Source organism: Arthrobacter paludis, assembly GCF_056782315.1.
The window spans coordinates 236,768-293,111 of the sequence record NZ_JBXAEW010000003.1 but is presented as its reverse complement, the minus strand read 5'-3'; the positions used below and the strand labels follow the sequence as shown (position 1 = coordinate 293,111).

Here is a 56,344-nt window from a genome sequence, read left to right as displayed (position 1 = left end):
GCCGCAGCCTGCGCGACGCCGGGCTCATCCCCGTCATGCGCCGCCGTGAGCTGCAGAACCTGCGCAACGCGGCCGCGGGGGAGACGCTCGCGGTCGAGATCCTCGACGAGGACGTCGACCTCGCACAGATCGACCTGGGCATGGTGCTCGGCGGCGACGGCACCGTGCTGCGCGCCGCCGAGCTGGTGCGCAACTCCACCGTCCCGCTGCTGGGCGTCAACCTCGGGCACGTGGGGTTCCTCGCGGAAAGCGAGCGGGCCGACCTGAGCCGAACCGTCGAGTGGGTGGTCAACCGCGAGTACACGGTCGAGGAGCGGATGACCATCGACGTGCAGGCATGGGTCGGCAACCGCCGCATCGCCCACACCTGGGCACTCAACGAGGCAGCCGTCGAGAAGGCCAACCGCGAACGCATGATCGAGGTCGTCATGGAGGTCGACGGGCGGCCGCTGAGCACGTTCGGTTGCGACGGCATGGTCCTGGCCACACCCACCGGCTCGACCGCCTACGCGTTCTCCGCCGGCGGGCCCGTCGTCTGGCCCGAGGTCGAGGCGCTCATCATGGCGCCCATCAGCGCCCACGCCCTGTTCGCCAAGCCCCTCGTCGTGGGCCCCGACTCCCGGCTGGCCGTGGAGGTGCTGACGCGCACCGACGCGCCCGCGGTCCTCTGGTGCGACGGCCGCCGCACCATCGACCTGCCGCCGGGGGCCCGCATCGAGGTCGTTCGATCGCCGAAGCCGGTGCGGCTGGCCCGCGTCAACCGCACCCCGTTCAGTGAGCGGCTCGTGCGTAAGTTCCAGCTGCCGACCGGGGGCTGGCGCGGGCCCGTCCCCGAGCGCGAGCGCGCCGCCACGACGACGACGGCGCTGCCGATCGTCGCGCCACCGCTGCAGACCGTCGAGCCGCGGCACCTCGGGCCGCGCCCCGAGGAGGGAGGCCACCCGTGATCGAGGAGATCCGCATCACCGCCCTCGGCGTCATCGAGCAGGCGACCCTGCCGCTGGGGCCCGGGTTCACCGCCGTGACGGGCGAGACCGGCGCGGGCAAGACCATGGTCGTCACGGCCCTGGGCCTGCTGCTCGGACGCCGGGCCGACGCCGGTGCCGTCCGCCACGGCGCCAAGCAGGCCGTCGCGGAGGCGACCCTGCGGCTTCCCGCCGGACACGCCGCCCTGGTCCGCGCCGAGGAGGCGGGGGCGCTGGTGGAGGAGTACGACGGCGAGGCCGACCTGATGCTCGCCCGCTTCCTCGGGGCCGAGGGCCGCAGCCGGGCCGCCGTCGGCGGGCGCTCCACGCCGGTGGGCGTGCTCGCCGAGCTGGGGGAGGCCCTCGTCGCCGTGCACGGCCAGACCGACCAGCTCCGGCTCAAGGGGGCCGCCGCCCAGCGCGAGTCCCTCGACAAGTTCGGGGGCGCGGGCCTGCAGGACACCCTCGGCTCCTACCGGGAGGCGTACGCCCGCTGGCGCGAGGTCGCGGCCGAGCTCGACGCCCTGGCGTCCCAGGCCCGGGAGCGGCTGCGCGAGGCGGAGTCGCTCCAGGCCGCCCTCGAGGAGATCGACGCCGCCGACCCCCAGCCGGGGGAGGACGACGCGCTGAAGGCCGAGGCGCAGAAGCTCGCGAACGTCGAGGCCCTGCGCACCGCGGCCCTGACGGCGCGCGCCGCCCTCGCCGGGGACGAGTACTCCGACGGCCCCGACGCGGTGGGCCTCGTTGACGCGGCCCAGCGCGCGCTCGAGCAGGTCTCCGGCGACGACCCCGAGCTCGGGACGCTGGCCGGCCGGCTCGCGGAGGTCGGGATCCTCGCCTCCGAGGCGTCGACGGACCTGGCCAGCTACGCCTCCTCGCTGGACTCCGAGGGCCCTGAGCGGCTCGCGGAGGTCGAGGCACGGCGCGCGGAGCTCGCCGGGCTGGTGCGCAAGTACGCGCCCTCGGTCGACGGCGTCCTGGAGTGGGCGGGGCAGGCGCGGGAGCGGCTCACGGAGCTGCAGGACGACACCGGACGCATCGACGCGCTGACCGCCGAGCGGGACGCGCTCGACGCCACCGTGGGCTCGCTCGCCGCCGACCTGACGGAACACCGCCGTGCGGCCGGGCGGATGCTCGGGGAGCGCGTCACGGCCGAGCTGGCGGCGCTGGCGATGCCCGACGCGCGCTTCGTCGTCGAGGTCGAGGACGCCGCGGACCGCGGCCCCCACGGCGCCGACCAGGTCGCCATGCTGCTGCAGCCGCACGCCGGAAGCGCGCCCCGGCCCCTGGGCAAGGGGGCCTCGGGGGGCGAGCTCTCCCGGGTCATGCTGGCCATCGAGGTGGTCCTGGCGGAGGTCGACCCGGTGCCCACGTTCGTGTTTGACGAGGTCGACGCGGGGGTCGGCGGCAAGGCGGCGGTCGAGATCGGCCGGCGCCTGGCGATGCTGGCCCGCCACGTCCAGGTCCTCGTCGTGACGCACCTGCCCCAGGTCGCCGCGTTCGCGGACCGGCACGTGCGCGTGATCAAGACCTCGGACGCCGCCGCCGACGACGGGGCCGGTTTCACTGCCAGCGACGTCCTGCCGCTCGAGGGCACCGACCGGGTCCGGGAACTCGCGCGGATGCTGGCCGGGCAGGAGCACTCCGACACGGCGCAGGCCCACGCCGAGGAACTCCTCGCGGATGCGCGCGCGGCAGTCGAGGCGTTTGCGCCCGCGGGACAGTAGAGTGGCCGCAGTCCCCGCCGGCCAATTGATGATAGGCTCGAACCCCGTGGTGCAGCGTACTTTCTCCCGTAGTTCCCGGTCCCCCCAACCCACGAAGCACATCTTCGTGACGGGCGGCGTCGCCTCCTCGCTCGGCAAGGGGCTCACCGCCTCGAGCCTGGGCCACTTGTTGCGGGCGCGCGGCCTTTCGGTCACGATGCAGAAGCTCGACCCCTACCTGAACGTCGATCCCGGAACGATGAACCCGTTCCAGCACGGCGAGGTGTTCGTCACCAACGACGGCGCCGAGACCGACCTCGACATCGGCCACTACGAGCGGTTCCTCGACGAGGACCTCGACGGCTCGGCCAACGTGACCACCGGCCAGGTGTACTCCACGGTCATCGAGAAGGAGCGCCGCGGCGACTACCTCGGCGACACCGTCCAGGTCATCCCGCACATCACCGACGAGATCAAGCGGCGCATGCGCCTGCCGTCCGAGGCGAAGAAGGCCCCGGACGTGATCATCACGGAGATTGGCGGCACGGTCGGCGACATCGAGTCCCAGCCGTTCCTGGAGTCGGCCCGCCAGATCCGCCAGGACGTCGGGCGCAACAACGTGTTCTTCGTGCACGTCTCCCTGGTCCCGTACATCGGCCCGAGCCAGGAGCTCAAGACCAAGCCGACCCAGCACTCCGTGGCGGCCCTTCGCTCCATCGGCATCCAGCCCGACGCGCTGGTGATCCGCTCCGACCGGGAGATCCCCGAGGAGATGCGCGTCAAGCTCGGCCGCACCTGCGACGTCGATCCCGAGGCGGTCATCAACTGCGCGGACGCCCCGAGCATCTACGACATCCCGGTGATCATCCACCGCCAGGGCCTCGACGCGTACATCGTCCAGGCCCTCGGAATGAAGTTCAAGGACGTCGACTGGACGCAGTGGGAGCGGCTGCTCGAGGCCGTCCACCAGCCCAAGCACCACGTCGAGGTCGCGCTGGTCGGCAAGTACATCGACCTTCCGGACGCCTACCTGTCCGTCACCGAGGCCCTGCGCGCCGGCGGGTTCGCGAACGCGGCGAAGGTCGCGATCCGCTGGGTCCCCTCCGACGAGTGCTCCACGCCGGAGGGCGCGGCCAAGTCCCTGGCCGGAGTCGACGCGATCTGCGTCCCGGGCGGCTTCGGGATCCGCGGCCTCGAGGGCAAGCTGGGCGCCCTGCGCCACGCCCGCGAGCACGGGCTGCCGGCGCTCGGGCTCTGCCTGGGCCTGCAGTCGATGGTCATCGAGTACGCGCGCAACGTCGCCGGGCTCGAGGACGCGTCGTCGACGGAGTTCGACCCGGACTCCAAGCACCCGGTCATCGCCACCATGGAGGAGCAGCTCGCGATCGTCGCCGGCGAGGGCGACCTCGGCGGCACCATGCGCCTGGGCCTCTACGACGCGAAGCTCAAGTCCGGCTCCGTCATCGCCGAGACCTACGGCAAGACCAAGGTCTCCGAGCGGCACCGCCACCGCTACGAGGTGAACAACGCTTACCGCGAGCAGCTGGAGCGCCACGGGCTCGTCTTCTCCGGCACGTCGCCGGACGGCAAGCTCGTCGAGTTCGTGGAGCTGCCGCGTACGGTGCACCCGTACTACGTCTCCACCCAGGCGCACCCGGAGCTCAGCTCCCGCCCGACCCGCCCGCACCCGCTGTTCGCGGGCCTGGTCAACGCCGCCCTCGACCACCAGAAGGCCGGGAAGTAGGCATGGCGGCACCCGGTGGCGGTCCGGCCGACTCGGCCGGCCGCCACCGCCTGCTCACCAGCGACACCGTCTACGAGGGCCGGATCTGGAACGTCGTCCGGGACCGGTTCGAGTTCGGTCCCGACGCGCAGGTGCTGGAGCGGGACTACATCGACCACCCGGGCGCGGTCGCGGTCGTGGTCGAGGACGACGGCGGGCGGATCCTGCTGCTGCGCCAGTACCGGCGCCCCGTCGACATGGACCTGTGGGAGATCCCGGCGGGCCTGCTGGACGTCGACGGCGAGGACCCCCTCGACGCGGCCGTCCGCGAGCTCGCCGAGGAGGCCGACCTGCGTGCCCGGGAATGGTCGGTGCTCGCGGACATGTTCAACTCGCCGGGCTCCTCGAGCGAGGCGATCCGGATCTACCACGCCACCGGCCTGTCCGAAGTGCCCGAGGCCGAGCGCCACGAGCGCACGGACGAGGAGGCCGGGATGGACTTCGCCTGGGTTCCGCTGGGGGAGGCCGTCGCAGCCGTCCTCGACGGCCGCCTGCACAACCCCTCCGCCGTCGCCGGGCTGCTTGCGCTGCACGCCGCCCGGACCACGGGCGCCGCCGGGCGGCCGGCCCGCGACGCATGGGACAGCCACCCCCGCCTGGGTTCCGCGGCCCGGGGCACCGCGGGGGCATAGCGCCGCCCATGGACACCGCCAGCACGCCGGGACCGGCCGGGACGCCGGCCGAAGCCGGTCCGCGGGACCGGGGCAGCCTGCCGGACGCGGACGGCGCCCCGTCCCCGGCGACCCCGCTCCGGCGGCAGGTCGAGGCCTACCTGCAGCACCTCTCCGTCGAGCGGGGCATGGCCCGGAACACGGTCGCCGCCTACCGCAGGGACCTCACGCGCTACGCCAACTACCTGGGCGCCGCCGGGATCGAGTCGGCGCAGGCCGTGGCGCCGCGCGACGCGACGGGCTTCGCCCAGGCCATCCGCGAGGGCAGCGACGGCGGCGCCGCGCTGAGCGCCCGATCGGCCGCACGCTGCGTCGTCGCCGTGCGCGGGCTCCACCGGTTCTGGGCCCTCGAGGGGACCACCGCCGACAACGCGGCCGCCGACCTCAAGCCCCCGGCCGCCGTCCAGCGCCTGCCCAAGGCGATCCCGGTCTCCGAGGTCACCGCCCTCATCGAGTCGGTCCCCCTCGAGGCCCCGTCCGGGCTGCGGGACCGGGCGCTGCTCGAGTTCCTCTATTCGACCGGTGCGCGGATCAGCGAGGCGGTCGGCCTCGACGTCGACGACCTGCGGCTCGACGACGGCGACGGCCCCGCCGTCGTCCGCCTCTTCGGCAAGGGCTCCCGGGAGCGGGTGGTGCCGCTGGGCTCCTACGCGGTGCGCGCGCTGCGCGCCTACCTGGTCCGGTCGCGGCCCGCGCTCGCGGCGAAGGGGGCCGGGACGCCGGCGCTGTTCCTGAACCTGCGCGGCGGCCGGCTGAGCCGGCAGTCCGCGTGGTCGGTCCTCAAGGCCGCCGCCGAGCGCGCCGGGAGCACCCGCGACGTTTCCCCGCACACGCTGCGGCACTCCTTCGCCACGCACCTGCTCGAGGGCGGGGCGGACGTGCGCGTCGTCCAGGAGCTGCTCGGGCACGCGTCCGTCACCACCACCCAGATCTACACGCTGGTCACCGCGGACACGCTCCGGGAGGTCTACGCGGCGGCCCACCCCCGCGCGCGGTAGTCTTCCGGCATGCCAGTCCCCGTGGTCCTCTGCCTGCCCGTCCGCGGCACCGGCGCCGACGCGCGCGTGCTATTGGGCGTCAAGAAGCGCGGCTTCGGCCGCGGGCGCGTCGTCGCCCCGGGCGGGAAGATCGAGCCCGGCGAGACGCCCGCGGCCGCGGCCGCCCGGGAGCTGGAGGAGGAGACCGGGCTGTCCGCGGACCCCGCCGACCTGCGCGAGGCCGGCCTGGTGGAGTTCCGGTTCCCGGCGGACCCGGCCGCCGACATGGACTGCCGGGTGTTCCTCGCCGCGGCGGCCCGGGGCGAGCCGCGCGAGACGGACGAGCTGGCCCCCGAATGGCACCCCGTGTCGGGCCTGCCCGCGGAGCGGATGTGGGAGGATTCCGGCCGCTGGCTGCCGGAGCTGCTCGCGGGCCGGCGCCTGCGCGTGCGCGTCGAATTGGCCGCGGACAACGTCTCCGTCGGCCGCTACGAGGCCGTGGCCTGGGACGGGGCCGCCGGCCGCTGATCCGGCGGGCCCCTCCCGTGCCCCTAGAGGTGGCGCTCGTCCGGCCCGTTGTAGGCGGAGAGCGGGCGGATCAGCGAGTTGTCGGCCCGCTGCTCCATGATGTGCGCCGTCCACCCGGTGATGCGGGCGGCGATGAACAGCGGCGTGAACATGTCCGTGTCGAAGCCCATCAGGTGGTAGGTGGGGCCGGCCGGGTAGTCCAGGTTCGGCTGGATGCCCTTGGCCTCGTCCATGGCCCGCTGCAGCCCGTCGTACAGCCCGAGCAGCTCGCCGCGGCCGTAGTGCTCCACCATCCGGTCCAGGGCGGCCTTCATGGTCGGGACGCGGGAGTCGCCGTGCTTGTAGACGCGGTGCCCGAAGCCCATCACCTTCTTCTTCGCGGCCAGGGCGTCCTCCATCCACGCCTTGGCGCGGACGGCGGCCTCCTCGCGGGTCTCCTCCGGGCGGATCCCGATCTCCTCGAACGTGTGCATGACGGCCTCGTTCGCGCCGCCGTGCAGCGGGCCCTTCAGGGCGCCGATCGCGGCGACGACGGCGGAGTGCAGGTCCGCCAGCGTGGACGTCACCACGCGGGCCGTGAACGTCGAGGCGTTGAACGAGTGCTCCGCGTAGAGGACCATCGAGACCCGGAAGGCGTCGACGACCGGCTCCGGGGCCTCCTCGCCGAACGCCATCCACAGGAAGTTCTGGCAGTAGTCCAGGTCCTCCCGCGGGGCGACGGCGTCCAGTCCGCGGCGGCGGCGCTGGTCGTAGGCGACGACGGCGGGGAACATCGCGAACAGCTCCTGCGCCTTGCGCAGCTCCGCCTCGGGGGAGGAGTCGCCGGCCTGGGGGTGGTTCGCGCCCAGCACGGAGACGGCCGTGCGGCCGACGTCCATCGGGTGGCAGTCCTTCGGCAGCAGGTCGATGGCCGCCTTGACGTTGTCCGCCAGCGCCCGGTGGGAGCGCTCCAGGGCCACGAACTCGTCGCGCTGCGCGGCGGTGGGCAGCTCGCCCAGCCACAGCAGCAGCGCCACCTCCTCGAAGGACTTCTCCGCCGCCAGCTCCTGCACCGGGTAGCCGCGGTAGAGCAGCGAGTTGGTCTCCGGGTTCACCTTCGAGACGGCCGTGTAGTCGGCGACGACGCCGGCCAGGCCCTTCTTGATCTCGGTGGTCTGTGTGGTCATGGTCCTATCCTTCTGCGGTGGTCCGGACGGGGCCTCCCGCCCGGAGGGGCGGTCAGCGGTCCGCGTTGTTGGACGCGATGTCCAGGCCGGGGACCTGGAAGTTGAAGATGCCGGTGTCGAAGCGGTTGTAGGCCTCGTAGTCAACTAGCTCATAGAGGCGGGCCCTCGTCAACATGGAATCCACGGCCCCCTCCTGGGTGCCGTCGGCCGCGATGGCGTCGAGCGCCCGCTCGGCCGCCCCCAGGGCGCTGCGCAGCAGCGTCACGGGGTAGATGACGATCGCGACACCGACGTCGGCGAGCTGCTGGCGCGTGAAGAGGTCGGACTTGCCGAACTCGGTCATGTTCGCCAGCACCGGGACGTCGACGGCCCGGCAGACCGCCTCGAACTCCGACAGGTCGCGCATGGCCTCGGGGAAGATCGCGTCGGCCCCCGCGTCGACCAGGGCCCTGGCGCGCGAGACGGCGGCGTCGAGCCCGTCCACGGCGCGCACGTCGGTGCGCGCCATGATGAGGAAGTTCGGGTCCCTGCGTGCGTCCGCCGCGGCGGCGATGCGCTTGGCCATCGTGTCCAGGTCGACGACGTTCTTGCCGTCCAGGTGGCCGCAGCGCTTGGGGTTGAACTGGTCCTCGATGTGGCAGCCGGCCAGCCCCGCGTTCTCGAGCTCCTGGACCGTGCGTGCCACGTTCATCGGCTCCCCGAAGCCCGTGTCGGCGTCGACGATGGCGGGCAGGTCCGTCATCCGGGCGATCTGCCCGGCCCGGGTGGCGACCTCGGTGAGCGTGGTCAGGCCGATGTCCGGCAGGCCCAGGTCGTTGGCGAGCACGGCGCCGGAGATGTAGACGCCGTCGAAGCCCTTCTCGCCGATGAGGCGCGCGGAGACCGGGTTGAACGCGCCGGGGAACTGGCGGGCGGCGCCCGGGACCAGCGACTCGCGCAGGGCCCGGCGCTTGGCCTCGGGCGTGGTGGTCGAGTACAGCATGGCTAGAACAGCCCCTTCGGTGCGGAGACGAGGTCGACGACGCCGGCGGCCGCCGCGATGTTCAGCTGGTCCAGCTCTCCGGCGGCCAGCTCCGGGAGCCGCTCGGCGGCCGCGAGGAACCGGTCGATCTCGGCGTCGTCGACCAGCCCCTCGGCGAGGGAGCGGAACTTGCCCACGTACTGGTCGCGGGCGAACGGCCGCGCCCCGAGCGGGTGGGCGTCCGCGACGGCGATCTCGTCCGAGATGGTCATGCCGTTGTTCAGCGTGATCTCCACGGACCCGCCGAACGCCTTCTCGGCGATGTCGAGCGAGTGGTAGCGGCGGGTCCACTCGGGGTCCTCCTCGGTGGTCACCTTGTGCCACAGCTCGACCGTGTCCGGTCGGGCGGCGCGGCGCGGCGCGTAGGAGTCCACGTGGTGCCACGCCCCGTCCTGCAGGGCAACCGTGAAGATGTAGGGGATCGAGTGGTCGAGCGTCTCGCGCGAGGCGGTCGGGTCGTACTTCTGCGGGTCGTTCGCGCCGGAACCGATCACGTAGTGGGTGTGGTGGCTGGTGCGGATGACGATCGACTTCACGTTCGCGGGGTCCGTGGCGTCCGGGTGCTCGCGGTGCAGCTTCCGGGCCAGGTCGATCCAGGCCTGCGCCTGGTATTCCGCGGAGTGCTCCTTCGTGTACGTGTCGAGGATGGCGCGCTTGGACTCGCCCGGGCCCGGCAGGGGCACCTCGTAGCGGGCGTCCGGCCCGTCGAGCAGCCAGGCGATCACGCCGTCCTCGCCCTCGTAGATCGGCACCGGCGAGGTCTGCCCGCGCATCGCGCGGTCGACCGCCTCCACGGCCATCTTGCCCGCGAACGCCGGGGCGTGGGCCTTCCAGGTGGAGATCTCGCCCTTGCGCGACTGCCGGGTCGCCGTCGTGGTGTGCAGGGCCTGGCCGACCGCCTGGAAGATGGTCTCGACGTCGAGGCCGAGCAGCGTGCCCAGGCCCGCGGCCGCCGAGGGGCCGAGGTGGGCAACGTGGTCGATCTTGTGCTTGTGCAGGCAGATCGCCTTGACGAGGTCCACCTGGATCTCATAGCCGGTGGCGATGCCGCGCAGCAGGTCGGCGCCGCTGCGCCCGGCGTGCTGCGCGGCGGCGAGGATCGGCGGGATGTTGTCGCCGGGGTGGGAGTACTCGGCGGCCAGGAACGTGTCGTGGTAGTCGAGCTCGCGCACGGCCACGCCGTTGGCCCAGGCGGCCCACTCGGGGGACACGCGCTCGCCGATCCCGAACACGGAGGCGCCGGCGCCGCCGGACGAGGGCGCGTGGGTCAGGGCCTGCGCCCGGGCCGCGACGATCGGGCCGCGGTTGAGGGAGGCGACCGCGACCGACGCGTTGTCGATGACCCGGTTGATGACCATCTCGGCGACGTCGGCGTCGACGGCCACCGGGTCGGCCGCGACGGCGGCGATCTTGTGGGCGAGCTGGTCCTCGCGGGCCAGGTTCTCTTCGCTGCGGTGGACTCGGACGGGGTGCGTGATCATGCGGTGCCCTCTTTCTCGGGTGCGTGGGTCTTGATGTTGTCCAGGCTGTGGGCCAGGTGGACGAGCGTGGCGGCGGCGGCCCGCTCGGGGTCCCCGGCGGCGATCGCGGCGGCGATGGCCGCGTGTTCGCCGGCGGACTCGCGCAACCGCGCCGGGTCGTCCTGCGAGAGCCGGCGGACGCGGTGCAGGTGCAGGCGCAGCTGGCGCAGCGCCTGGCCGATGTAGGGGTTGTCGACGGCGGCGTCGATCGCCGCGTCCAGCTCGCCCGCGAGGACGTAGTAGTCCTCCCGGCCGGCGGGTCCGTCGCCCAGCGTGCGGGCCGCGTCGCGGAACCGGGCGGCCAGGTCCGTGAACCCGTCCTCGGGGCTCCCGGCCCCGCGCCGGGCGGCGGCGGCCAGCCGGGCGGACTCGACCTCCAGGGCGCGCCGCAGCGCGAAAAGGTCGTCCACGTGGTCGGGGGAGACCTCCGAGACCACCGTGCCGCGCCCTCCCTGCTGGGCGGCCAGCCCGTCGGCGACCAGCCGAGCGATCGCCTCCCGCACGGGGGTGCGGGAGAGGCCCAGCCGCTCGGCCTGTTCGACCTCGGCCAGCACCGTCCCGGGCAGCAGGCGCCACTCGACGATGTCCTGCCGTAGCGCCCGGTAGGCCTTGTCACTGGCTCGCATGGTCCCAGTGTATACATGCAAGCCGGAATGTCACCCCCATCGGAGGAAATTCTCCGGCTCTTCACCAATCGCCGACGATCTGTGTATACAAATCCCTTGAATTGCTGTGACGCGCGGCATATGCTCGGTCCGGCGGCGCCGGCGTCCGCGCCGGCCCCGGGACCGCAGGCGAACCGAAGGAGCCCCCCATGACGACGTACCGCGAATGCCGCGACCGCAGCGAGGCCGACCCCGAGGGGTTCTGGCTCGACGCGGCGCGGCGGCTGGAGTGGGACGTTCCGCCCACGCGCGCCCTGGACGGCTCCGCGGCGCCGCTGTACCGGTGGTTCCCGGACGGGAAGCTGAACATGTCGCGCAACGCGCTGGACCGCCACGTGGACGCCGGGCACGGCGACCGCCCGGCCCTCGTCCACGACTCCGCCATGACGGGCACCGTGCGCACCTTCACGTACCGCGAGCTGCGCGACGAGGTCGCCCGTTTCGCGGGGGCCCTGGCGTCCCGCGGAATCGGGGCGGGGGACCGCGTCGTCGTCTACCTGCCGATGGTCCCGCAGGCGGTCGTCGCGATGCTCGCCTGTGCCCGCATCGGCGCCGTCCACTCGGTCGTCTTCGGCGGGTTCGCGCCCCGCGAGCTCGCCGCGCGCATCGACGACGCCCGGCCCACGGCGATCCTTACGGCCAGCGGCGGGATCGAGCCGGCGCGCCGGATCGAGTACCTGCCCAACGTCGCCGAGGCCCTGGATGTGGCCGGGCACCGGGTCGAGACCGTGGTCGTGGCACACCGCGAGGGCTTCGGCCACTCCATCGCCGACTACGCCGACCGCGCCGAGGACTGGCTGGACTGGGACGAGTCCGCCCGCGGCGCGGAGCCCGCCGAGCCGCTTCCCGTGCCCTCGACCCACCCGCTCTACGTCCTCTACACCTCCGGCACGACGGGCGCCCCCAAGGGCGTCGTGCGGGACACGGGCGGGTATGCGACCGCCCTGGAGTTCTCGATGCGTACGGTCTACGGCGTCGGGCCGGGCGAGACCATGGTGACCGCCTCCGACGTCGGTTGGGTCGTCGGCCACTCCTACATCGTCTACGGCCCGCTCGTCGCCGGGGCCACCACGGTGCTCTACGAGGGCAAGCCGGTCGGCACGCCCGACGCGGGCGCGCTGTGGCGGCTCGTCTCGGACCACCGGGCCAAGGCCCTGTTCACGGCCCCGACCGCCCTGCGCGCCGTGCGGAAGGCCGACCCCGACGCGGAGCTGCTGGCCGGACACGACACCTCCAGCCTGCGCACCCTGTTCGTCGCCGGGGAGCGGCTGGACCCGGACACCTACGCCTGGGCCTCCGGGGCGCTCGGCGTCCCCGTCGTGGACAACTGGTGGCAGACGGAGACCGGGTGGCCGATCGCCGCGAACCCCGTGGGCCTGGAGCCCCTTCCGCTGAAGCCGGGGTCCCCGAGCGTGCCCGTGCCCGGGTACCGGTTGCGGATCCTGGACGGGCTCGGCGAGCCGGTCCCCGCCGGCACGGAGGGCAACATCGCCATCGAGCTGCCGCTTCCGCCCGGCACGCTGGCGACCCTGTGGGGCAACGACGCCCGGTTCGTGGAGTCCTACCTGAGCCAGTTCCCGGGCCACTACGCCACCGGGGACTCCGGGTACCTGGACGCCGACGGGTACCTCTTCGTGATGGGCCGCACCGACGACGTCATCAACGTGTCGGGGCACCGGTTGTCCACCGGCGCCATGGAACAGGTGCTCGGGTCGCACCCGGACGTGGCGGAGTGCGCCGTCATCGGCGTCGCCGATCCGCTCAAGGGGCAGCGGCCCCGGGGGTTCGTGGTGCTCAAGTCCGGCGCGGCGACGGGGGAGGAGGCGCTCGCCGGGGAGCTCGTGGCGCTGGTCCGCCGGGAGATCGGCCCGGTCGCCGACTTCCGCGAGGTGCACGTCGTGCCGGGGCTGCCGAAGACCCGCTCGGGGAAGATCCTGCGCAAGACCATGCGGCTGATCGCCGACGGCAAGCCCTACACCGTGCCCTCCACCATCGAGGACCCGGGCGTCGTGGACGAATTGCTGCCGCTGCTGCGCCCCGCCGCCGGGCGCTAGCCGGCCCGGGCCCGCCGCCGCCGGGCGCCGCCCGGGACGGGGCCCCGCCGCCGGGCGCCGCCCGGGACGGGGTCCGGCCGGTGCGGCCTACCGCCGGGGCGAGTACTCGAACTCGGGGCGTCCGCGCCCTCCGTGCCGCGGGGCCTTGGCCGCGGCCCCGGCCTCCGCCAGGTGCTCCAGATAGCGGCGGGCCGTCACGCGGGAGAGGCCCAGCCGGTCGGAGACCTCCGTCGCCGAGAGCGGCGCCCCCGCCTCCTCGAGGGCGCGGCGCACGGCGGCGAGGGTCTCGCCGATCAGCCCCTTGGGCAGCGGCGCGGGGGCTGCCGAGCGCAGCGCCGCGAAGGCCCCGTCGATCGCGTCCTGCGTCGCCGCGCCGTCCGGGGCCAGGCTGAGCCGGAACACCCGGTAGCTCTCCAGCTTGTCCCGGAACACCGCGAACCCGAACGGCTTGATGAGGTACTGGACGATCCCCGCCGCGATCGAGGAGCGCACGACGTTCAGGTCCCGCACCGCGGTGACCGCGATGATGTCCACGGTGCTGCCCCGCCCCCGGGCGCGGCGGGCGACGTCGAGCCCGTGCAGGTCCGGCAGGTTCATGTCCAGCAGGACGACGTCGACCGGCTCCCCGGCGGCGGCGGCCTCCGCCAGCGCGCGCAGGACGCCGTGGCCGGTGAGCTCGACCCCGGCCACGGCGAACCCGGGCACGCGGCGCACGAAGTCGGCGTGCGCGGCGGCCGTGAGCGGCTCGTCGTCGGCCACCAGGACGCGCAGGACGCGCTGGGGCTCAGCCGCCATGGGGCCTCCCCGCGCCCAGGGGCAGCGTGACCGTGAAGATGGCCCCGCCGTCGTTGTCCACGGTGAGTGTGCCGCCCAGCCGGTCCACGGCCTGGCGCACGAGCGCGAGCCCCAGCCCGCGCCCGCCGGGCCCGGTGGCCGGCTTGCTGGTGGCGCCCAGGCGCAGTAGGCCCTCCAGGTGCTCGGGGTCGACGCCGGGGCCCGAGTCGGCGACCGTGAGCACGAGCTCGTCCGCGGCCGCGGACAGGTCGACCCAGACGCGCCGCTGGGCGGAACCGGCCGCGGCGTCCAGGGCGTTGTCGATGAGGTTGCCCGTGATGGTCACGAGGTCGCGGGCGTCCAGGAGCCCGGCCGGCAGGGCGCCGTCGGCGTTGAGGCTGAGCGCCACACCGCGCTCGTGGGCCTGCGCGGCCTTGCCCACGAGCAGGGCGGCGAGGAACGGCTCGTCGATGGAGCGGACGACGTCGTCCGTGAGGCGCTGCGAATCCTGGCGGTCGCGGACGGCGAACTCCAGCGCCTCGCCGGTGCGGCCCAGCTCGATGAGCGTGGCCACGGTGTGGAGCCGGTTGGCGTGTTCGTGCGTCTGGGCGCGCAGGGCGTCGGAGAGCGTGCGGAGGGACTCGAGCTCGCCGGCGAGCGCCTGCAGCTCGGTGTGGTCGCGCAGGGTGACCACGGTGCCGAGCCCGCCCCCGGGATAGCGGTCGGGGCGGCGGCGGAACGGCAGCCGCGTGGCCGGGCCGAACGCGGGGGCGGCCGCCGGCTGCTGGCCCACCACGAGGACGCGGCGCTCCGTCAGGTGGATCTCGTCGACGGTGCGCCGGGCGCTGGCGAACAGGTCCCGCAGCGACTCGGGCACGGGCAGCTCGGCGACCGGCACGGGCCGCAGGGCCCCCTCGGGCGGCAGGTCCAGCAGGGCGGCGGCCTGGTCGTTGTAGAGCACGAGCCGGCCGCGCCGGTCCACGAGCGCCAGCCCCTCGTGGAGGGAGTGCAGGGCCGAGTCGTAGTAGGCGAACAGGCGGCGCAGCTCCTCGGGCCCGTAGCCGAGCGTCGCGCGGCGCAGGTAGCGGGACTGGACCCAGGCCGCCGCGCCGCCGAGGAGCACGACGGCGGCGGCCGCGACGAGGATCGGCGGCAGCAGGTCCGCCACGCGCGGCGCGAGCGTGTCCAGGGTGACCCCGACGGCGACGAGCGCGGTGATGCGGCCCGCGCCGTCGCGCACGGGCACGATGGTGCGCACCGAGGGGCCGAGCGTGCCCGTGTAGGTCTCCGTGTGGGCGCGGCCGGCGAGCGCCTCGGCGCGGCTGCCGATGTACGTGCCGCCGATGCGCGCCGGGTTGGGGTGGGTGTAGCGGGTCCCGTCCGGGGCCATGATGGTCACGAAGTCGACGGCGGCGGTCGCCAGGATCTCGCGCGCGAACGGCTGCAGCCGGGAGGACGGGTCCGGGGCGTCGACGGCGGCGGCGACGAACGGGTCGTGGGCGAGCGTCTCGGCGACGCTGGCGACGCGCTGGGCGGCGAACCCGCGCACCTGGGCCTCGGCGAACCGGTAGGTGGCGGTCCCGACCAGCAGGGCGACGGCGGCGAGCACCGCGAGCTGCCCTGCGAAGAGGCGGGCCGCCAGCGACGCCCGTCCGCGGCCGGCCTCCGGCGCGGCTGTTGCCTGCATGCGTCCCCTCGTCCGTCTCGGTGTGCGTGACCATTATGAACGCAAGCGTGGCCCGCGACACGGCCGACCCCACGATGGATAGCGATCCACCTCACATCCGTCGAAGGAGAACCCCCATGGCCACGATGCAACAGCAGGCGGGCGGCCCGGCCCCCGCGGGCCCCGGCGCCCGGCGCAAGGACCGCACCCACTGGCTCTACATCCTGGTGATCGGTGCCGTCGTGCTCGGCGCCGCCGTCGGCCTGCTCTTCCCGGAGCTCGGCAAGTCGCTCAAGCCGCTCGGCACCGCCTTCGTGGCCCTGATCAAGATGATCATCGCCCCGGTCATCTTCTGCACCATCGTCCTGGGCGTCGGCTCCGTCGCCAAGGCGGCCACGGTCGGCAGGGTCGGCGGCCTCGCCATGGGCTACTTCATCACCATGTCCACGTTCGCCCTGGCCATCGGGCTCGTCGTCGGCAACCTCATCCACCCGGGCAGCGGCCTGGAGCTGAAGCCCTACGAGGACTCCAAGGCGGCGGACAACCCGACGGTCGCGTTCCTGCTGGAGATGATCCCGGGCGACATCCCGGTCCTGCCGACCCTCGTCTTGGCGCTGCTCGTGGGCTTCGCCCTCCAGTCGATGGGCAAGGCCGGGGAGCCGGTGCTCACCGCCATCAAGAACGTCCAGGCGGTCGTGTTCCGCCTGATGATGATGATCATGTGGGTCGCCCCGATCGGCGCGTTCGGCGCCATCGCCGCCGTCGTCGGCGCCACCGGGTGGGCCGCCATCGGCTCGATGGCCATCCTCATGGGCTCCTTCTACCTCACCTGCGCGCTGTTCATCGTCGTCGTCCTCGGCACGCTGCTCAAGGCGGTCACCGGGCTGAACATCTTCGCGATGCTGCGCTACCTGGCCCGCGAGTACCTGCTGATCTTCTCCACCTCCTCCTCCGAGTCCGCGCTGCCGCGACTGATCGCGAAGATGGAGCACGCCGGCGTCTCCAAGCCGGTCGTCGGCATCACCGTCCCCACCGGCTACTCGTTCAACCTGGACGGCACCGCGATCTACCTGACCATGGCCGCGCTGTTCGTCTCGACGGCCATGGGCATGCCGATGAGCCTGGGCGAGCAGGTCTCGCTGCTGGTGTTCATGATCGTCGCGTCCAAGGGCGCCGCCGGGGTGACCGGCGCCGGCCTGGCCACGCTCGCTGCCGGCCTGCAGTCCCACCGCCCGGAACTCCTGGACGGCATGGGCGTGATCGTCGGCATCGACAAGTTCATGTCCGAGTGCCGCGCCCTGACCAACTTCACCGGCAACGCCGTCGCGACGCTGCTGATCGGCAAGTGGACCCGCGAGCTCGACCTCGAGCAGGCGCGCGAGGTCCTGGCCGGGCGCCGGCCGTTCGACGAGCTCTCGCTCGAGCCGGACGCCCACTAGCCCGGCAGACCGGTCCCCGCGGGGCGGGGCGGCGCACGCGCCGCCCCGCCCCGCGGCGCGTCCGGGCGCGCCGCCGGGACGCGCCATTCGGTCTAGAGTGGTCCGGTGCCCACCGGGCGGGTCGGTCCGCCCGGCCCCCGGAAGCGGCCGAACCCTCCAGTTCAGCCTCAACCTCAAGGCTCGCCGGGGTCGCGTGCGCGTCCCACCGGGCGTCCCGCGCGGGCGATAGCCTTGGACCCGACAGCACAACCCGACGACGACAAACGAACGGAAGCGTGGTTCATACCGTGGGCGAGGAACAGGGCACGAGGACGCGAACGGCAGGACTGCTCAAGGAGCCGCCCGCCGTCGGTCCCACCGGTCGTCCCCTGACCCGGTTCCCGGAGCCGACGCCCCTCGACGGGCACGGTCCGGCCCGGATCATCGCGATGGTCAACCAGAAGGGCGGCGTCGGCAAGACGACGTCCACCATCAACCTGGCGGCGGCGCTCGCCGAATACGGGCGCCGGGTCCTGCTGGTCGACTTCGACCCGCAGGGCGCGCTCTCGGCAGGGTTCGGCACGAACCCGCACGAGCTCGACCTCACGGTCTACAACGTGCTGATGGACCGCAAGGTCGACATCCGCGAGGCGATCCTGACGACCGAGGTCGACGGCGTGGACCTGCTGCCGGCCAACATCGACCTCTCCGCCGCCGAGGTCCAGCTCGTGAACGAGGTCGCCCGCGAGCAGGTCCTGTCCCACTCGCTGCGCAAGGTCGCCGAGGACTACGACGTCGTCCTCATCGACTGCCAGCCCTCGCTGGGCCTGCTGACCGTCAACGCGCTGACGGCGGCCCACGGCGTCATCATCCCGCTCACGGCCGAGTTCTTCGCGCTGCGCGCCGTCGCGCTGCTCATCGAGACCATCGAGAAGGTCCAGGACCGGCTCAACCCGAACCTGGTGATCGACGGCGTCCTCGCCACCATGTACGACGCCCGGACCCTGCACAGCCGGGAGGTCCTCGGCCGGCTGCTCGAGGCGTTCGGCGACCGCGTCTTCGAGACGGTCATCAAGCGCACCATCAAGTTCGCCGACGCGAACGTCGCCGCCGAGCCGATCACCTCCTACGCCTCGAACCACGCCGGCGCCGAGTCCTACCGGACGCTGGCCAAGGAGCTGATCAGCCGCGGGGGCGCCCCCTGATGACGGCCGCGCCCGCGGGGCCGACGACGGAGGCCGAGGGCCCCGCGGAGGACGAGCGGGCCCCGGCCGGGTTCTCGGTCGAGCTGGAGAACTTCAGCGGCCCGTTCGAGGTCCTGCTCTCGCTCATCACGCGCCGGCGCCTCGACATCACCGAGGTCTCGCTCGCGGCCGTGACCGACGAGTTCATCGGCTACCTGCGGGAGCTGCGCGCGCGGATCGGGGACCGGGCGCTGGACGAGACCACGCAGTTCCTGGTGGTCGCGGCGACGCTGCTGGACCTGAAGGCGGCCCGGCTGCTGCCCGCCGGGGACGTGGAGTCCGACGAGGACATCGCCCTGCTCGAGTCCCGGGACCTGCTCTTCGCCCGGCTCCTGCAGTACCGGGCGTTCAAGGCCGCGGCCGCGGACATCGCCGGCCGGCTCGAGCGCGAATCGACCCGGTATCCCCGCCAGGTGGGCCTCGAGCCGCATTTCGCCGCACTGCTCCCCGAGCTCGTGTGGGGGACGGCGCCGGAGGACTTCGCCCGGATCGCGGAGCGGGCCCTGGCCCCGAAGGACCCGGCGCCGACCGAAGTCGGCACGGGGCACCTGCACGCGCCCCCGGTGAGCGTGCGCGAGCAGGCCGGGCTTCTCGCCGAGCGCCTGCGCGGGGGAGGGGACCACAGTTTCCGCTCCCTGGTCGCGGACGCGGACTCGACGCTGGTCGTCGTCGCCCGCTTCCTGGCCCTGCTGGAGATGTACCGCGACCGCGTCGTCGGCCTGGACCAGGCCGCGCCGCTGGGCGAGCTGCTCGTCCACTGGAGCGCGGCGGGCCGCGACTGGTCCGCCGGCGCCGCCGTCGCCGAATACGACGAGGCGCCCGGCGCGGGGGACGCGCCGTGACCGGGCCGGAGGAGATGGAGGCAGCGATGGACGACGCCACGGACCGGGGCCCCGCGGAGCCGGAGGGCGCGCGGGCCGCGGGCCGCGACCCCGTCGGCGCGGACCCGGGCGCTGCGGACCCGGGCGCTGCGGACCCGGCGGAGCTGCCGGGCGGGCTCCGGTCCGCGCTCGAGGCGGTCCTCATGGTCGTCGACGAGCCGGTGCCCGCCGAGCGGCTGGCCGCCGCGGTCGGTGCGCCCGTGGCCGAGGTCGTGGAGCTGCTCGCCGGCCTGCGCGCCGAGTACGACGGCGCGGCCCGGGGCTTCGAGCTCCGCGAGGCCGCCGGCGGGTGGCGCGTCTACACGCGGCGCGACTTCGCGCCGTGGGTTTCCCGCTTCGTTCTCGACGGCCAGACGGCGCGCCTGACGCAGGCCGCGCTCGAGACGTTGGCGATCGTGGCGTACCGCCAGCCGGTGTCCCGAGCCCGCATCGCAGCCATCCGCGGGGTCAACGCGGACTCCGTCGTGCGGACCCTGCTGGCCCGCGGGCTGGTGGCCGAGGCGGGCACCGACCCGGAGACGGGAGCCACACTGTATTCGACCACCCCGTTTTTTCTGGAAAGATTGGGTCTTGGCAGCGTTTCCGAACTGCCGCGTCTATCCCCCCGCCTGCCCGGAGTGGAGCAGCTCGGGGACTTCGACACCGACGACTTCTAGCCCGCACCCCCGGGCACCCGGAGGACACACATGACACAGGCACCCCGTTCCGGCGGCAATCCGCGCAAGCGCGGAGGCCAGCCCGGCCCCGGCCAGGGCGGCCGCCCCGGCGGCGACCGGTCGGGCGCGCCGCGCGGCCAGGGCGCGTCCGGCGCCAAGGGCGGCCAGGGACCCGGCCCGGGCGGCCGCGGCGGCGGCAAGGCGGGCGCCAAGGGCGGCCAGGGCGCCGGGCCGGGCGGCCGGGCCGGCGGCAAGGCGGGCGCCAAGCAGGCCCCGGGCCGCCAGCGCGGGCCCAAGCCCTTCGGCTCCGAGCGGTTCGGGCGCAACCTGGGCCCGGTGGGGGAGCGCCCCGCGGCGGGCCGCCGGTCCGAGACCTCCCAGCGGAAGGCGGATCCGGCCGACGGCGTGCGCCTGCAGAAGGTGCTGGCCAACGCGGGCGTCGCCTCCCGCCGCGTCGCGGAGGACCTCATCACGGCCGGGCGCGTGGAGGTCGACGGCGAGATCGTCACGGAGCTCGGCGTCCGCGTGGACCCGGCGACCGCGGCCATCCACGTGGACGGCATGCGCATCCAGCTCAACGAGCAGCTGGCCTACTTCGTGTTCAACAAGCCCCGCGGCGTCGTGTCCACCATGGACGACCCCGAGGGCCGGCGCTGCATCTCCGACTACCTCAAGAAGCGGCCCGAGCGCCTGTTCCACGTCGGGCGCCTCGACACCAACACCGAGGGGCTGCTGCTGCTGACGAACGACGGCGAGCTCGCCAACCGGCTCAGCCACCCGTCCTACGAGATCCCCAAGACCTATCTGGTGCAAGTGCCCGGCCCCATGGCCCAGGGCGTCGGCGCCCGGCTGCGCGAGGGCATCGAGCTCGAGGACGGCTGGGCCAACGTCGACTCCTTCCGGCTCGTGGACTCCGCGCCCGGCACCGTCCTGGTGGAGGTCGTGCTGCACTCCGGCCGCAACCGGATCGTGCGCCGCCTGTTCTCCGCCGTCGGCCACCCCGTCAAGCGGCTCGTGCGCACGCAGATCGGCCCCATCCGCCTCGGCGACCAGAAGCAGGGCACCATCCGCCCGCTGGGCCCGCAGGAGGTCGGCCACCTGCTCGCCGCGGTGGGGATGTAGCCCGTGGCCGCCCTGCACGTGAACGGCCCCGTCCTCATCGTGGGCACCGGGCTGCTCGGCGCCAGCGTCGGGCTGGGCCTGAGCCGCCACGGCACCCGGGTCCTGCTCAGCGACGTCTCCCCGACGGCCGCCGCCGTCGCCCGCGACATCGGGGCCGGCACGCTCCACGACCCCGCGACCGACCCCGAGCCCGAACTCGTCGTCGTCGCCGCCCCGCCGGACGTGACCGCCGGCGCCGTGGCCCGCGCCCTGCTGGACCACCCGGGCGCGACCGTCGTCGACATCGCCAGCGTCAAGTCCTCCATCCTCGCCGCGCTGCGCGCGGACGCGCGCCTCGGCGAGGCCGAGCTGTCCCGCTACGTGGGCACCCACCCGATGGCCGGGCGGGAGAAGCACGGCCCCGCCGCCGCCCGGGGCGCGCTGTTCACGGCCATGCCGTGGGTGGTCTGCGCCCACCCGGGCACGTCGCCGGACGCCGAGCGCGCGGCCGTCGACCTCGCGATCGACCTCGGGGCCACGGTCGTGCGGATGGGGGCCGAGGAGCACGACGCCGCCGTCGCCCTCGTCTCCCACTTCCCGCAGGTCGCCTCCTCCCTCCTGGCCTCGCGCCTGCTCACGGCCCCGGACCAGACGCTGGCCCTGGCCGGCAACGGGCTGCGGGACACGACGCGCATCGCCGCGTCCGACCCGCGGCTGTGGATCCAGATCCTGCAACACAACGCGCCCCGGCTCGTGGAGATCCTGCACGGGCTGCGCGAGGACCTGAACCGGTTGATCGCCACGCTCGAGGACCCCACCGGTCCCGGCGCGCTGCTGGACCTGGCCGAGCTGATGGGGGAGGGCAACGCGGGGCAGGCGCGCATCCCCGGCAAGCACGGCGCCCCGCCGCAGGCGTTCGCCGTCGCCACGGTCGTCGTCGACGACCGGCCGGGCCAGATCGCCCAGCTGCTCGCCGACGTCGGCGAGGCCGGGATCAACGTCGAGGACCTGCGCATGGAACACTCGTCCGGGCACCGCGTGGGCATGGTGGAGCTGTCCGTCCTGCCCGGGCGCCTCGATGAACTGGCCGCGGCGCTGACCGCGAAGGATTGGAAGGTGGTCCAGTAGTGGACAAGCTCGTCGTCGCCATCGACGGCCCCTCGGGCAGCGGCAAGTCGTCCGTGTCCAAGGAGGCAGCCCGCCGGCTGCGCGCCGCGTACCTCGACACCGGCGCCATGTACCGGGCCGTGACCTGGCACTGCCTCGACGCGGGCACCGACCTGGCCGATCCGGACGCCGTCGCCGACGCCGTGCGCGCGGCCGTCCTGGACGTCGGCACCGACCCGGACCACGAGCGCGTCCTGGTCCACGGCACCGACGTCACCGAGGCCATCCGCGAGCCGCGCGTCTCCGAGGCGGTCTCCGCCGTCGCCACCAACCTCGACGCCCGCGCCGAGCTGGTCCGCCGCCAGCGGGAGATCATCGCCGGCGCCGGGCGGATCGTGGCCGAGGGCCGCGACATCACCACGGTCGTCGCCCCGGACGCCGACGCCCGGATCCTCCTGACGGCCAGCGAGGAGGCGCGCCTGCGCCGCCGCGGCCTGCAGCTGGGCGGCACGCAGGACGCGGCGGCCCTGAAGCGCCAGGTCACCGGGCGGGACGCCAAGGACTCGGCCGTCGTCAACTTCACCACCGCAGCGGACGGGGTCGCCACCGTCGACTCCTCCGACCTGGACTTCGAGGCCACCGTCGCGGCCGTGCTGGGCGTCGTCGACGCGCAGCGCGCCCGCGCCCGGTGAGCACCCGCAGCCCGCAACCGAAGGGAAACCGAGCATGAGCGAGAGCACCGCGCGCCCCGGCGCCGAGGACGAGTACGAGCCCCAGGGCGAGGACCGCGTCGGGGAGCGCCTCGCGGCGATCTCCGAGGAGGACGCGCAGGCGCGCGCCGAGAGCCTGCGGGCCGGGCTCGAGGAGTACGAGCTCGACGACGAGGACGCGGCGCTGCTGGCCGGGATGGAGGACGACGGCGGCGGCGCCTGGGAGGCGCCCGCCCCGCCCGTGGTCGCCATCATCGGCCGGCCCAACGTCGGCAAGTCCACCCTCGTGAACCGGATCATCGGCCGCCGCGAGGCCGTCGTCGAGGACGTCCCCGGCGTGACCCGGGACCGGGTCAGCTACGACGCCGAGTGGAACGGGCGCCCGTTCCGCCTCGTCGACACGGGCGGTTGGGAGCACGACGCGAAGGGCATCCACGCCCGGGTCGCCGAGCAGGCCGAGATCGCGGCCGACTCCGCAGACGCCGTCGTCTTCGTCGTGGACTCCGCCGTCGGCGCCACGGCCACCGACGAGGGCGTCGTGCGCATGCTGCGGCGCAAGAAGAAGCCCGTCTTCCTCGTCGCCAACAAGGTCGACGACTTCGTCCAGGAGGCGGACGCCGCGAGCCTGTGGGCGCTCGGCTTCGGCCAGCCCTACCCGGTGTCGGCCCTGCACGGGCGCGGCGTCGGCGACCTGCTGGACGACCTGCTGGCCAAACTGCCCGAGCGCTCCGCGCACGGCGCGGAGCTGCCCACCGGCGGCCCGCGGCGCGTCGCGCTCCTCGGCCGGCCCAACGTCGGGAAGTCCTCGCTGCTGAACAAGCTCGCGGGCTCCGACCGCGTCGTCGTCGACGACCTCGCCGGGACCACGCGCGACCCCGTGGACGAGCTCATCGAGCTGGGCGGGCGCACGTGGCGCTTCGTGGACACCGCCGGCATCCGGCGCCGCCAGCACATGGCGAAGGGGTCGGACTACTACGCGTCCCTGCGCACGCAGGCCGCGCTGGAGAAGGCGGAGGTCGCCGTCGTCCTGCTGGCCGTGGACGAGGTCCTCTCCGAGCAGGACGTGAGGATCCTCACCCTGGCCGTCGAGTCCGGGCGCGCCCTGGTCCTGGCCTTCAACAAGTGGGACCTGCTCGACGACGAGCGCCGGTACTACCTGGAGCGCGAGATCGACCAGGACCTGGCCCACGTGGCCTGGGCCCCGCGCGTGAACCTCTCGGCCCGCACCGGATGGCACAAGGACCGGCTCGTCCCGGCGCTGGACACGGCACTGGAGTCGTGGGACCGGCGCATCCCCACGGGCAAGCTCAACGCCTTCCTGGGCGAGCTCGTGGCGGCCCACCCGCACCCGGTGCGCGGCGGCAAGCAGCCCCGCATCCTCTTCGGCACCCAGGCGTCCTCGCGGCCGCCGCGGTTCGTCCTTTTCACGACGGGCTTCCTCGACGCCGGCTACCGCCGGTTCATCGTGCGCCGCCTCCGGGAGACGTTCGGGTTCGAGGGGACGCCGATCGAGGTGTCCATGCGCGTGCGCGAAAAGCGCAAGCGTCAAAAGTAGTCCCGAAGATGTTGTAGAGTACTCAAGGAGCTTTTCGCAGACGGAACCCGAGGGAAACCGAAGGGAGAACGGCTGCGGAAGTCCACCGGGCTATGGCGCAGTTTGGTAGCGCGCCTGACTGGGGGTCAGGAGGTCGTGGGTTCAAATCCCGCTAGCCCGACCGACCGGGGCCGGGAACCGCACAGGTTCCCGGCCCCGAAGTGTTTAAGCCCACTCCGGCCGCCGCGGTCGCGTTCCGTCCGCCCCTTAATCCACGCCGTGACTTGTGCCTATACTTTTCACCGCGGCGCCCCTGTGGCGCCCGACACCGGAAGCCAGGCGCGAGGGGGCCAGGATGGGCAACGTTCCCGAGGAACTGCGGTACACCGCGGAACACGAGTGGGTCGCCGAGACCGGCGAGGACGGCATCGTCCGCGTCGGGATCACCGACTTCGCCCAGGACGCCCTCGGGGACGTCGTGTTCGTCCAGCTGCCCCAGCCCGAGACGCGCGTGTCCGCCCAGGACGTGGTCGGGGAGGTCGAGTCGACCAAGAGCGTCAGCGACATCTTCGCGCCCGTGGCCGGCACCGTGGTCGCCGCGAACGACTCCCTCGAATCCGACCCCGCGATCGTCAACTCCGACCCCTACGGCGACGGATGGCTGTTCGAGGTCAGGCTCGAGGACGCAGGGGAGCTGGAGAGCCTCCTCGGGGCCGGCGAGTACGAGCAGCAGGTAGGTTAGGCTGAACGGGGACACGCCCGGGACCGCGGACACGCGGAGGCCCGGGAACCACGGCGGGCACAGGCCCTCGAGACCACACCAGGGAGGACACCACATGGCTGGGGAGAACGGCGCGGGCGGAACGGCGCCCGACCGCCGCGAGACGGCAGCGGAGACGACGAGCATCAGTCTGCCTCCGCTCGCGGACGACGGCGTCGGCAAGGCGTCCCTGTCTTCGGAGGAGCGCGGCGCCGTCGAGGCGCTGCCCGAGGGCTCCGCGCTGCTGATCGCCCACTCCGGCCCCAACCGCGGCGCCCGCTTCCTCCTCGACCAGGAGCGCACCACCGCCGGGCGCCACCCGGAGGCGGACATCTTCCTGGACGACGTCACCGTCTCCCGCAAGCACGCCGAGTTCCGGCGCTCCGGCACCGGGTTCCTCGTCGTGGACTCCGGCAGCCTCAACGGGACATACGTGAACCACGACCGGGTGGACTCGGTGCAGCTGCGCACCGGCTCCGAGGTGCAGATCGGCAAGTTCCGGCTGACCTTCTACGCCGGAACCCGCCCGACCACCGGCCAGCGCCAGGGCTGAGCGGCCCAGTGGCACCCTCCGCATCCGCCCGGCGCGCAGGCCCCGGCGGCGAGCAGGCACGCCCCGCGGTCCTGAACATCGGCGAGGTCCTCTCCGAGCTCGCCGAAGATTTCCCGCAGACCACGGCCTCGAAGATCCGGTTCCTCGAGGAGAAGGGCCTGATCACCCCGCAGCGCACCGCCGCCGGGTACCGCAAGTACACGCCCGCGGACATCGACCGGCTGCGCTTCATCCTGGCGCTCCAGCGGGACCAGTACCTGCCCCTGAAGGTCATCAAGGACTACCTGGACGCGATCGACCGCGGCGAGCGCCCGGACCAGCTGCCCGGCGGCGTGGCGCTGGCGCCCCGGACCGTGACGGACCAACTGGCGAGCGAACTGGCCGGCCACACCCGCCCGCTCACCCGGGCGGAGCTGCAGGGCGCGACCGGGGCCTCCGACGCCCTGCTGGACGACCTGCTCGACTACGGGCTCATCGCGGCCGAGGACCAGCGCTTCGACGAGAACTGCGTCAAGGTCGTCCGCGCGGCCGCGACGCTGGCCGGCCACGGGATCGAGGCGCGGCACCTGCGCCCCTTCCGCGCGGCGGCCGACCGGGAGGTCGGGCTCGTCGAGCGGGCCGTCGCCCCGGTGGCCAGCCGCCGCGACGTCGCCTCCCGGGCGCGCGCCGCCGAGGCCGCCCGCGAGATCAGCGGCGCGTGCCTGGCGCTGCACAGCGCCCTCGTCAACGGTTCCATTGCGGAAATGGACCACTAGTCTGGTTCCTGTAGGGAAAGGGGCCGGCATGGTTGAACTGGACATCCTCGGCGTCAGGATCGAGCTGCCGTCGAACCAGCCGCTGGTGCTGCTGAAGGAGCACGGGGGAGAGCGGCACCTTCCCATCTGGATCGGCGCCCCTGAGGCGTCGGCGATCGCCATGGCGCAGCAGGGGATCACCACGCCCCGCCCCATGACCCACGACCTGCTGGTCTCCGTCGTCTCCGCCCTCGGCCGGCGCGTCACGGAGGCCCGGATCGTCTCCGTGGAGGACACGGTCTTCCACGCCCGCCTGTTCTTCGACAACGGCACCGAGGTCGACGCCCGCGCCTCCGACGCGATCGCCGTGGCCCTGCGCGTGGCCTGCCCCCTGACCTGTGCCCCCGCCGTCCTGGAGGACGCCGGCGTGATCGTCGGCCAGGAGCAGGGAGGGGACGGCGAGGAGGACCAGGTGGAGCGCTTCCGGGAGTTCCTCGCCGACGTCGAACCCGAGGACTTCGAGGGCTGACGACACGCCCTCAAGTTAAGCTTGAAGGTCTTTGACGTGGGGGTCGTTCGGCCGTACCGTCAAAGCAACGGTTTCCCACGGTCCACCGTGGCGCCGCCCGGCATCCCCGCCGCACCTCGGGAGGCCGGTGGAGGAGGCCGCCCTCGCGGGGGGCACATTAAGGAGGGGTTCACGTGCGTTCGACCGACGATCACCACGATCCGTCTTCCGGCGCGCCCGGACCGGCCGCCCACGGCGGCTCCCAGGGGCTGTTGTTCGGGGACGAGCTCCCCGCGCTCGACGAGGGCGCGGGCTACCGCGGGCCGATCGTCTGCAAGGCAGCGGGGATCACCTACCGCCAGCTCGACTACTGGGCCCGCACCGGACTCGTCGAGCCGGCCGTCCGGGGGGCCCGGGGATCGGGCAGCCAGCGCCTCTACAGCTTCCGCGACATCCTCGTCCTGAAGGTCGTCAAGCGGCTGCTCGACACGGGCGTCTCCCTGCAGCAGATCCGCACCGCGGTGGGCCACCTGCGCGAGCGCGGGGTCGACGACCTGGCCCAGATCACGCTCATGAGCGACGGCGCCTCCGTCTACGAGTGCACGTCCGCCGACGAGGTCATCGACCTCGTCCAGGGCGGGCAGGGCGTGTTCGGCATCGCCGTCGGCCGCGTGTGGCGCGAGGTCGAGGGGAGCCTGTCCGAGCTGCCCAGCGAGCATGCCGCCGAGGACTTCCCCGAGGATGAGCTTTCCGCGCGGCGCGCGGCCAGGAAGAAGTCCGCCAGCTAGCGCCCGCACGCGCCGCCGCCCCGGACCGAGGGTCCGGGGCGGCTGTCGTTAAGGGCGTCGTCCGCCGGGCGCCGGTGGTCGATCTCCGGGCGCCGCCGGCGGCCCAGGGCGCCGGGGTCAGGCGCGGACGCCGCGGGCCAGGCGGTTGCGCTTGCCGCCCGAATCGGTGAGGCCCTTCAGCAGCTCGTCGAAGTAGCCGGCCGCCTGCCGCGCCGCCTCGCCGGGCCACTGGTGCACCCCGTACGCCGCGCCCTGGATCTGCTGCCAATTCGACAGGTCCGGCAGGACCGGATCCAGCAGCAGGTCCCCGAACATCTGGCGCATTTCCTCGAGGCGGAAGCGCTGCTCGCCGGAGGCCTCGCGGTAGCGGTTGGCCACGACCCCGGCGGTGGCGATGCCCGGGGCGAATTCCTTCCGGAACAGGTCCAGGGCGCGCATCGTCCGCTCCGTCCCGGCGACCGAGAACAGGCTGGGCTCGGCCACGAGGAGCACGCGGGTGCTCGCCAGCCAGGCCATCCGGGTCAAGCCGTTCAGCGACGGCGGGCAGTCGATGAGCACCAGGGAGTACTTCGAAGCGCGGCCGAGCACCGTCGCCAACCGGCGCAGGTCGCGGTGGCGCAGGTCGGGCCGGTCGTAGATCCCGGTGTAGGACTCGCCGAACGCCACGTCGAGGACGGGCGGGCGGGACTCGCCCGGCTGACCGGCGCCGCGGGCGGCCCACGGGCTCGGTACGGCGTTGGCCTCCAGGTCCGCGCGGCGGGCGTTCTTGAGCAGGTGGCCGATGCCGATCCGGCCCTCGGGCTGGACCCCCAGGCCGGTGCTGGCGTCGGCGTGCGGGTCGAGGTCGACGACGAGCGTGGGCAACCCGGCCGCCAGGGCGGCGGACGCGAGGCCAAGCGTGACGGACGTCTTGCCGACCCCACCCTTGAGGCTGCTGATGCTCACAATCTGCACGGGAAAGGACCACGACCTTACTGTGTTTGCCGATGCTGACTCTGCTCCGGTCCATCATACGGGCACCCGCGCGGCCGCCCCCGCGCCGGGCGGCTGGCCCGGGCGCGTTGCGCGCCGACATCTTTTCGCGGGTGTGTGCGGGGCCACGCTAGGGTGTGGCTCGGGCCGGTTGCTGCGTGATCGCGCCCGGTGCCGCCGTCGTCCCCATCCCGGTCCGTCGGCGCGCCGTCCTGTCCGCTGACACATCGCAGGAGCAGCATGTTTAAGAAGGTCCTGGTGGCCAACCGCGGTGAGATCGCCATCCGCGCGTTCCGTGCCGGCTACGAGCTGGGTGCGAAGACGGTTGCCGTGTTCCCGTACGAGGATCGCGGATCGATCCACCGGCAGAAGGCCGACGAGGCGTACCAGATCGGCGAGGAGGGCCACCCCGTCCGCGCCTACCTGGACGTGGAGGAGGTCATCCGCGTCGCAAAGGAGTCGGGCGCGGACGCCATCTACCCCGGCTACGGCTTCCTCTCGGAGAACCCCGACCTGGCCCGCGCGGCCACGGAGGCGGGCATCACGTTCGTGGGCCCCCCGCCGGAGGTGCTGGAGCTGGCGGGCAACAAGGTCGCCGCGCTGAAGGCGGCCCGCGAGGCGGGCATCCCGGTGCTGGCGTCCTCGGAGCCGAGCGCCGACGTCGACTACCTGCTGGCCGAAGCCGAGAAGATCGGCTTCCCGGTCTTCGTCAAGGCCGTCGCCGGCGGCGGCGGACGCGGCATGCGCCGCGTCGACACGCGCGAGCAGCTGCCGGACGCGCTGGGCGCCGCGATGCGCGAGGCCGGCACCGCCTTCGGCGACCCCACCGTGTTCCTGGAGCAGGCCGTGCTGCGCCCGCGCCACATCGAGGTGCAGATCCTGGCCGACGGCGCCGGGAACGTGGTGCACCTGTTCGAGCGCGACTGCTCGCTGCAGCGGCGCCACCAGAAGGTCATCGAGATGGCCCCGGCCCCGGACCTGGACGAGGGGATCCGCCAGGCGCTGTACGCCGACGCGGTGAAGTTCGCCAAAGCCCTGAACTACCAGAACGCGGGCACCGTGGAGTTCCTCGTGGACACCGTGGGCGAGCGGGCCGGCCAGCACGTGTTCATCGAGATGAACCCCCGCATCCAGGTCGAGCACACCGTCACGGAGGAGATCACCGACGTCGACCTGGTCTCCTCGCAGATGCGCATCGCCTCCGGCGAGACGCTCGAGGACCTGGGGATCCGCCAGGAGAGCCTGCGGATCCGGGGCGCGGCCCTGCAGTGCCGCATCACCACCGAGGACCCGGCGAACGGCTTCCGCCCGGACGTGGGAACCATCACGGTGTACCGCTCGGCGGGCGGTTCGGGCGTGCGCCTGGACGGCGGCACGATCTACACGGGCGCCGAGGTCTCCCCGCACTTCGACTCGATGCTCGTCAAGCTCACCTGCCGCGGCCGCGACTTCGGCATGGCGATCGCCCGGGCGCGGCGCGCCCTGGCCGAGTTCCGCGTGCGCGGCGTGGCGACCAACATCCCGTTCCTGATGAACGTGCTCGACGACGAGCAGTTCCTCTCCGGCGACGTGGCCACGGACTTCATCGACTCCCGCCCGGACCTGCTGGAGGGCAACCGCTCGCAGGACCGCGGCACCCGGGCCCTGTCCTTCCTGGCGGACGTGACGGTCAACCAGCCGTACGGGCCGCGCATCGAGGGCATCGACCCGCGCAAGCGGCTCCCCGCGTTCCCGGGGGACAAGTCCTCCGAGCCCACGCGCAGCCCGTTCGACGGCCCCTCCGGGCTGGTGCCGCCGTCGGGCTGGCGGCAGCGCCTGCTGGAGCTGGGGCCGGAGGGCTTCGCGAAGGCCCTCCGCGCGCAGACCGCCGTCGCCGTCACGGACACCACGTTCCGCGACGCGCACCAGTCGCTGCTGGCGACCCGCGTGCGCACCCGCGACCTGCTGGCCGCCGCGCCGGCGTACGCGCACACCCTCCCGCAGCTGTTCTCCATGGAGGTCTGGGGCGGCGCCACCTACGACGTGTCGCTGCGCTTCCTGGGCGAGGACCCGTGGAGGCGGCTGGAGCTGCTGCGCGCCGAGCTGCCGAACGTGCCGCTGCAGATGCTGCTGCGCGGCCGCAACACGGTCGGGTACACGCCGTACCCGACGGAGGTGACGGACGCGTTCGTCGCGGAGGCCGCAGCCACCGGCATCGACATCTTCCGCATCTTCGACGCCCTCAACGACGTCGACCAGATGGCCCCGGCCATCCGGGCGGTGCGCGCCACGGGCACGGCCGTGGCGGAGGTGGCCCTCTGCTACACCGGCGACCTGCTGGACCCGGCCGAGGACCTCTACACGCTGGACTACTACCTGGACCTGGCCCAGCGGATCGTCGACGCCGGCGCCCACATCCTGGCCATCAAGGACATGGCCGGCCTGCTCCGCCCGGCGGCCGCGGCCCGGCTCGTCGCCGCGCTGCGCGACCGGTTCGACCTGCCCGTGCACCTGCACACGCACGACACGGCCGGCGGCCAGCTCGCGACCCTGATGGCGGCGATCGACGCCGGCGTCGACGCCGTCGACGTCGCCACCGCCTCGATGGCCGGCACCACCAGCCAGCCCTCGGCGTCCGCCCTGGTCGCCGCCCTGGCGCACACGGAGCGGGACACGGGCCTCGGCCTGGAGGACGTCGCCGCGATGGAGCCCTACTGGGAGTCCGTCCGGTCCATGTACAAGCCGTTCGAGTCCGGCCTGCCGGCCCCGACCGGCCGCGTCTACCGCCACGAGATCCCCGGCGGCCAGCTGTCGAACCTGCGCCAGCAGGCCATCGCGCTGGGCCTGGGCGAGCGGTTCGAGGCCATCGAGGACATGTACACGGCCGCGAACCGGATCCTCGGCCGCCTGGTCAAGGTCACGCCCTCGTCGAAGGTCGTGGGCGACCTGGCCCTGCAGCTGGTCGGCATGGGCGTGGACCCGGAGGAGTTCGAGGCCAACCCGGCCGCGTTCGACATCCCGGAGTCCGTCATCCAGTTCCTCTCCGGCGAGCTCGGCGACCCGCCGGGCGGCTGGCCCGAGCCGTTCCGCACCAAGGCCCTGGCCGGCCGGAACGTCAAGGTCCGCGTCGAGGAGCTGGAGGAGGCCGACGCGCAGGCGCTGCGCGGCGACTCCGCCTCCCGGCGGACGACCCTGAACCGCCTGCTGTTCCCCGGCCCGACCCGCGACTTCGAGAAGACGCAGGCCGAGTACGGCGACGTCTCCGTGCTGCACACGCGCGACTACCTGTTCGGGCTCGTCAAGAACCACGAGCACGTGATCTCGCTGGGCAAGGGCGTGCGCCTGCTGGCCACCCTGCAGGCGATCAGCGAGCCCGACGAGAAGGGCATGCGCACCGTGATGTGCACGCTCAACGGGCAGATGCGCCAGATCACCGTGCGGGACCGCTCCGTGGAGTCGACGGTCAAGGCCGCGGAGAAGGCCGACCCGGCCAACCCCGGGCACGTGGCCGCCCCGTTTGCCGGCGCCGTGACGGCGACCGTGTCCGTGGGTGACACGGTCTCGGCCGGCGATACGGTCGCGACCATCGAGGCCATGAAGATGGAGGCCGCGATCACGACCACGGTGGCCGGCGTCGTCGAGCGCCTCGCCATCGAGGGCACGGCCCAGGCCCAGGGCGGGGACCTGCTCGTGCAGATCAAGCCCGCGTAGCCCTCGGGGCACCCGCCAGCGGGGCGGGAACGCCACGGCGTTCCCGCCCCGCTGGCGTTCGGGGACGTGCGCTAGGGTGGTCACGGTCCGATCACGGACGCGATCCCCCTTCACCCCCTTGAGGAGACCATGACCAGCGAGCCCCGCCGCCCTGACGACGAACCCGTGGACGACCGCCCGGCGACCGCCGCCGGGGAGGCCGCCGAGGCCCGGGGCGGCGCCACCGCCGGGGCCTCCGGTCCTCGGGCGGAAGCCGGCGACCCCGGTCTCCCGGGGGCCTCGCCGGCCGACCTTCCCGCGGGGCTTCGCGTGCCGTTCCCGGCCACCGCGGCCGCCGCCGCGGACGCCCCGGCCCCGGCGGACGGGACCGAAACCGGCGGGACCGAGGCCGGTGGCGACGACGCCGCCGGACCGGAGGACGACGGCGGCGCCGCGCAGGCCGGGCCCCGCCCCGGCTCCGGCCCCCGTGCCGAGTCCGAGCCCCGCGCCGGTTCCGCGGCACCGGCCGAGGCAGGGCCCCGGCCCGTCGCCGAGGCCCGCGCCCCGGAGTCCGCGGCCGCGCTCACCCCCGAACGGCTCCTGCCGCACCGGGACCGCGTTCCCGAGTCCGGCTGGCGGCGCTGGCTGTTCCGGGCCACGCTCGGCCGCGTCAATGTCGGCGACTCCGACGCGGTCCGGCTGCGCCGGATCACCGAGCACCGGATCGCCTCCGGGCTCGAGGGCGGGACCCGCTACGTCCCGGTGCTTTCCCGCAAGGGCGGGGTCGGCAAGACCACCGTGACCACCCTGCTGGGCATGGCCCTGGCGCAGGTGCGCGAGGACCGCGTCATCGCCCTGGACGCCAACCCCGACCGGGGCACGCTCGCGGACCGGTCGCCCGGCCGCACCCGGTACACCGCCCGGCAACTGGTGCAGAACCGGTTCATGGTCGACTCGTTCGCCAAGCTCTCCGCCTACTCCGCCCGCGAGGGCTCGCGCCTGCACGTGCTGGCCTCGGACACCGACCCGCACGTGGCCGAGGCCTTCGACGACGCCGACTACCGCGCCGTCACGGACCTGATGTCGCGGTTCTACTCGATCGTGCTCACGGACTCCGGCACGGGCATGGTCCACTCCGTCATGAAGGGCACGCTCGAAAAGGCCAACGCCGTCGTGCTTGTCTCCGGCGCCAGCGTCGACGAGGCGCGCCTGGCCTCGGAGACGCTGACCTGGCTCGAGGCCCACGGGCGCAAGGACCTGGCGGAGCGCGCGATCGTCGTCATCAACCAGTCGGCCGGCCAGGGCCGCGGCGGCGACGTGGACGAGATCGAGGCGCACTTCGCGACCCGCGTCGAGACCGTGGTGCGCCTGCCCTACGACCCGCACCTCGCCGAGGGCGCCCGCATCGACCTCGACGCGCTGCGCCCGGCCACGCGCCAGGCCGCGATGGAGCTCGCCGCCCACGTCGTCACCGCGCTGAAGGGATAGCCGTGCCCCACTTCGACCTCGCCATCATCGGCTCCGGCTCGGGCAACAGCCTCGTCACGCCGCACTGGGACGACAAGAAGGTCGCCATCATCGACGGCGGGACCTTCGGGGGCACGTGCCTGAACGTCGGCTGCATCCCGACGAAGATGTACGCGTACCCGGCGACGCTGGCCGCCTCGGGGCCCGAGGCCTCCCGGCTCGGCGTCGAGCTGCGGCGCGGCGCCGTCGACTGGCCCGCCATCCGGGACCGGGTCTTCGGCCGGATCGACGCGATCTCGGAGGGCGGCCGCCGCTACCGGGCCGAGGAGCTGCCGAACACGCAGCTGTTCGCCGAGCACGTGCGCTTCACCGGTCCGCGTAGCCTCGTGACCGACTCGGGCACGGAGATCACCGCCGACCGCGTGGTCGTGGCCGCCGGTTCCCGCCCGATGCTGCCGCAGGTTCCCGGCATCGGCCTGCCGCAGGTGCACACCTCCGACACCGTGATGCGCCTGCCGGAGCTGCCGCGGCGGATCGTCGTGGTCGGGGGAGGCTTCATCGCCGCCGAGTTCGCCCACGTCTTCCACTGGTTCGGCTCCGAGGTCGTCCAGGTCAACCGGTCCCGGGCGCTGCTGCGCCAGAACGACGCCGAGGTCTCCCGCCGCTTCACGGACGCCGCGGGCAAGCGCTGGCGCCTGGAGCTGGGGCACGAGCTCGCCGCCGTCGAGGAGCGGGCCGACGGCGGGGTGCGCGTGCGCTTCCACGCCGCCGGCGGCGCGGAGGAGACGCTGGCCCTGGACGCCGACGTCGTGCTCGTCGCCACTGGGCGCACCCCGAACACCGACCGCCTCGACGCCGCGGCCGCCGGGTTCGACGTCCATTCGGACGGCCGCCTCGCGGTCGACCCGCAGCTGCGCGTCCTGGCCGGCGGAGAGCCGGTCGAGGGCGTCTACTCGCTCGGCGACGTCAGCAGCCCGGTCCAGCTCAAGCACGTGGCCAACCGGGAGGCGCGCGTCGTCGCCCACAACCTGGAGCACCCCGAGGACCAGCGCGCGGTGGACCACCGGTTCATCCCCTCGGCCGTGTTCTCCGGCCCGCAGGTGGCCTCCGTCGGGCTGTCGGAGGGGGAGGCCCGCGCCGAGTGCGGGCCCGGCGACGAGGTCGTGTGCGCCGTCCAGGAGTACGGGACGACCGCCTACGGCTGGGCGATGGAGGACGACGAGGGCTTCGTCAAGCTCGTCGCCGAGCGCAACAGCGGCCGGCTGCTCGGCGCCCACATCCTGGGCCACGAGGCGTCGCTGCTGATCCAGCCGCTGGTCCAGGCCATGGTCGCCGGCACGCGCGTGCAGGACCTCGCCCGGGGCCCGTACTGGATCCACCCGGCCCTGATGGAGGTCGTCGAGAACGCCCTGCTGTCCCTGGGGATCGAGCCGGAGCCCGGCGACCCGCTGTAGGCGGCCGGCCTACGCCGCGGGCTGCCCGGCGTAGATCGACTCGACGGTGTCCGCGAAGTCCCGCAGGACCTGGGCCCGCTTGATCTTCAGCGACGGCGTCAGGTGCCCCGACTCCTCCGTGAAGTCGCGGGGGACGATCCGGAACTCCCGGATGGCCTCCGCGCGGGAGACGTGTTCGTTGGCCCCGTCGACGACCTCCTGGATGGCGGCGCGCACGGCGTCGTGACGGGACGCGTCCTCCACGCCCATCGCGGGCAGCCCGTGCCGCTCGAGCCAGCCGGGCAGGGCCTCCTCGTCGAGGGTCACGAGGGCGGCCACGAAGGGCCGGTTGTCGCCGATGACCACGCACTGGGAGACCAGGGCGTCCGCCCGGATCCGGTCCTCGAGCTGGGCCGGGACCACGTTCTTGCCTCCGGCGGTCACGATGATCTCCTTCTTGCGGCCGGTGATGCTGATGAAGCCGTCGCCGTCCAGCTCGCCCAGGTCGCCGGTGCGCAGCCAGCCGTCGGCCGTGAACGCCTCGTCCCGCAGCTCGGGGCGGTTGTAGTAGCCGCGCATGACGCACACGCCGCGCGTGAGGATCTCGCCGTCGTCGTCGATGCGCACGGCGTTGCCCGGCAGCGGCGAGCCGACCGTGCCGATCTTGATCCGGCGGACCGTGTTGACGGAGATCGGGGCCGTGGTCTCGGTCAGGCCGTAGCCCTCGAGGACCAGCAGGCCGATGCCGTGGAAGAAGTGGCCCAGCCGCTCGCCGAGCGGGCCGCCGCCGGAGACCGCGTAGTCCACGCGCCCGCCCATGGCCGCCCGGATCTTCCCGTACACCAGCTTGTCGAACAGCCGGTGCCGCAACCGCAGCCCCAGCGGGACCTTGCCCTCCTGCTCGGCGCGGGACCAGGCGATCGCCGTGTCCGCCGCCGCGTGGAAGATCCTGCCCTTGCCCGCGTCCTCGGCCTTGAGCATCGAGTTGTTGTACACCTTCTCGAAGACGCGAGGCACGGCCAGGATGAACGTCGGCCGGTAGCTCTGCAGGTCCGGGAGCAGGTTCTTCACGTCCGGGGTGTGGGCCACCGTCGTGCCGGAGCACACGGCCAGCACGGAGATGAACCGCGCGAAGACGTGGGCCAGGGGCAGGAACATGATCGTCGACGCGCCCGGGTGGACGCACTCGGGCAGGGCGGCGGCCGCGTTCTCGCTCAGCTCGACGAAGTTGCCGTGCGTGAGCTCGCAGCCCTTGGGCCGGCCGGTGGTGCCCGAGGTGTAGATAATGGTGGCCAGGCTCTCGAGGGTCAGCGAGGAGCGCCGGGATTCGAGCTCCGCGTCGGGCACGTCCCGCCCGGCCTCGCGCAGCGCGTCCAGCCCCTGGTCCTCCATGCGCCACAGGTGCGCGATCTGGATCCCCTCCTGCGCGGCCGCGCGGCGCACCGTCTCCTCGTGGCGGGCGGACTCGACGACGGCGGCGGTGGCGCCGGAGTCGCCGAGGATCCAGGCGATCTGGCCGGGGGAGGAGGTCTCGTAGACCGGGACGGAGACGCAGCCGGCGAACCAGATGGCGAAGTCCACGAGGGCCCACTCGTAGCGGGTCCGGGCCATGATGCCCACCCGCCCGCCCGGCTCGATCCCGTGGGCGATGAGGCCCTTCGCGAGGGCGCGGGCGTCCGCCGCGAACTCCGTCGCCGGGACGTCCAGCCAGCCGCCGGAGCCGTCCGGGCGGGAGAAGAGCACGGGGTTGGAGGGGTCGGCCTCGTGGCGCAGTACGAAGTCGGTGGTGTTCGTCTGCGGCGGGCTGACCACCAAGGGCGGGACGCTGAACTCGCGCACGGTCGGCTCCTCTGGATTGATCCGTGGCCCCGCCCGGCGGCGGCGGCCGTTGGCACCATCGTAGTGCTTCGGATCACAAAAGTACCGGGTGGTAACTTGCGGTGTCGCGCCGCCGGCCGCGGTCTGCGCTCGCGGCCCGGCGGGTGCGGCGGGGGCGGCCGCACGCGGCGGGGCTCCCCGCGCCGGTGGCGCGGGGAGCCCCGAGTGGGCGGGCGGCGGAGCCGTCCGCGGTCCGGCCTAGCGGGTACCCGTCGTGAACGCGTACGTCTGCGAGGCCAGGCTGTTGTTGAACACGTCCCGGATGGCGGAGGTGCTGCCCGCCATGCCCACGGTGTACCGGGTGTTCGGCGCCAGCGTCACGCTCGGGTTGAGCGTCGCGCGGTGCGTCGCGGTGTTGAGCGTCACCGTGGCCGGGATGGCCACGCCGCCGGGGCCGCGCAGCCGCAGCGTGGTGCTGCGGACGCCCTGCACGTACTCGCTGTAGCGGATCGCGATGTTTCCGGTGCGCGAGGCGCCGGTCGTGTTCGCGCCCGGGTAGCGGCCGATGACGGTCGGGCGGGTGGTGTCCCGCGTCGTCGCGATCCGGACCCCGCGGGGGACGATGGCGCCGGTGTTGCCTGCGGCGTCGGTCGCCCGGACCTCGAAGGCGTAGGAGCCGGCGAGCTGCCGGTCGTACGTGATCGAGTCCTGGCACGGCGCGAACGCCGCGTTCGAGGGAAGCAGCCGGCACTGGAGCGCGGCCCCCGCCTCCGACGTGAAGTGCAGCGTCGGCGTGCGGTCCAGGGTCGGCGTGGACGGGAACGGCGCGACGACCTGGGCGGCGGGCGCCCGGGTGTCGACCCGCATGGCCAGCGTCCCGGACGTCGCACCGTCGACGCGGGCCTGGATCCGGTGGTCGCCGTTGGGCTGGGCGGGCAGCGTCACGCTGTAGTTGCCGGCCGTCGCGGTGGCCGTGGCGGCCAGCGTCCCGTTGACCAGGATCTCGACGGGGCCGGTCCCCGTGCCGAGCGCTCCGGTCAGGGTCGGCGTGGCGTCGCGCGTGATGTTGTCCGTCCTCGAGCGGCCCGTGTCGCTCGCGTTGGCGAGGTTTGGCGTGCCGGGTGCCCCGTCCACGGCGTCGGACACGACGCCCTGGATCGCGAAGGTGTTCACGGTCAGGGTGTTGACGCCGGGGCCTCCGGCGTCGGGGCCGGTGACGATCACCGCGTTGGTGCCCGAGGGGGCTCCGGTGGTGGTCCGGGCTGTCTCGTCGCCGATGGTGCCCGCGGGCGCCCCCACCTGGCGCATGAACGCAGCGGTCGTGCCCACCGCGTAGTCGCCGAGGAAGCCGCGGCTGACGGCGTCCCAGTCGCAGGTGGCGGCTCCGCCCGGCTCCGGCTCCTCCTCCGGCGGCGCGTTCGGGTCGACCGGTTCGGCGACCTCGCAACCGGTGTCGAGCGTGACGTTGATTTCGCCCGGGGTCTGCGTGGTCGCGGCGTCCGCGGTGAACGTGTGCACGCCGTACGGGTGCTGGATGGTGTACTCGGCCCCGGGCCGCAGGTTCTCGAGGCGGAAGCGCAGGCGCCCGAAGCCCATCTGGTCGCCCGCGGCCGGGGTCTCGGTGGCGAAGGCGCCCTCGAGGGCCGCCTCGTACAGGCCGAGGTTGCCGCCGCTGGCCTCGGCGACGTACCAGAACGCCTCGTCCGGGAAGTTGTCCGGGAAGGCAAGGGGTGCGGCCGGGTTCGGCAGCTCGGCGAGGCAGCCCTCGGCCGGGTCGATGCAGAACTTCAGGCGGACGGTGCCGTCGTCGAACCACATCGGGAAGCCGTTGGCGGCGTCCACCGGGCCGACGGCAGCGGTCTCCGCCTGCGCCGGTGCGGCGAGCGGGACCAGGGCGGCGGCCAGGAGCGCGGCGCCCGCGGCGCCCGCCAGACCGGTGCGTCCGGCGCGCCCGCGCGGCGTGGCGCGGTGGGCCGGTGTTCTTGTCGAGTGTGGTTGATCTGGGGTGCGCGTGGAGCCGGGCATGGCTAACTCCTTAGGTGACAGGCAGCAAACCCGAGGACGGAACCGCGGATGCGATTCGTGACGGAATCATGTCGCCGCGACCCTGTAGCAACCTTGGGGTCCATGTCGGACGCTCTTGGCGGGCCTTGCGCCGTTTTGTAGCAGCGCTAGACGCGGGCCCCGTTGTCGCCGCCATCGCCCCGGTCCCGGGGCATCCGGGCCACCAGGTAGGCGGTTCCGGCCAGGAACAGCACGCCCAGCCCGCCCCAGGCCAGCGCTGGCGCGCCGCGCCAGAAGACGGCCATGAGCAGCAGCGCCAGCGGCACTCCGGCGACGGCCGTCCACGCGAGCACGGACAGCGGGTCCCCGAATCCGAGCGCGGGCGGATCCGGCGGCACGAACTCGCCGTCGTCCTCGTCGTCGACCGCGTAGTCCCGCGGGCCCGGCGGGGGAGCCGCGCCCGGGCCGGGGGCGTCCGCAGCGGCACCGCCGCCGTCGTGCCCGGCAGCGCGGGGCGCGCCCGGTGCGCCGGGTTCGGCAGCGTCGGCAGCGCCGGCAGCGCCGCCGGCGCGTGGCGGAGGGGCGCCGCCGTCGCCCGGGCGGCGCTCGCCGGCGCCGCCGTCGTCTCCCGCCACGCCGTCCTCCTCGAGGCGGCGCACCAGGTCCCGCCAGACGGCGTCGTCCGCGTCCCGGTCCCGGCCGGGCAGCCCGTCAGCCACGCCCGCCCCCGATGGCCGCGACGAACTCCACCGAGGCCGCGCCGATGTCCGGGCCGTCGTGGTCCATGGTCGCCACGTGCAGGCTGCGCTCGAGCCGGCGGACGACCGGAGGGGAGGGCAGCCCTGCCGCCAGCGCCTCCACGCTCGACTCCGGGACCACGTGGTCGGTGGCGGAGCGGAACACGAGGACGGGGCAGCCGACGCGCGGCAGGGCCCGGCGGGTGCGGGCCAGCAGCAGGCCGAGCTGGTGGACGCCCGCGACGGGCGTGCGCGGGTAGGCGCGCTCGTCCATCCCGGGCAGGGCGATGTCGTTGGCGATCGGCGCCACCGAGCGCACCACGTGCCGCAGCACGCCCGCGTACCGGGCGAGCGGGTCCGCGAACGTCAGCGCCGGGTTGACGAGGGCCAGGCCCGCCACGGCGCGGCGGGCCGCGAGTTCCAGGGCGAGCGCCCCGCCCATCGACAGGCCGAACACGAACACGTGCCGGTGGTCGCGCTGCAGGACGTCGAACTCCGCGGAGGCGGCCGCGGTCCACGCGGCCGAATCGGTGCGGGCGAGGTCCCGCCAGTGCGTGCCGTGGCCGGGCAGCAGGGGCACGGAGACCGTGTGCCCGGCCGCCAGGGCCGCCTCCGCCCAGGGGCGCACGCTGCGGGGGCCTGACGTGAAGCCGTGCAGGACCAGCACGGCGTCCGGCCGGGGCCCGCGCACGCGCCAAGGGGCGCCCGACTCGGCGGGCGGCGCCTCGCTGTCCTGCATGCCTTCTCCCCATGACGCCGGTGACTGGCCGGACGTGTCCGTATGCCTAAGGTAGAGCGTAACCCCAGACACGGTCGGCGGTGCCCGGCGACCCGACAGACCCGGCGGAAGGCAAGGCGCGTGTTCTACTGGTTCATGAAGAGGCTGGTCGTTGGCCCCCTGGTCAACGTGCTGTTCCGGCCGTGGGTCAAGGGACTGGACAACATCCCGGAGACCGGCGGCGCGATCCTGGCCAGCAACCACCTGTCCGTCTCCGATTCGATCTTCCTGCCCGTCGCGGTGGAGCGTCCCGTCGTGTTCCTGGCGAAGATGGAGTACTTCACGGGCCGCGGGCTCAAGGGCCGGGCGACGGCGATGTTCTTCCGGCTGACCAACCAGCTGCCCATGGACCGCTCCGGCGGCGTGGCCTCCGCGAACTCGCTCGGGGCCGGCCGGGACATCCTGCAGGGCGGGCAGCTGCTGGGGATCTACCCGGAGGGAACGCGGAGCCCGGACGGCCGGCTCTACCGGGGCAAGCTCGGCGTCGCGAAGCTGGCGCTGGAGACCGGAGTGCCCGTGGTTCCCGTCGCGATGATCGGCACCGACAAGGTCCAGCCGATCGGCAAGACCGTGCCGAACATCCGCCGCGTGGGCATGATCGTGGGCGAGCCGCTCGACTTCTCCCGGTACGAGGGCATGGCCGCCGACCGCTTCGTGCAGCGCTCCGTCACCGACGAGATCATGTACGCCATTATGCGGCTCTCCGGCCAGGAGTACGTGGACGCGTACGCCGCGACGGTGAAGGCGCAGCTCGCCGCGGAGCGGCACGCCGGCCGGCTCGGCCGGAAGGGCGACGGCGCCGGCTGAGCGGCGGCGCGGCGCGCCAATGTGACCGCCGGGCCGGCCACTTTGACGCCCGGGTGGGTGCGCGGCCCGCGCCGGGACTACCCTTGAGGGGTGACTGAAGCCCCCTCCCTGAACCTGACCACGCAAGGCGTCTCCGGCCCGGCCACCGACCCGGGTCTGGACGCTTGGCGCTCCCTGCCCATCGCGCAGCAGCCCTCCTGGCACGGGACGGACGCGCACGACCGCGCCGTGTCCGAACTGGGCGCCCTGCCGCCCCTGGTGTTCGCGGGCGAGGTCGACGTGCTGCGCGAGCGTCTGGCGCAGGCCGCCCAGGGCCGCGCGTTCCTGCTCCAGGGCGGCGACTGCGCCGAGACGTTCTCCGGCGCGACCGCGGACAAGATCAGCGCCCGGGTCAAGACCATCCTGCAGATGGCCGTCGTGCTGACCTACGGCGCCTCGATGCCCGTCGTGAAGATGGGCCGCATGGCCGGCCAGTTCGCCAAGCCGCGCTCCTCCGACACCGAGACCCGGGACGGCGTGACGCTGCCGGCGTTCCGCGGCGAGATCGTCAACGGCTTCGAGTTCACCGAGGAGTCCCGCGCCCACAACCCCCAGCGCATGGTGCACGCGTACCACACGTCCGCGTCCACGCTGAACCTGATCCGGGCCTTCACCCAGGGCGGCTTCGCGGACCTGCGCTCCGTGCACAGCTGGAACCGCGGCTTCATGGCCAACCCGGCCCACGCCCAGTACGAGTCGCTGGCCGCCGAGATCGACCGCGCCGTGCGGTTCATGGAGGCCTGCGGCGCCGACTTCGACGCCCTCAAGCGCACCGAGTTCTTCGCCTCCCACGAGGCCCTGCTGCTCGACTACGAGCGCGCCCTGACTCGTACGGACTCCCGCACGGGCCTGCCGTACGACACGTCCGGGCACTTTCTGTGGATCGGGGAGCGGACCCGCCAGCTCGACGGCGCCCACGTGGACTTCCTGTCCCGCGTGCGCAACCCGATCGGGGTCAAGCTCGGCCCGACGACGACCGGCGACGACGCGCTGGCGCTGATCGAGAAGCTGGACCCGAACCGCGAGCCGGGCCGCCTGACGTTCATCACCCGCATGGGCGCGAAGAACATCCGGGAGAAGCTGCCGGCGATCGTGGAGAAGGTCACCGCCTCCGGGGCGCAGGTCCTGTGGGTCACGGACCCGATGCACGGCAACACCGTCACCAGCGCCAACGGGTACAAGACCCGCCGCTTCGACGACGTCATGGACGAGGTCCGCGGCTTCTTCGAAGTCCACGACGCCCTGGGGACGTACCCGGGCGGCCTGCACGTGGAGATGACCGGAGACGACGTCGCCGAGTGCCTCGGCGGCGCGGACCCCATCCGCGAGGAGCAGTTCGACGACCTGTACGAGTCGGTCTGCGACCCGCGCCTGAACCACCGCCAGTCCCTGGAGATGGGCTTCCTCGTCGCGGGCGCGCTCGCCCGCCGCGGGCGCCGGCACTAGGGAGCCTGCCCGCGCACCACGGCCCCGGACCGCACCGGTCCGGGGCCGTGGTGCGTGCGGGGCCCGGCAGGGCGAGGCCGAAAGGTTACCGCCGGCCCGGTCCCTCGCGGCCCACGGCGGGTGCGCGGCAGGCCTCCCGCCGGGCCGGCGTTGGCCGGCCATGCGGGCGCGCGTATCCTGCGTGTGGGGCGACGCTATTCGCCGCGTCCCGCTCCAGACGGCGCGGGACGGCCGGCCGGGCGCCGGAGACGCCGGCCCCAGGGCGTCCCCCACCGAGGGGACTGTGGATCATGCCCGACGACCTCGCTGGCCTCGCCAGCGTCAGATACATGGTCGACGACGTCGAGGAAGCCGTCGACTTCTCTACGCGGCACCTGGGGTTCGCCGTCCGCACGAACTACGCGCCGGCATTTGCCGACGTCGTGCGGGGTCCGCTGCGGCTGCTGTTGAGCGGTCCGTCGAGCTCGGCCGGCCGGCCGATGCCCGACGGCGCGACGCCGGGGCCGGGCGGCTGGAACCGGGTGCACCTTCTGGTCGACGACCTTGCGGGCGAAGTGGAGCGGCTGCGCGCCGGCGGCGTGCCCTTCCGCAACGACGTGGTTGCGGGCCCCGGGGGCCAGCAAATCCTGGTGCGGGATCCCTCGGGGAACGTCGTCGAGCTGTTCCAACCGGCCGAGCGTTCCTGACCGCGTGCCGGTCCCGCCTAGACGACCCGCAGCGTGACCGTCGATCCCTCGGGCGCCTGGCCCCCGGACGGGGACTGCGTGGCGACGGTCCCGAAGATGATGCCCCACGGGCTCTCGACGACCTCGACCGTGAACCCCGCCCCCTCGAGGGTGCGGCGCGCCTCGTCGAGTTGCTTGCGGGTCACGTCGGGGACCTTCACCATGCGGGGACCCTTGGACACCGTGTAGGTGACCTCGGAGCCGCGCTCGGCCGTGCCGCCGGCCGGCGACTGGGCCATGACGGAGCCCTTCGGAACGCTCCTGCTGAACTCCTTGCCGGCGTCCTTCGGCGCCAGCCCGGCGTCCTCGAGCGCGGCCCGCGCCTCGTCGGCCGGCAGCCCGGTCACGTCCGGCACGTCGACCGGTGCGGGCCCGAGCGAGACCGAGTAGTCGACGGCGGTCCCACGCCGGACCCGCTCGTCCGGGGCCGGGTCCTGGGCGATGACCCGGCCGGCCGGCACGGATTCGTCGTAGCGCTCCTCGACCCGGCCGGCCTCGAGCTCCGAGCCGCCCAGGAGCCGCGCGGCGGCCTCGGCCTGCCTGCCCTGCAGGTCCGGCACCGCGAACAGCTGCGGGCCCTTGGAGACGAGCAGCCGCACGTCCTCGAAACGGCGGATCGTCGTGCCGCCGGCCGGTTCCATGCCGACGACGACCCCCTTCGCCGTCGAGTCGTGGAAGACCTGGCGCTGGGTCGAGTCGACGCCCAGCGACGCGAGCTCGTCGGCCGCCTGCCGCACGGACTGGCCGCCGAGCCGGGGCAGGTCCACCGCGGCGCCGGGCCCGGCCCCGAAGAACCAGGCGGCGCCGGCCGCCAGCGCGGTGAGCAGGACGAACAGCGTGCCCACGATCCAGGCCCGGGCCCGGGACGGGCGTCGCCCGAGGGTCTCGCGCGGCCGCTGGGCCTCGCGGCGCGCCTGGCGCTGCAGGGCCTTGGCGGTGCGCTTGTCCGGCGCGGGGCGGCCGGGGGCCGGCGCGGCGGCGGGCACCTGCGGGGGCATGGCCCGGGTGGCGCCGGCGGCCCCGAGGACGGTCGTCGCACCGGCCGCCGCGGCGACCGCCCCGTACCCGCGGCCGCCGTCGTCGTCCCGCCCGTCGTCCCCGGGCGGCGCGGGGGCGTACGACGTGTGGGAGGCCGCGGCCGCCCCGCCGCGCCGGGATCCGGGCGCGAGGTCGAGCTCCTCGTCGGTCAGCGTGGTGCGGATGTGGCGGAGGTCGCCGAGCAGGTCGGCGGCGTCGTGGGGCCGCTGGTCCGGCTCGCGGGCGGTGCAGCACTCGACGAGCTCGTCCAGGTCCGCGGGCAGGCCCGGCACCACGCGCGACGGCGGCGGCACCGTCTCGTTGACGTGCCGGAGGGCGATGGCGACGTCGCTGTCCCCGGTGAACGGCTGCTGGCCGGTCAGTAGCTCGTAGAGCACGATCCCGAGGGAGTAGATGTCGCTGCGGGCGTCGGCCTCGCCGTTGAGCGCGAGCTCGGGCGCCAGGTACGCGGCGGTGCCCATCCGGGTGCCGGTGGAGGTGTGGTTGGTCGCGGCGCGCGAGAGCCCGAAGTCGGCGAGCTTGACCTCGCCGCGGTCGCCGAGCAGGACGTTTTCCGGCTTGATGTCGCGGTGGACGAGTCCGGCCTCGTGGGCGGCGGCGAGCCCCTCGGCGACGGGGTCGAGGAGCGCGAGGGCCTGCCGGGGCGGCAGGGCGCCGTGCTCGCGCAGGACGTCCCGCAGGGTGCGTCCGCGCACGTACTCCATGACCAGGTAGGCCGTGCCGTCGTCCTCGACGCCCTGGTCCAGGACCTGCACGACGTGGGGGTGGGAAAGCCGGGCCGCGTTGAGGGCCTCGGCCCGGAAGCGGGCGACGTTCGCGGGCTCGTCCGCGAAGTGGGGGTAGAGGACCTTCACGGCCACGGTCCGCTCGAGGCGGACGTCGGTGGCGGAGTAGACCGTGGACATGCCGCCGCGGGCCAGCCGTTGGTCGATCCGGTACCGGCCGCCGTCGACGGTTCGCCCCACGAGGGGATCGGTGCCCTGAACGCTCATTCTCCAAGGGTATCGACCCGACCGGCGTGATCCGGGCACCGGACGCCGGGCGCGTGCCGGGGCCGAAACGGGCTAGACCGCACACCATCAGGGGTGCGGGGGCGCGGTGGGACGACGGCGGCCCGGTGACGCCGACGGGGGCCGGAGCGTCGTGCTCCGGCCCCCGTCGGGGAGGTCGTGTCGCTCGGGCCGCTAGGAGGCGCGGCGCGCGCGGGCGGCGCGGCGCTTCATGGCGCGGCGCTCGTCTTCGCTCATGCCGCCCCAGACGCCGGCGTCCTGGCCGGACTCGATGGCCCACTGCAGGCACGTGTCGATCACGGGGCACCGGCGGCACACGCTCTTGGCCTCTTCGATCTGGAGCAGGGCGGGCCCGGTGTTCCCCACGGGGAAGAACAGCTCGGGGTCCTTGTCCAGGCAGGCCGCGCGGCTACGCCAATCCATGCTTGTGTTGCTCCTTGAAAGTCGGGGGCGCAGGCGCCGTCGAGCGTCCGCGGGTCGGGGGTGGGGCAGCATAGTCGGGCGGGGAGGCCCTTGATCAACTGCCAGATAAGGTTTTCATGTTACCGGGGTGTGAACAAGGGGTAGGGAAGCATGAATTGCCCTGTTAGCCTGAGGTTTTGCTCACAAGCCGAAGTGGCCGTGGCGCGGGTCTCGCCGGCCGCCGGGCCCGGGCGCGGTTCGGCTACCTTGGGGGAGTGCACCGCCCCGTGAAAGCCCGCCGCCCCGCATCGTTGACCGCCGTCGCCAGCCTGGTCCTCGTGGAGGCCCTCGCCGTACTCGCGGTCGCCGGCTTCCTGTGGTCCCAGCTCGCCGCCCCCGGTCCCGTCGGGGTTCCCGGCCGAGCCTTCCTGGCGTTGGTCGCCACGGGGGCCGCAGCCTGGCAGGCGTGGGTGGGACTGAATGTCCTGCGCGGCCGGGCATGGACCCGGGCCGCCGTCGTCGTGTGGCAGGTCTTCCAGATCATCCTCTCGGCGCAGGCGATCCAGGCGGTCGGCGGGGTCGCCTTCATTCCGCTGTTGATGGCGGCCGCGGCGGTCGTTCTGCTCTTCGACCCGAGGGCCACCGCCTTCTACGGGGACCGCTCCGGCGCCGCCGGGGAGCGGTAGCCCAGCTGGATCCTGATGGGCCCGGCCGGTCCGAGCACCACCGCCCGGCCGGGAGGTGCCGGCTGGCGGATGTCGAGCCGCCAACCGAAGGCGTCGCCGTCCACCGGCGAGGTGGGTCCCAGAAGGAGGGCGTTACCCGGCCGCCGGGCCGAGGCGGCGAAGGGCGGCCCGAAGGCGGCGCGGGCCGTCGCAGTCAGGGCCACAACGACCACCGCACCGCGGCCCTGCCAGCGGTCGATCAGGGACAGCCCCTCGGCGTCCAACCGGTCCCCGTTGTCGACGAACACGGCAGCCGGGGCGGCGTCTCCGTCGGCGCCGGGCGAGTCGGCGTCCACCCATAGCGAGCGGTCGGCGTCGATCGAGTGGAGGAAGCGGAGAAGCGAAGACTTCCCGGTCCCCGGGGCCCCGAGCACTACTCCGATGCCCTGCGGACGCCAGCGGTATGGCAGGTTCTCCGGGGCGGCGAGACCGATCGTCCATCCGGCCCAGTCGGCCCGATCCGCCGGCGGCCCTTGGGGAAGGGCCGACGACTCGAGGTGCTCCGGCAGCGGCAGGCACCGGGGAGCCTCCGCCGGCGCCGGTGGGTAGGAGGCACCGGCGTTGGGGGTCGCGACGCCGTGCGGCAGTTGCACCGCCTGTCCTGCGGCGGGGCCGCCAGGGACCACGAGGACACCCCTGCCCGAAACCGGGGAAACGGTGAGCAGCCGCGGCCACGCCATGGTCGTCTCATCTCCAAGGCCAAAGGGGCAGTAGATCCGGTGCGTCGCCAGTGCGAAGTACCGCGACGACATCAGGTCCCGGTCGCCGACGGCAACGATCCCGAGGGCCGCCCCGCGCTTTGTCCGTGCCTGCGCCAGGAGCCGGTCTTCCACGGCGGCCCACTGCGTGCTGCCGAGCGCGACCTGCCATAGGGCGAGCCCCGTGACGACGAGCAGAGTCTGGACACCGGCCACACGGCGGGCGGCTGCGTCCAGAACGTCAATGGCGCGCTCGGGCTCCCGGGGATCAGCCATGCCCACAACCCGGGGGAGGGCACGGAGGGCCTGCAGCTCGCCCGTTCCGTCGAGGATGTAGACAGCGTGTGGCGACCTGGACCGCGCCGTAGAGTGGACGAGCGCAGTCACGCCCTCGATCCCGCCCCCCGCTGGCCCCGAGACGACCGCGAACCGGGGAGCGGTGGCTATCGACAGCGGCAGCGGCCGGTGCCGCAGCGCATCGACGTCGTCTACCAGCCCCCAGGTCGGGACGCGAGTGTCCGCCTCGAGAGCGCCACCGTGGTGAGCCTCGTCCAGCGTGTTCGGCAGCGGCGGCGGGAAGATCCGAGGCCCCGGTACGTGCGGTTGGGGCGCGATACGGCCGACCAGTTCAGGCAATGGATCGTCAGGGCTTGCCCCCTTGATGGTCCGGATCCGCCGCACGCTGCCCAGCCCCGGCCCGCATTCCGTGATCGACCACTCGGGACCCTGCCCCGGACGCCCATGGGCCTGGAACGCCAGCGGGGCGTCGGAGCCAAGGCGCAGCAAGGCGCGGCCGGGACGTTCGCGAGGCAGTCGCGCGGCGTCGGGGGTGCCGACAAGGTCCTGTGATTCGAGCTCGCTTTTCAGGCGCAAGGCCACTACGGCGTTCAGGTTTGCCCGGAGTTCGCCGGTCACAGTGCCCTGTGGTCGCTGAGTCGACAGGATGAGATGGACGCCCAGGGAGCGTCCCACGGCCGCCAGCCGCGCCAACTCCGCAAGACCCTGTGGCACCTCGTCAACGAGGACCCGGAACTCGTCGACGACGACGACCAAACGCGGCATTGGCGTGCCCCGGGATCCGTCGACATCCCGCCACGATGCGTAGTCGTGGGTATCGGCCGCGCGGAGGACCCTCTCCCGGCGGGACAGTTCGCTCCGCAGGAGAGCCAGGGTGCGCGCCGCAGCGGCTGCGTCGAGATCCGTGGCAAGTGTCGTGGCATGGGGGAGGCCGAGACAGTCACCCAGCGTCGCTCCTCCTTTGAAGTCCACCAGCAGGAAAGCGACCTCCGAGGGCCCATAGCGGCAGGCGAGATCCCGCACAATGCTCCTGATCAGCTCGGATTTGCCCGACCCCGTGGTTCCTGCCACGAGGGTGTGGGGCCCGTCCGCCACGAGGTCGATCGACACCGTCCCCGATTCCGCCACGCCCAAAGCGGCGACGAGCGATTGGGAGGCGCATTCGTTCCAAGCCGTCGCCGGCGGCTCAAGGCGAGCGCTATCCGGGAGGGCTGCGCTGAGCTGCGCGGGAGGCCCCTGTTGGGGACGGGTGGACGCCCAGCGCTCGCCGGTTTCTGCGAGGGTCCTCCACGAGACGCCGTCGGTGAGTACGCAGGCCTCGGAACCGCCGGCGCGGACGACCCCGGCATCCGCATCGACCGCCCAGGTGGAAACCACAGCCGCCTGCCGGTCGAGCACCAGCAGCGCCGGTGGGGTGCCGTTTCCCGTCTCCTGCCGGACCGCGTGTTCCCACGCGGTAGGCAACCCGGCGGAGACGACCACCACCAGCCGCGTGTGGAGAGAGCGCAGGAGCCCAGCCAAGGAGTCCGGCGTGGCAGCGAGATGGGTGCCCGGGACCATCCGGAGTTCCGAGGGCAGCGCCGGGACATGCCCGGCGACGACCACCTGCAGGCCCGCCGGATCCACTTGGTCCCATAGCTGTAGGGCGAGCGCCCTGAAGAGGGCAGGCGCCGCCCCTGAGGTCCCTGTCACCGTGCCGACGGTTGCCGGTCGCAACGTTTCCAATACGGGTCCCCGGAACCGCGGGACCCGACGTCCGGACGGATCGCCGCCGGTCCACGCGAGAGTGGGGGAGAACCACCCGGTCCCCACGCGCAGTGGTACGGAGTCCCGGGCACATCCGTCCGCGATCAACGGCGGGACGCGGCTGCTGAGGGCAATGGCGCCTGGTGGCGGAGCCGTCTGTTCGCGGAGGCGGGCTTCGCGGACCGCGGCGGCATGAACGGCAGACCTGCACCGGCGGCGCCCCAGTAGCTCCGAAATGGCCGGGATGCCGCCGGTAACAAGGCCGAGGCCGCTGAAGGCGAGGAAGAACCATGAACCGGTGGCCACGGCCAGGGCGATACCGATGCCCAGAGGCGTCGTGGCGGCCAGCAGGGCGAGCCAGGGGCGGGCCATGGCCTTGGGGCAGGTGACTGGGGTCGGCGCCGGTGGCCACGGGGGGCGGGGCAGTCGGGCAGGAGACAGTTGCCTCAGCCTGAACTCGGTGCCTCCGAGCCGGACGGACTCGTCAGCATGGAGTGCCCTCCAGGAGGCTCGCGCCTCGCCCGGGCCGACAGTCGTCTCCCTGATCCGGACCGACATCCCGTCGACAAGGCACTCAGCGTGCCGGCGCGACAGCGCGGGGTCTAGGACCTGGAGGTCGCCCGGCCCGCGTCCGATCTCGTGCCTGCCGCGCACCGCGGCGAAATGCTGGCCGGCGTCTGGGCCCTTGTCGGCCACGAGCCATGTTCCGGCGTGTTCCGGCGCGCCTTCCCCGGCTGCCGCGGGGTAGGGCGTGAGGAGCACGGAGCCGAGCGAGGGCAGGTTCCCGACGGCGGAGAGCGGTCTCGGGCCCAGGTACAGGTCTGGCATGCCCCACTCGTGCAACAGGCGCGACAAGGTCGCGCCGGGGATGCCGCCGGCAGTAGCGCCGATGTCCACTTGGTGCGTCCCAGAGCCCAGGGGCACCGAGATGTGCAGGACCATCCTCTCCTCCCTTCCTTTGGGCACGGTAGGCGCCGGGAGCGTGCCACAGGCCGCGCCGTCGCGGTTTGTGGAAATTCGCTACGGATATCCACACCCGTAAGACTGCGGTTGTAGATCGATAATCGACTTCGGTAACGTCTTGTCCCATCGACTGGAAGAACCGGTGGCAGGGAGGCGCGCGGAATGGAAGCCATCGCGATCGTGGAGGACGAGGTCCGCGAACTCATTAGGCGCCGTGGCCTCGATCCGGCGAACGAGCCGGGGGAGGTCCGCGCGGTCGTCGAGGCCGCCGTTCGCGACTACGACGAGCGCTCCATGCTGGGGACGCTGCCGCGCCTCGGGGGCCTCGACGAGGCCGGGCGCCTGGTCTTCGACGCGGTGGCGGGTCTGGGCCCGATCCAGCCCCTGATGGATGACCCGGATATCGAGGAAATCTGGATCAACTCGCCGACGGAAATCTATGCCGCCCGCGGGGGAACGAGCGAGCTGACCTCGATTCGTCTCGACGCCGGCCAGGTCGCCGCGCTCGTCGAGCGGATGCTGAAGTCGTCGGGACGGCGACTGGACCTGTCGTCGCCCTTCGTCGACGCGGCGCTACCGGACGGCTCCCGGCTCCACGTGGTCATCCCTGACATCACACGCCGATATTGGTCCGTCAATATTCGGAAGTTCATAGCCCGCGCCTCTCGCCTCGACCACCTAGTCGAGCTCGGTTCGCTCAGCAGGCAAGCTGCGGACTACCTCGCCGCCGCGGTCGCCGCAGGCATGAACATCCTCGTCTCCGGCGCCACGCAGGCCGGCAAGACGACGCTCCTGAACTGCCTCGCGTCGGCGGTAGGCAGCCGGGAGCGCGTGATCACGGTCGAGGAGATCTTCGAACTCAAGATTGCGTTGCGCGACGTGGTCGGCCTCCAGTGCCGCCAGCCCAATCTGGAAGGGAACGGCGAGATCACGCTGCGGCGATTGGTCAAGGAGGCTCTCCGGATGCGGCCCGACCGGATCATCGTCGGCGAGGTGCGGGAGGCCGAAGCACTGGACATGTTGATCGCCATGAACGCAGGCCTCCCTGCGATGGCCAGCGTCCATGCAAACAGCGCTCGTGACGCCGTGACGAAGATCTGCACCCTGCCGCTGCTCGCCGGGGAGAACATCTCATCGCAATTCGTCCTCCCGACCGTCGCTTCGTGCATCGACCTCGTGGTTCAGTGCGAACGCGCTGCCAATGGGCAACGGCACGTGGCTGAGATCCTCAAGCTCGGGCGACGCGTCGAGAACGGGGTGATCGAGTCGTCCCCACTGTTCACTTGGTCGGACGGGGAGCTGTCCATGGCATCGTCAGCGGACCCCGGGCATGAAAAGCTCGAGCGGGCCGGCTACTTGCCGCACAGGCTGGCGGAGGCGTCGTGAGCCTCGTCTTGGGTCTCGTCCTCGGCGCGGGACTATTCCTCATCTGGTGGTCGTTTTGGAGCGAGCCGGCCCGAGCAAGCCGTGGGAAACACCCGGGCAGCGTCGAAGGATTGCTCCTCCGGGCAGGAATGGACCAGGTCGGCCCAAGCGGCTTCGTCTGGGCCATGGCGACGTCCGGCGTGATCGTCACGGCGCTCGTCCTGCTGGCCACGCGTAGTCCGGTGATTGCCGTCGTGTTTGGAGCCTTTGGCGCAGGGGTTCCGTGGGGGATCGTCCGGTGGCGGGCGCGCAGGCGCACCGCCGCGTTGCGGGAGCAATGGCCCGACGTCGTTGACCACCTGCGCTCCGCCGTGCGGGCTGGGCTGTCCCTCCCGGAGGCGTTGATCCAGCTGGCTGTGCAGGGACCGGAGCAGTTGCGGCCGGCATTCGAGGAGTTTGCGCTGGACTACCGCGCGTCGGCCCGCTTCGACGACTCGGTCGAAAAGCTGCGGAGACGGCTAGCCGATCCCGTGGCCGACAAGATCATTGCCGCTCTGAGGATCACCCGGGACGTTGGCGGTTCGGATCTGGGCCAGACACTGGCCACGCTGGCATCGTTCCTTCGCGAGAGCGCCAGAACGCGCGGCGAGCTGGAGGCACGGCAGTCGTGGACTGTCAACGCTGCCCGCCTCGCCGTTGCCGCTCCGTGGGTCATCCTCCTTCTGCTCGCGAGCCAGCCGCAGGCGGTCGCGGCGTATTCGACGGTCGGTGGGGCAGTCGTGATCGTCGGCGGGTTGGCCGTGTCCACCGTGTGCTACCGGGTCATGCTGCGGATCGGCGTGCTGCCCGACGAGGAACGGATCATCCGGTGAGCGCCGCCATGGGGCTTGCCATCGTGCTGGGGCTCGTCCTGGGCTCGGGGCTTTGGCTGGCCCTATCGGGACTGCCCGCCATGCGGCGCGTCGCTTTCTCGGAACGCATCGCCGTCCAGCTCCGCGCGGTTCGGGCCGATTCGCGGCTCCTCTCGACGCCGGGGCGCGATGCCCCGTTCGGACCGCTCGGCCGGATTCTCGCCCCGGTCCTTGCGGACCTCGTTACATGGACAAACCGGATCAATCCGCTCGGCGGCTCCCTGGAGAAGCGGCTCCGCAAAGCGGGCCTGAACATGTCGGCGACCGACTTCCGTGCGTCTCAGCTGCTTTGGGGCGCCACCGCGTTCCTCGTGGCCGGCCTCTTCATCGTGGGGTCGGCGCTCTCCGGGACACTCAATCCGTGGCTCGGCTCGCTCGTCCTGGCGGTCTCGGCGGTGTGCGGGTTCGTGCTGCGCGAGTGGTACCTCGGGGAGCAGGTGCAGCGCAGAAGCCGACGGATCCTCGGCCAGTTCCCGACGATTGCGGACCTTCTCGCGCTGTCCGTCGCGGCGGGCGAGAGCACGTTGGGTGCCATCGAACGGGTCTCGCGGACAGCTCGGGGCGACCTTGCCGACGAGTTCACCGTGGCACTGAAGGAGGTCCGAGCTGGTGCTCCGTTGGCCGACGCCTTGCGTGGCCTCGCCAACCGGGCCGAGGTCACCGCCCTATCTCGCTTCGTTGACGCGCTCATCGTGGCGGCCGAACGGGGGACGCCCCTCGCGCAGGTCGTGCGGGACCAGGCCCAGGATGTCCGGGATGCCTCCAAGCGGGAACTGATGGAGACGGCCGGCAAAAAGGAGATCGGGATGATGGCCCCGGTCGTGTTCGGGGTGCTTCCCCTGTCGGTCCTGTTCGCTGTCTACCCCGGTCTCGCCCTCATCAGTCTCGAGTTCTAGTACTGCCCGCGAAGGGGCGTTCACCGAAAGGAAACAGTCATGCACCAGTCACCAGCGCCGCGGAAGCGGCAGCCGATCGACGGACCCGGTCTCATGCCCGGGCTTGCCGCACGGATCCGTCGGGACGAACGCGGAGACGTGCCAGGGTGGGTCATGATCACTTTGATGTCGGCCGTTCTCGTGGCCGGGCTCCTCGCGGTCGCGGGCCCGGCGCTGGGGGACCTTTTCCAACAGGCCATTGCGCGTGTGTCCGGTCTGGGCTGACCACGCCACTTCATTTCGCTACCCGCCGCGCCCATCCGGCGTCGAAGCCGAGCCGGGACGCGTCGGAGCCGGGTGCGGCTCCGAATCCGGTTCCGCGGTGGCGGAATTCGTCATGGTGGCGTCACTCCTCACAGCCGTCTTCGTCTCCGTTCTCCAGCTCGCGATCGTGCTCCACGTCCGCAACACGATGATGGATGCTGCTGCCGCCGGAGCTCGGCATGGGACGTTGGCCGACCGGAGTCCGCCCGAGGGTGCCGAACGGGCCCGGTCAATCCTCCGTGCCTCGCTCGGTCCGCGTTTCGCACAGGGGGTCACCCACGAGACCACGGTCATTGGAGGAAACCCTGGCGTTCGTGTCCATGCCACCGCCTCGGTCCCGCTGCTGGGCTTCCTGCCCGGTCTCGGCAGTCTCTCCGTGACCGCGGAGGCGGCGACATATGGATAGGAGCGCAGCGAGGCACGCCAACAGCACCGCGGAAGAGGGGTCGGCGATGGTCGAGTTCATCTTCCTCGGCGTCCTGCTGATGGTTCCCGTCGTCTACTTGCTGGTCACGTCCAGCCAGCTGCAGGCAGCGGCTTACGCGGCCGTGGGCGCCTCCGACCATGCTGCCAAGGTGTTCGTCGACGCCGACTCCGAAGCAGAGGGCGCAGCGCACTCCCGCGATGCCGTCGATCGTGCCGTGTCCAATCTGGGGATCGTGCCGTCGCGCGCGGCCATGTCCTACGTCTGCTCGGCCCGTTGCCTAGAGCCCGGCTCGACGGTGACCGTCACCATCGAGGTAACGGTCGTCCTACCGCTGCTGCCGCCGGGCATCGACGCACCCGTCGGGACCTCCGCGTCGTCTTCAACCCACCGCGTGGATCGCTACGGATGAGACGCGCAATCCGGCAGGCTGGGCGGAGGCCGGACGAATCCGGCCAGACCATCGTCCTGATCGTCGGCTATGTCGTCGTTGCCTTGCTCGCCACAAGCGCGATGCTCGCCGCCACGACCGTGAACACCACCGCCCGGAAACTGCTGAGTGTCGCGGACGGTGCCGCGGCCGCGGCAGCGGACAGCTATTCCCTGGCGGATTCCGGGGACGGGCCCGTCGACCTCGTCCTCAGCGACGCCGACGTCAGGGCCGCGGCGGCCACCTATGCGGCCGACGTCGGGGCGCCGACCCGGTTCGAGGGTTTTGCCATCGGCAGCGCGACGGCCGGTCCCGGGGGCGACACCGCCCGCGTCACCCTGCACGCCACAGTCGACCCACCGATCGTCGGGTGGATCATCCCCGCCGGCGTTCCGATCAGCGTCCACGCCAGCGCCCGCACTATCCTCGTTCGCTAAGCGTGCCGAGGCGAGCGTCCCCGGCGCACCGCACCGCCATGCCGTAGGCTGGGGAAACCATGGCAGCAACCGACTTCACCGCCGCGATCCGCGAACTCCGTTCCACCTACGCCTCCATCGAGGCGGTGTCCGACGTCGACCGGCTCAAGGCCGAGGTCGCCGAGCTCTCGGAGCAGGCCGGCGCCCCGGACCTGTGGGACGACCCGGCCGCGGCCCAGCAGGTCACCTCCCGCCTGTCCCACCGGCAGTCCGAACTGGCCCGGCTCGAGAAGCTGTCCGGGCGCATCGACGACCTCGAGGTGCTCGTCGAGCTCGCCGGCGAGGAGGACGACCCGGACTCCCTCGCCGAGGCCGAGAAGGAACTCGCCGCCCTGCGCCGGGCCCTCGAGGAGCTCGAGGTCGTCACCCTCCTGTCGGGGGACTACGACGAGCGCTCCGCCGTCGTCACCATCCGCTCCGGCGCCGGCGGCGTCGACGCCGCCGACTTCGCCGAGATGCTGCTGCGCATGTACCTGCGCTGGGCCGAGCGCAAGGGCCACAAGACCACCGTCCTGGACACCTCCTACGCGGAGGAGGCGGGGCTGAAGTCCGCCACGTTCGAGGTCGACGCCCCCTACGCGTTCGGCACGCTCTCCGTCGAGGCGGGGACACACCGGCTCGTGCGCATCAGCCCCTTCGACAACCAGGGCCGCCGCCAGACCAGCTTCGCCGCCGTCGAGGTCGTGCCGCTCATCGAGCAGACCGACTCCATCGAGATCCCCGAGAACGAGATCAAGGTCGACGTCTTCCGCTCCTCCGGCCCCGGCGGCCAGTCGGTCAACACCACCGACTCCGCGGTGCGCATGACCCACATCCCCACCGGCATCGTGGTCTCCATGCAGAACGAGAAGTCGCAGCTGCAGAACCGCGCCGCCGCGCTGAAGGTCCTGCAGTCCCGCCTGCTGCTGCTGAAGAAGGAGCAGGAGGACGCCGAGAAGAAGGCGCTCGCCGGGGACGTCAAGGCCTCGTGGGGGGACCAGATGCGCTCCTACGTGCTCAACCCGTACCAGATGGTCAAGGACCTGCGCACCGAGCACGAGGTCGGCAACACGTCGGCGGTGCTCGACGGCGAGATCGACGACTTCATCGACGCGGGCATCCGCTGGCGCGCGAACCAGCGCCAGGAGGCCTCTTCGTAGCAGGCCAGCCCGCAGGCCCCCCGTTCCCACCGGAGCGGGGGGCCTGCCCGGGGTGGCCGACGGCGACGTCGTCGAGGCGATCCTCGGTCCCGCGGCCCGGCGCCTGGCCAGGGAGTTCCCCTCGCGGGAGGCCTAC

Annotated in this window: 48 protein-coding genes and 1 tRNA gene (1 of these 49 only partly in view); 35 read left to right on the top strand and 14 right to left on the bottom strand. The window is 73.1% G+C overall.

Features of this window, described 5'->3' with window-relative positions; genetic code table 11:
* The 6 genes in view from AC1Q5D_RS04170 to AC1Q5D_RS04145 are tightly spaced (at most 28 nt apart) and all read left to right on the top strand, a layout consistent with a single transcriptional unit that may run on beyond the window.
* On the top strand, window positions 1-947 hold the 3' portion of the coding sequence (locus AC1Q5D_RS04170) for an NAD kinase (protein ID WP_481737302.1). The gene continues 67 nt to the left of window position 1, outside the view; the window shows 947 of its 1,014 coding nt (coding positions 68-1,014); its start codon lies off the left edge, out of view; its stop codon occupies window positions 945-947.
* The gene (gene recN, locus AC1Q5D_RS04165) at window positions 944-2,692 is read left to right on the top strand and encodes a DNA repair protein RecN (protein WP_481737301.1); all 1,749 of its coding nucleotides are present in this window, start codon (window positions 944-946) and stop codon (window positions 2,690-2,692) included. Before AC1Q5D_RS04170 ends, recN begins: the two co-directional genes overlap by 4 nt.
* Window positions 2,693-2,720: 28 nt before the next feature.
* Entirely contained in the window at window positions 2,721-4,415 is a 1,695-nt protein-coding gene (locus AC1Q5D_RS04160; protein WP_481737317.1) for a CTP synthase, read from the top strand.
* A 2-nt stretch (window positions 4,416-4,417) separates the two neighbouring features.
* Window positions 4,418-5,086, top strand: coding sequence for an NUDIX domain-containing protein (locus tag AC1Q5D_RS04155; RefSeq protein ID WP_481737300.1), 669 nt, complete (start codon window positions 4,418-4,420; stop codon window positions 5,084-5,086).
* Between the two features lie 8 nt (window positions 5,087-5,094).
* On the top strand, window positions 5,095-6,123 hold the full coding sequence (xerD, locus tag AC1Q5D_RS04150) for a site-specific tyrosine recombinase XerD (protein WP_481737299.1): 1,029 nt from the start codon (window positions 5,095-5,097) through the stop codon (window positions 6,121-6,123).
* Window positions 6,124-6,132: 9 nt separating this feature from the next.
* The gene (locus AC1Q5D_RS04145) at window positions 6,133-6,630 is read left to right on the top strand and encodes an 8-oxo-dGTP diphosphatase (RefSeq protein ID WP_481737298.1); all 498 of its coding nucleotides are present in this window, start codon (window positions 6,133-6,135) and stop codon (window positions 6,628-6,630) included.
* Window positions 6,631-6,653: 23 nt separating this feature from the next.
* Here the strand turns inward: AC1Q5D_RS04145 and AC1Q5D_RS04140 are convergent, their stop codons facing one another.
* From AC1Q5D_RS04140 to AC1Q5D_RS04125, 4 genes are read right to left on the bottom strand one after another with little or no spacing between them, the layout of a single operon-like run.
* Window positions 6,654-7,796, bottom strand: coding sequence for a bifunctional 2-methylcitrate synthase/citrate synthase (locus AC1Q5D_RS04140; protein WP_481737297.1), 1,143 nt, complete (start codon window positions 7,794-7,796; stop codon window positions 6,654-6,656).
* A gap of 52 nt (window positions 7,797-7,848) precedes the next feature.
* Entirely contained in the window at window positions 7,849-8,778 is a 930-nt protein-coding gene (prpB, locus tag AC1Q5D_RS04135) for a methylisocitrate lyase (RefSeq protein WP_481737296.1), read from the bottom strand.
* Between the two features lie 2 nt (window positions 8,779-8,780).
* On the bottom strand, window positions 8,781-10,298 hold the full coding sequence (locus AC1Q5D_RS04130; protein ID WP_481737295.1) for an MmgE/PrpD family protein: 1,518 nt from the start codon (window positions 10,296-10,298) through the stop codon (window positions 8,781-8,783).
* On the bottom strand, window positions 10,295-10,963 hold the full coding sequence (locus tag AC1Q5D_RS04125) for a GntR family transcriptional regulator (RefSeq protein WP_481737294.1): 669 nt from the start codon (window positions 10,961-10,963) through the stop codon (window positions 10,295-10,297). The genes AC1Q5D_RS04130 and AC1Q5D_RS04125 overlap by 4 nt, the downstream gene beginning before the upstream one ends.
* A 188-nt stretch (window positions 10,964-11,151) precedes the next feature.
* Here AC1Q5D_RS04125 and AC1Q5D_RS04120 point away from each other — a divergent pair, with 188 nt between their 5' ends.
* The gene (locus AC1Q5D_RS04120) at window positions 11,152-13,056 is read left to right on the top strand and encodes an AMP-binding protein (RefSeq protein WP_481737293.1); all 1,905 of its coding nucleotides are present in this window, start codon (window positions 11,152-11,154) and stop codon (window positions 13,054-13,056) included.
* 87 nt (window positions 13,057-13,143) lie between these two features.
* On the opposite strand, the gene AC1Q5D_RS04115 is transcribed toward AC1Q5D_RS04120, so the two are convergent.
* Together AC1Q5D_RS04115 and AC1Q5D_RS04110 are read right to left on the bottom strand one after the other, a co-directional pair.
* Window positions 13,144-13,851, bottom strand: coding sequence for a response regulator (locus tag AC1Q5D_RS04115; RefSeq protein ID WP_481737292.1), 708 nt, complete (start codon window positions 13,849-13,851; stop codon window positions 13,144-13,146).
* Window positions 13,841-15,517: a sensor histidine kinase gene (locus tag AC1Q5D_RS04110; RefSeq protein ID WP_481737291.1), complete on the bottom strand. Its 1,677-nt coding sequence runs from the start codon at window positions 15,515-15,517 to the stop codon at window positions 13,841-13,843. The genes AC1Q5D_RS04115 and AC1Q5D_RS04110 overlap by 11 nt, the downstream gene beginning before the upstream one ends.
* 125 nt (window positions 15,518-15,642) lie before the next feature.
* Between AC1Q5D_RS04110 and AC1Q5D_RS04105 the strand changes: the two genes are divergently transcribed.
* From AC1Q5D_RS04105 to AC1Q5D_RS04040, 14 genes are all read left to right on the top strand, one after another.
* A complete protein-coding gene (locus AC1Q5D_RS04105) occupies window positions 15,643-16,935 on the top strand; it encodes a cation:dicarboxylate symporter family transporter (protein WP_481737316.1) in 1,293 nt (430 codons plus the stop codon).
* A gap of 287 nt (window positions 16,936-17,222) precedes the next feature.
* Window positions 17,223-18,119, top strand: a complete 897-nt coding sequence (locus AC1Q5D_RS04100; protein ID WP_481737290.1) for a ParA family protein — start codon at window positions 17,223-17,225, stop codon at window positions 18,117-18,119.
* Window positions 18,119-19,000: a segregation and condensation protein A gene (locus AC1Q5D_RS04095; protein WP_481737289.1), complete on the top strand. Its 882-nt coding sequence runs from the start codon at window positions 18,119-18,121 to the stop codon at window positions 18,998-19,000. Before AC1Q5D_RS04100 ends, AC1Q5D_RS04095 begins: the two co-directional genes overlap by 1 nt.
* Before the next feature lie 26 nt (window positions 19,001-19,026).
* Entirely contained in the window at window positions 19,027-19,695 is a 669-nt protein-coding gene (scpB, locus tag AC1Q5D_RS04090) for an SMC-Scp complex subunit ScpB (protein WP_481737288.1), read from the top strand.
* 30 nt (window positions 19,696-19,725) lie between these two features.
* Window positions 19,726-20,817, top strand: coding sequence for a pseudouridine synthase (locus tag AC1Q5D_RS04085; protein WP_481737287.1), 1,092 nt, complete (start codon window positions 19,726-19,728; stop codon window positions 20,815-20,817).
* A 3-nt stretch (window positions 20,818-20,820) separates the two neighbouring features.
* Window positions 20,821-21,924: a prephenate dehydrogenase gene (locus tag AC1Q5D_RS04080; RefSeq protein ID WP_481737286.1), complete on the top strand. Its 1,104-nt coding sequence runs from the start codon at window positions 20,821-20,823 to the stop codon at window positions 21,922-21,924.
* A complete protein-coding gene (gene cmk, locus AC1Q5D_RS04075; protein WP_481737285.1) occupies window positions 21,924-22,595 on the top strand; it encodes a (d)CMP kinase in 672 nt (223 codons plus the stop codon). Before AC1Q5D_RS04080 ends, cmk begins: the two co-directional genes overlap by 1 nt.
* Window positions 22,596-22,629: 34 nt before the next feature.
* Window positions 22,630-24,168, top strand: a complete 1,539-nt coding sequence (gene der / locus AC1Q5D_RS04070) for a ribosome biogenesis GTPase Der (RefSeq protein WP_481737284.1) — start codon at window positions 22,630-22,632, stop codon at window positions 24,166-24,168.
* Between the two features lie 86 nt (window positions 24,169-24,254).
* Window positions 24,255-24,328: transfer RNA gene (locus tag AC1Q5D_RS04065), tRNA-Pro, on the top strand.
* A 174-nt stretch (window positions 24,329-24,502) separates the two neighbouring features.
* The gene (gene gcvH, locus AC1Q5D_RS04060) at window positions 24,503-24,889 is read left to right on the top strand and encodes a glycine cleavage system protein GcvH (protein WP_481737283.1); all 387 of its coding nucleotides are present in this window, start codon (window positions 24,503-24,505) and stop codon (window positions 24,887-24,889) included.
* 94 nt (window positions 24,890-24,983) lie between these two features.
* Window positions 24,984-25,460, top strand: a complete 477-nt coding sequence (locus AC1Q5D_RS04055; RefSeq protein ID WP_481737282.1) for an FHA domain-containing protein — start codon at window positions 24,984-24,986, stop codon at window positions 25,458-25,460.
* Window positions 25,461-25,468: 8 nt separating this feature from the next.
* Complete coding sequence (ftsR, locus tag AC1Q5D_RS04050; RefSeq protein WP_481737281.1) at window positions 25,469-26,215, top strand: transcriptional regulator FtsR; 747 nt, start codon at window positions 25,469-25,471, stop codon at window positions 26,213-26,215.
* A 28-nt stretch (window positions 26,216-26,243) separates the two neighbouring features.
* On the top strand, window positions 26,244-26,723 hold the full coding sequence (locus AC1Q5D_RS04045; RefSeq protein WP_481737280.1) for a bifunctional nuclease family protein: 480 nt from the start codon (window positions 26,244-26,246) through the stop codon (window positions 26,721-26,723).
* 248 nt (window positions 26,724-26,971) lie between these two features.
* Complete coding sequence (locus AC1Q5D_RS04040) at window positions 26,972-27,490, top strand: MerR family transcriptional regulator (protein WP_481737315.1); 519 nt, start codon at window positions 26,972-26,974, stop codon at window positions 27,488-27,490.
* Between the two features lie 117 nt (window positions 27,491-27,607).
* Here AC1Q5D_RS04040 and AC1Q5D_RS04035 read toward each other — a convergent pair whose 3' ends face one another.
* Window positions 27,608-28,444, bottom strand: a complete 837-nt coding sequence (locus tag AC1Q5D_RS04035) for a ParA family protein (RefSeq protein WP_481737279.1) — start codon at window positions 28,442-28,444, stop codon at window positions 27,608-27,610.
* A gap of 258 nt (window positions 28,445-28,702) precedes the next feature.
* Here AC1Q5D_RS04035 and AC1Q5D_RS04030 point away from each other — a divergent pair, with 258 nt between their 5' ends.
* From AC1Q5D_RS04030 to AC1Q5D_RS04020, 3 genes are all read left to right on the top strand, one after another.
* Window positions 28,703-32,152, top strand: a complete 3,450-nt coding sequence (locus AC1Q5D_RS04030) for a pyruvate carboxylase (RefSeq protein WP_481737278.1) — start codon at window positions 28,703-28,705, stop codon at window positions 32,150-32,152.
* Window positions 32,153-32,281: 129 nt separating this feature from the next.
* The gene (locus AC1Q5D_RS04025) at window positions 32,282-33,619 is read left to right on the top strand and encodes a MinD/ParA family ATP-binding protein (RefSeq protein ID WP_481737277.1); all 1,338 of its coding nucleotides are present in this window, start codon (window positions 32,282-32,284) and stop codon (window positions 33,617-33,619) included.
* Between the two features lie 2 nt (window positions 33,620-33,621).
* The gene (locus tag AC1Q5D_RS04020) at window positions 33,622-35,052 is read left to right on the top strand and encodes a mycothione reductase (protein WP_481737276.1); all 1,431 of its coding nucleotides are present in this window, start codon (window positions 33,622-33,624) and stop codon (window positions 35,050-35,052) included.
* Window positions 35,053-35,061: 9 nt separating this feature from the next.
* On the opposite strand, the gene AC1Q5D_RS04015 is transcribed toward AC1Q5D_RS04020, so the two are convergent.
* The 4 genes from AC1Q5D_RS04015 to AC1Q5D_RS04000 form a co-directional block, all read right to left on the bottom strand.
* Entirely contained in the window at window positions 35,062-36,870 is a 1,809-nt protein-coding gene (locus AC1Q5D_RS04015) for an AMP-dependent synthetase/ligase (protein ID WP_481737275.1), read from the bottom strand.
* Window positions 36,871-37,107: 237 nt separating this feature from the next.
* Window positions 37,108-38,874: an Ig-like domain-containing protein gene (locus AC1Q5D_RS04010; RefSeq protein ID WP_481737274.1), complete on the bottom strand. Its 1,767-nt coding sequence runs from the start codon at window positions 38,872-38,874 to the stop codon at window positions 37,108-37,110.
* A 146-nt stretch (window positions 38,875-39,020) separates the two neighbouring features.
* Window positions 39,021-39,572 carry a hypothetical protein gene (locus AC1Q5D_RS04005; RefSeq protein ID WP_481737273.1) on the bottom strand — a complete coding sequence of 184 codons (552 nt, stop codon included), beginning with the start codon at window positions 39,570-39,572 and terminating at the stop codon, window positions 39,021-39,023.
* Complete coding sequence (locus tag AC1Q5D_RS04000; protein ID WP_481737272.1) at window positions 39,565-40,329, bottom strand: alpha/beta hydrolase; 765 nt, start codon at window positions 40,327-40,329, stop codon at window positions 39,565-39,567. The genes AC1Q5D_RS04005 and AC1Q5D_RS04000 overlap by 8 nt, the downstream gene beginning before the upstream one ends.
* A 120-nt stretch (window positions 40,330-40,449) precedes the next feature.
* Here AC1Q5D_RS04000 and AC1Q5D_RS03995 point away from each other — a divergent pair, with 120 nt between their 5' ends.
* From AC1Q5D_RS03995 to AC1Q5D_RS03985, 3 genes are all read left to right on the top strand, one after another.
* Window positions 40,450-41,175: a lysophospholipid acyltransferase family protein gene (locus AC1Q5D_RS03995; protein ID WP_481737271.1), complete on the top strand. Its 726-nt coding sequence runs from the start codon at window positions 40,450-40,452 to the stop codon at window positions 41,173-41,175.
* Between the two features lie 90 nt (window positions 41,176-41,265).
* Entirely contained in the window at window positions 41,266-42,660 is a 1,395-nt protein-coding gene (locus tag AC1Q5D_RS03990) for a class II 3-deoxy-7-phosphoheptulonate synthase (protein ID WP_481737270.1), read from the top strand.
* 290 nt (window positions 42,661-42,950) lie between these two features.
* Window positions 42,951-43,346, top strand: a complete 396-nt coding sequence (locus AC1Q5D_RS03985) for a VOC family protein (RefSeq protein WP_481737269.1) — start codon at window positions 42,951-42,953, stop codon at window positions 43,344-43,346.
* A 17-nt stretch (window positions 43,347-43,363) separates the two neighbouring features.
* Here the strand turns inward: AC1Q5D_RS03985 and pknB are convergent, their stop codons facing one another.
* Window positions 43,364-45,415, bottom strand: coding sequence for a Stk1 family PASTA domain-containing Ser/Thr kinase (gene pknB / locus AC1Q5D_RS03980; RefSeq protein WP_481737268.1), 2,052 nt, complete (start codon window positions 45,413-45,415; stop codon window positions 43,364-43,366).
* A 192-nt stretch (window positions 45,416-45,607) separates the two neighbouring features.
* Entirely contained in the window at window positions 45,608-45,856 is a 249-nt protein-coding gene (locus AC1Q5D_RS03975) for a WhiB family transcriptional regulator (RefSeq protein ID WP_481737267.1), read from the bottom strand.
* A 266-nt stretch (window positions 45,857-46,122) separates the two neighbouring features.
* Here AC1Q5D_RS03975 and AC1Q5D_RS03970 point away from each other — a divergent pair, with 266 nt between their 5' ends.
* On the top strand, window positions 46,123-46,521 hold the full coding sequence (locus tag AC1Q5D_RS03970) for a hypothetical protein (RefSeq protein ID WP_481737266.1): 399 nt from the start codon (window positions 46,123-46,125) through the stop codon (window positions 46,519-46,521).
* On the opposite strand, the gene AC1Q5D_RS03965 is transcribed toward AC1Q5D_RS03970, so the two are convergent.
* Window positions 46,485-50,243 carry an FtsK/SpoIIIE domain-containing protein gene (locus tag AC1Q5D_RS03965; protein ID WP_481737265.1) on the bottom strand — a complete coding sequence of 1,253 codons (3,759 nt, stop codon included), beginning with the start codon at window positions 50,241-50,243 and terminating at the stop codon, window positions 46,485-46,487. The genes AC1Q5D_RS03970 and AC1Q5D_RS03965 overlap by 37 nt on opposite strands.
* A 183-nt stretch (window positions 50,244-50,426) precedes the next feature.
* On the opposite strand from AC1Q5D_RS03965, the gene AC1Q5D_RS03960 reads away from it, so the two are divergent.
* The 7 genes from AC1Q5D_RS03960 (at window position 50,427) to prfB (ending at window position 56,208) form a co-directional block, all read left to right on the top strand.
* On the top strand, window positions 50,427-51,650 hold the full coding sequence (locus AC1Q5D_RS03960) for a TadA family conjugal transfer-associated ATPase (RefSeq protein ID WP_481737264.1): 1,224 nt from the start codon (window positions 50,427-50,429) through the stop codon (window positions 51,648-51,650).
* The gene (locus AC1Q5D_RS03955) at window positions 51,647-52,501 is read left to right on the top strand and encodes a type II secretion system F family protein (RefSeq protein WP_481737263.1); all 855 of its coding nucleotides are present in this window, start codon (window positions 51,647-51,649) and stop codon (window positions 52,499-52,501) included. The genes AC1Q5D_RS03960 and AC1Q5D_RS03955 overlap by 4 nt, the downstream gene beginning before the upstream one ends.
* Window positions 52,498-53,436: a type II secretion system F family protein gene (locus tag AC1Q5D_RS03950; protein WP_481737262.1), complete on the top strand. Its 939-nt coding sequence runs from the start codon at window positions 52,498-52,500 to the stop codon at window positions 53,434-53,436. Before AC1Q5D_RS03955 ends, AC1Q5D_RS03950 begins: the two co-directional genes overlap by 4 nt.
* Window positions 53,437-53,812: 376 nt before the next feature.
* Window positions 53,813-54,145: a pilus assembly protein gene (locus tag AC1Q5D_RS03945; RefSeq protein WP_481737314.1), complete on the top strand. Its 333-nt coding sequence runs from the start codon at window positions 53,813-53,815 to the stop codon at window positions 54,143-54,145.
* A 46-nt stretch (window positions 54,146-54,191) separates the two neighbouring features.
* Window positions 54,192-54,575, top strand: a complete 384-nt coding sequence (locus tag AC1Q5D_RS03940) for a hypothetical protein (protein WP_481737261.1) — start codon at window positions 54,192-54,194, stop codon at window positions 54,573-54,575.
* Window positions 54,572-55,030 carry a pilus assembly protein TadG-related protein gene (locus AC1Q5D_RS03935; protein WP_481737260.1) on the top strand — a complete coding sequence of 153 codons (459 nt, stop codon included), beginning with the start codon at window positions 54,572-54,574 and terminating at the stop codon, window positions 55,028-55,030. The genes AC1Q5D_RS03940 and AC1Q5D_RS03935 overlap by 4 nt, the downstream gene beginning before the upstream one ends.
* Window positions 55,031-55,089: 59 nt before the next feature.
* Window positions 55,090-56,208 (top strand): peptide chain release factor 2, encoded by a 1,119-nt coding sequence (gene prfB, locus AC1Q5D_RS03930; protein WP_481737259.1) that lies wholly within the window; start codon window positions 55,090-55,092, stop codon window positions 56,206-56,208.
* The last annotated feature ends 136 nt before the right edge of the window (window positions 56,209-56,344 follow it).

What these genes read in the sequence shown, in the direction of transcription:
- AC1Q5D_RS04160 (WP_481737317.1), top strand. Translation starts at nt 2,721, where the DNA reads ATGATAGGCTCGAACCCCGTGGTGCAGCGTACTTTCTCCCGTAGTTCC.
- AC1Q5D_RS04155 (WP_481737300.1), top strand. Translation starts at nt 4,418, where the DNA reads ATGGCGGCACCCGGTGGCGGTCCGGCCGACTCGGCCGGCCGCCACCGC.
- xerD (WP_481737299.1), top strand. Translation starts at nt 5,095, where the DNA reads ATGGACACCGCCAGCACGCCGGGACCGGCCGGGACGCCGGCCGAAGCC.
- AC1Q5D_RS04145 (WP_481737298.1), top strand. Translation starts at nt 6,133, where the DNA reads ATGCCAGTCCCCGTGGTCCTCTGCCTGCCCGTCCGCGGCACCGGCGCC.
- AC1Q5D_RS04140 (WP_481737297.1), bottom strand. Translation starts at nt 7,796, where the DNA reads ATGACCACACAGACCACCGAGATCAAGAAGGGCCTGGCCGGCGTCGTC.
- prpB (WP_481737296.1), bottom strand. Translation starts at nt 8,778, where the DNA reads ATGCTGTACTCGACCACCACGCCCGAGGCCAAGCGCCGGGCCCTGCGC.
- AC1Q5D_RS04130 (WP_481737295.1), bottom strand. Translation starts at nt 10,298, where the DNA reads ATGATCACGCACCCCGTCCGAGTCCACCGCAGCGAAGAGAACCTGGCC.
- AC1Q5D_RS04125 (WP_481737294.1), bottom strand. Translation starts at nt 10,963, where the DNA reads ATGCGAGCCAGTGACAAGGCCTACCGGGCGCTACGGCAGGACATCGTC.
- AC1Q5D_RS04120 (WP_481737293.1), top strand. Translation starts at nt 11,152, where the DNA reads ATGACGACGTACCGCGAATGCCGCGACCGCAGCGAGGCCGACCCCGAG.
- AC1Q5D_RS04115 (WP_481737292.1), bottom strand. Translation starts at nt 13,851, where the DNA reads ATGGCGGCTGAGCCCCAGCGCGTCCTGCGCGTCCTGGTGGCCGACGAC.
- AC1Q5D_RS04110 (WP_481737291.1), bottom strand. Translation starts at nt 15,517, where the DNA reads ATGCAGGCAACAGCCGCGCCGGAGGCCGGCCGCGGACGGGCGTCGCTG.
- AC1Q5D_RS04105 (WP_481737316.1), top strand. Translation starts at nt 15,643, where the DNA reads ATGCAACAGCAGGCGGGCGGCCCGGCCCCCGCGGGCCCCGGCGCCCGG.
- AC1Q5D_RS04095 (WP_481737289.1), top strand. Translation starts at nt 18,119, where the DNA reads ATGACGGCCGCGCCCGCGGGGCCGACGACGGAGGCCGAGGGCCCCGCG.
- scpB (WP_481737288.1), top strand. Translation starts at nt 19,027, where the DNA reads ATGGACGACGCCACGGACCGGGGCCCCGCGGAGCCGGAGGGCGCGCGG.
- AC1Q5D_RS04085 (WP_481737287.1), top strand. Translation starts at nt 19,726, where the DNA reads ATGACACAGGCACCCCGTTCCGGCGGCAATCCGCGCAAGCGCGGAGGC.
- der (WP_481737284.1), top strand. Translation starts at nt 22,630, where the DNA reads ATGAGCGAGAGCACCGCGCGCCCCGGCGCCGAGGACGAGTACGAGCCC.
- gcvH (WP_481737283.1), top strand. Translation starts at nt 24,503, where the DNA reads ATGGGCAACGTTCCCGAGGAACTGCGGTACACCGCGGAACACGAGTGG.
- AC1Q5D_RS04055 (WP_481737282.1), top strand. Translation starts at nt 24,984, where the DNA reads ATGGCTGGGGAGAACGGCGCGGGCGGAACGGCGCCCGACCGCCGCGAG.
- AC1Q5D_RS04045 (WP_481737280.1), top strand. Translation starts at nt 26,244, where the DNA reads ATGGTTGAACTGGACATCCTCGGCGTCAGGATCGAGCTGCCGTCGAAC.
- AC1Q5D_RS04030 (WP_481737278.1), top strand. Translation starts at nt 28,703, where the DNA reads ATGTTTAAGAAGGTCCTGGTGGCCAACCGCGGTGAGATCGCCATCCGC.
- AC1Q5D_RS04025 (WP_481737277.1), top strand. Translation starts at nt 32,282, where the DNA reads ATGACCAGCGAGCCCCGCCGCCCTGACGACGAACCCGTGGACGACCGC.
- AC1Q5D_RS04010 (WP_481737274.1), bottom strand. Translation starts at nt 38,874, where the DNA reads ATGCCCGGCTCCACGCGCACCCCAGATCAACCACACTCGACAAGAACA.
- AC1Q5D_RS04000 (WP_481737272.1), bottom strand. Translation starts at nt 40,329, where the DNA reads ATGCAGGACAGCGAGGCGCCGCCCGCCGAGTCGGGCGCCCCTTGGCGC.
- AC1Q5D_RS03985 (WP_481737269.1), top strand. Translation starts at nt 42,951, where the DNA reads ATGCCCGACGACCTCGCTGGCCTCGCCAGCGTCAGATACATGGTCGAC.
- pknB (WP_481737268.1), bottom strand. Translation starts at nt 45,415, where the DNA reads ATGAGCGTTCAGGGCACCGATCCCCTCGTGGGGCGAACCGTCGACGGC.
- AC1Q5D_RS03975 (WP_481737267.1), bottom strand. Translation starts at nt 45,856, where the DNA reads ATGGATTGGCGTAGCCGCGCGGCCTGCCTGGACAAGGACCCCGAGCTG.
- AC1Q5D_RS03965 (WP_481737265.1), bottom strand. Translation starts at nt 50,243, where the DNA reads ATGGTCCTGCACATCTCGGTGCCCCTGGGCTCTGGGACGCACCAAGTG.
- AC1Q5D_RS03960 (WP_481737264.1), top strand. Translation starts at nt 50,427, where the DNA reads ATGGAAGCCATCGCGATCGTGGAGGACGAGGTCCGCGAACTCATTAGG.
- AC1Q5D_RS03945 (WP_481737314.1), top strand. Translation starts at nt 53,813, where the DNA reads ATGGTGGCGTCACTCCTCACAGCCGTCTTCGTCTCCGTTCTCCAGCTC.
- AC1Q5D_RS03940 (WP_481737261.1), top strand. Translation starts at nt 54,192, where the DNA reads ATGGTCGAGTTCATCTTCCTCGGCGTCCTGCTGATGGTTCCCGTCGTC.
- AC1Q5D_RS03935 (WP_481737260.1), top strand. Translation starts at nt 54,572, where the DNA reads ATGAGACGCGCAATCCGGCAGGCTGGGCGGAGGCCGGACGAATCCGGC.
- prfB (WP_481737259.1), top strand. Translation starts at nt 55,090, where the DNA reads ATGGCAGCAACCGACTTCACCGCCGCGATCCGCGAACTCCGTTCCACC.